This is a genomic window from Mediterraneibacter sp. 210702-DFI.3.120 (genome assembly GCF_020561005.1).
Classification (GTDB): domain Bacteria; phylum Bacillota; class Clostridia; order Lachnospirales; family Lachnospiraceae; genus Mediterraneibacter; species Mediterraneibacter faecis.
In genome coordinates, this window is the sequence record NZ_JAJCNG010000012.1 from 57,672 (window position 1) to 99,084 (window position 41,413).

The following is a 41,413-nucleotide window of genomic DNA, read 5'->3' on the forward strand; positions in this document are numbered from 1 at the left end:
ATGCTTGGAATCGGTCCCGGGGATATCCGTCTGAAAGAATTGATGGAGCGTCTGCAGGGAGATGTGGATGAAGTGATCATTGCGACGAATTCTAGTCTGGAAGGCGAGACAACAGCAATGTATATCAGTAAACTTATCAAACCGGTCGGAATCAAGGTGAGCAGGATTGCCAGTGGTGTTCCGGTTGGTGGTGATCTGGAATACATTGATGAGGTAACACTGCTCCGGGCATTAGAAGGAAGAACAGAATTGTAAAAGCATTTGAGACACCGGCAGGAAGGACTGGCTATGGCGAAGAAAAAAGTTACATCTTCAGATGTGGCAAAGCGCGCGGGAGTTTCACAGGCAACGGTCTCGATGGTACTCAATAAGAAGTATAACGTCTCTTTTTCAAAAGAAGTAATCCAGAAAGTGGAGGCAGCGGCGGAAGAACTGGGGTATGAACTTCCGAAACGCAGAACACAGCGTGGAGAGCGACGAGAAAAACTGCTCGTTGTCATCAGCCCTAACCTGACAAACCCATACTATGTAATGCTTTTGCAAGGAATTGAATCAAGGGCAACAGAGCAGGGGTTCGGAATCTTTGTCTGTAATACACAGAGAGATTTAAAACTGGAAGAGCGTTATCTGAAAATGATCTCGACTCTGAATGCACAGGGAATTATCTATATGTGCAATCCGGGGAAATGCTTTCTCGGACAGCTCAAAGAAATGTCTGAAAGGATTCCGGTTGTTGTGATCAATAACCAGGAGAAGCATTTGGATGTAGATGCAGTGGAGTTGGACAATACAAAGCTTGGAAGATTAATGGGCAGACATCTTCTGGAGCTGGGGCATCAGCATGTGGCATACATTACACCGCCATTAACTGCAAGACAGAAGCAGAGATTCCGCCGGGTAGAAGGTTTTCTGGATGAATTCAGAAAAGCCGGATATGGCGATCAGGTGATTGTAAAAGAAGCAGATGAAGAATTTGACCGGAATGTTCCGGGAATCGATTCAGAGTACCGCATCGGATATGATCTGACAAAAGAACTGCTCCGGACAGAAAAAGATCTCACTGCAATCGTGGGGCTGAATGATATGATCGCATTTGGGATTATGGATGCACTCCAGGATATGAAGTATAAAGTTCCCGGAGATGTCTCGGTTATGGGATGTGATAATACTTTATTTTCCAAAGTTAAGAAAGTGTCACTTACAACGATCGAGCATTTTGTAGTTCACAAAGGAATGGATGCCTGTGATATCATCATGAAAAAGATCAGTTCAAGGGACTGGAAGTATACGGAATTTGAACCGGTCAGTATTTATCATGTGGAATATGAGCCACAGATCGTGGTTCGTGGAACAACGTCTTATGCGAAGACAAAATAGTTGATGTATAGACGTTGTATTATTTAAAATTAATAAAAAATAATAAAATTATTACTAATAAAAACAACAAAAACAAACGATTCTGATTTTAGAAAATGTTGATAAAGCCTTTAAAATAAAGATTTTTATACAGAATAAAAACGATTGATATTAACTAATATTAATAAAAACGGTTAATATGTCGGATTATTAAGTGAAAAATGACTATTAATAATTTTTCAGACAGTTGACCTCAGGTTTTGGAAGCTATATAATCAGCTCATAAACAAACGAATTACTGCTGGAAAAACAGTGAGTTGTATCAGTGGTAAGAGGAAGATTCATGTATAGGAGGACTTAAAAATGAAATTTTTTATCGACACAGCTAATGTAGAGGATATCAAGAAAGCAAATGACATGGGAGTGATCTGCGGAGTTACAACAAACCCGTCTCTGATCGCAAAAGAAGGACGTGTTTTTGAAGAAGTTATCGCTGAGATCGCATCTATCGTAGACGGACCGATCAGTGGAGAGGTTAAGGCTACAACAACAGATGCAGAAGGCATGATCGCAGAAGGACGTGAGATTGCAAAGATCCATCCGAACATGGTAGTTAAGATTCCTATGACAGTAGAAGGCCTGAAGGCTGTTAAAGTTCTTACAGCAGAGGGAATCAAGACAAATGTAACTCTGATCTTCACAGCAAACCAGGCACTTCTTGCAGCAAGAGCAGGAGCTACTTATGTTTCTCCGTTCCTTGGACGTCTGGATGACATTTCTACAAAGGGAGTTGACCTCATTGCAGAGATCGTAGAGATGTTCGAAGTAGCAGGAATTGAGACAGAGATTATCGCAGCAAGTGTACGTAATCCAATCCATGTAACAGAATGTGCACTGGCAGGAGCAGATATTGCAACAGTACCTTACAAGGTAATCGAGCAGATGACACATCACCCACTGACAGATGCAGGTATCGAGAAGTTTAAAAAGGATTATATTGCTGTTTTTGGTGAGTAATCCGGGAAATAACGTTAAGACTGAAAATGGAATCAGAATGGAAATTAAAAAGGAGATATCATGAACAAGTTAGAGCTTATGAAAACTGCGAATGAGATCCGGAAAGGGATTGTAACAGCACTGCATAGCGCAAAGGCCGGACATCCAGGTGGATCTCTCTCAGCAACAGAGATTTTTACATACCTTTATTTTGAAGAGATGAACGTAGACCCGAAAGATCCAAAGAAAGCGGATCGCGATCGTTTCGTTCTTTCTAAAGGACACACAGCTCCGGGATTATATTCTACACTTGCGCAGAAAGGATTCTTCCCGAAGGAAGATCTCGTGACACTTCGTCATACAGGATCTTATCTGCAGGGACATCCGGACATGAAACACATTCCAGGTGTTGATATGTCTTCAGGATCTCTTGGACAGGGAATTTCAGCAGCTGTAGGTATGGCAATCGCAGGAAAGCTTGACAATGCAGACTACAGAGTATACACACTGCTCGGAGACGGTGAGATCCAGGAAGGTCAGGTATGGGAGGCTTCCATGCTGGCAGCACATAGAAAACTGGATAATCTCGTTGTTATCGTTGATAATAACAATCTTCAGATTGACGGAGCAATTACAGAAGTCAACTCTCCGTACCCGATCGATAAGAAGTTTGAGGCATTTAATTTCCATGTAATCAATATTGATGGAAATGACTTTGATCAGATCGATGCTGCATTCAAAGAAGCAAAGACAGTCAAAGGACAGCCGACAGCTATTATTGCTAAGACAGTAAAAGGAAAAGGTGTATCCTTCATGGAGAACCAGGTAGGATGGCACGGAAAAGCTCCGAACGATGAAGAGTACAAGATTGCAATGGAAGAATTAGAGAAAGCAGGTGAAGCATTATGTCAGAAGTAAAGAAGATCGCAACAAGAGACAGCTACGGTAATGCTTTGGCTGAACTCGGAACAGAACATGATAACGTTGTAGTACTTGATGCCGATCTGGCAGCAGCTACAAAGACAGGTGTATTCAAGAAAGCACATCCGGATCGTTTTATCGATTGTGGTATTGCTGAGTCTAATATGATCGGTGTTGCAGCAGGTCTTGCAACAACAGGAAAAGTGCCATTTGCAAGTTCTTTCGCAATGTTCGCAGCAGGACGTGCATTTGAGCAGGTAAGAAACTCTGTTGGATATCCACACCTGAATGTAAAGATTGGTGCAACACATGCCGGAATCTCTGTAGGAGAAGATGGAGCAACACATCAGTGTAATGAGGATATCGCTCTGATGCGTACAATTCCGGGAATGGTTGTAATTAACCCAGCTGATGATGTAGAGGCAAGAGCAGCTGTACGTGCTGCTTACGAGCATCAGGGACCGGTATATCTGAGATTTGGACGTCTCGCAGTGCCGGTGATCAATGACAGACCGGACTACAAGTTTGAGCTTGGAAAAGGTGTTGTGTTAAGAGAAGGAAAAGACCTGACGATCATCGCAACAGGACTTCCTGTAAGTAACTGTCTGGAAGCAGCTGAGAAGCTTGCAGCAGACGGAATTGATGCGAAAGTGATCAACATTCATACGATCAAACCTCTCGATGAGGAACTTGTTGTAGCAGCTGCAAAAGAGACAGGAAAAGTTGTTACAGTTGAAGAGCATTCCGTTATCGGCGGACTTGGAAGTGCTGTATGTGATGTACTTTCAGAGAAAGCTCCAACACAGGTTATGAAGATCGGTGTGAATGATACATTCGGTGAGTCTGGTCCGGCACTTGAGCTTCTGAAGAAGTATGGTCTTGATACAGACAGCATCTACGAGAAAATCAAAGCATTTGCAAAATAATCGGATTTTCGAAAGCAAAATTATAATTTAAAATAAAAAGAACGCTTCGCGCTTTCTGTTTACAGGATATCTGCAATCAGAGAGTACCGGAGCGTTTTTTGATGTTTGGAGATATTAAGAAAATGCCGTGCACGAAAAGTAATATTTGTCGAACTTACCTGACACTAATTGATAAAATCTCCCGATTTCCTTGTGCTATGTTAAGGGCAATCCCCGGGAAATTAAATAAAAGTGATAGAAAGGTGAGTATAAAATGGAGAGACAGATTCCAAAAAATGTGCGTCAGATAGGAAATGTGAGTGATAGTCCAAAAATCTATGTGGAAGATTATGTAGATACTTTTTTTCTTCAGTTAAGTGAAAAAAGCGAGAAAGAAAAACAACCAGAAGGAGCCTTTCTGATTGGTGAAATGCAGAAGCAGGACAATGAAGAATATATTTATATTTATGGTGCGATAAAAATAAAAGAGTTAAAAAAGGAGGGCGGTGAATACCTGATCAATGACAAGATATGGAAATGTGGTTGTGAAGAATGCAGCCAGTATTTTGAAGAAGGAGAAATCATAGGCTGGTTTGTGACAGAGCATGATTTACAGCTGGCTCCGGGTTCTATCAACGTAAAGCTGCATAAAAAATTATTTCCAAAGAAAAATACCGTTCTTGTTATGAAAGATTCGACAAACCAGGAAGATGTATTTTTTGTACATAAGCTGGGAGATCTGATGGAAATTGGAGGACATTATACTTATTACGAGAAGAATCCGTGCATGCAGAATTATATGATTGCAAGTCGAAAAAAAAATGGGGCAGTTCAGACAGAAAATGTGGAAGATACGGCTGCACAAAGCTTTCGTTCTCTGGTACGTGAACGGGGCGGTCAGAAAAGAGAAAGAAGGACAGGCAGTCTGATGTATGGAATCAGTACATGCCTTGTACTGGTCCTGATCGTGATGGGTGTTTCTATGATGAATAATTTCAGCAAAATGAAATCCCTCCAGAATAAGATAAATGTGGTTGCCGAGGGGGAAAAGCAAACATCCTCACCTGATGTGAAAGAGACGAGTGGAGCAGCAGCTACTGTGGAGAAAAATCAGGAAGCAGCAGATACAGAAAAGGAATCCGCAGAGATAACGGAAGAAAATGAAGGGGAAGAACAGACGGAAGATAAGAATACAGAAAGTGTTCCGGTTTCCGGGACTGCCGTTGCAGCAGATGAAAATGATGGTATTTATGTGGTGGAAAAAGGAGATACCCTTGCAATTATCAGTAAAAAAATGTATGGAGATGTTAATCATGTAGATGCGATCAGCCGGATGAATGGATTGCAGAATGGGAACCTGATCTATATTGGACAAAAATTGATATTGCCATAAATCCGTGTTATACTGTGAAAGACAAGTGAAAGCTAAAAGTGTATCAACAGAAAAAGGTGCACTGGACAAACGATAAGGGGAGCAATATGGCGCGAAAGAAAATGTCGAATTTACAGGTGGTAAAAACGCAGGATGATAGAAAAGCGCTGAGACAAAGGGAAAGAAGGATCAAACGCCGGAGAAGAAAAGAACTTCTTACCTATATCATTCTGATTGCGATGGCAATCTGCGGAACATACCTCCTTTTAGATAGTAAGACTTATGGCACAGTCCGCAAGGCAGACAGTTACGCGAAAGACCTTTCGGACAGGAATAATTACGTTCAGTTTGCAGATGGAATTGTGCGTTATAATCATGACGGTGTGGTATTTCTAAATAAGAAGAATGAGGAAAAGTGGATTCAGCCAACACAGCTTCAGACACCGGTGATTGTTGTGAAAGACGATGTGTTTGCGGTTGCTGACAGCGGAGGTAACAGTATTCTCGTATTTACAAAAAATGGGTTGAAAGGTGAGATTCAGACGACATTACCGATTGAGAGAATCGCAGTATCGAATCAGGGAATTGTCAGTGCAATTTTAAAAGATGAGACTTCACCGAAGATCATATCCTATGATGCGGCAGGAAATATTCTGGTAGAGCAGCAGATTACGATTGGAAATACAGGATATCCGATCGCATTGGATTTGTCTGATGATGGAAAGGTTCTGGCAGTTTCTTATCTTTATACCAAAGGAACACAGGTGCAGAGCAGGATCGGATATTATAATTTTGATACTGCCGGCAAAGAGAAGGCAGATAACAAAGTGACAGCAGATACTTATGAAGATATGCTGATCGGCGAGATTTTCTTTATGGGAAATGACAGATCTGTTGCAGTTGGAGATAATGGATTTGAGATTTATACAGGAAAAGATACTCCAAAGCAGACAAAAGAAGTGAAAGTGAATCAAGAGATAAAAAGTGTTTTCCATTCGGATTCTTATTTTGGATTTGTCCTGCTTAATCAGGAGAAGTCAGGGTATGAGTTGAGAATGTATAATCAATCAGGAGATACTGTGTTCAGTAAAGAGATACAGGGAGATTATAGTCATGTAAAGATGGATGGAGACAATATCATTCTGTATGATGGAAGTAAGTGCTGTATTTATACAACGACAGGAATCCTGAAGTTTAAGGGAGACCTGGGAGCAGATGCACAGGAAATCTTTGATGCATTTGGCCTGAACAGATACTATGTGATGAGTGATAATGAACTGCGAATTGTTTATTTGACAAAATAGGAGAGATATATGGAGAATTGGTTGTTACTTGCAGTCGGGATTGTGTTTTTAGTCTGCATGATTGCCGGCTTTGTGAAGGGATTTCTCAGAATTGGTTTATCCCTTCTGTCAACAATATTGACACTGGTACTGGTGTCATTCCTTTCCCCATACGTGTCGGATGCGCTGATGAAGCATACACCGGCGCAGGACGTACTGGAGAAGAAGATAGTGGAAGCATTTATGCCAGAGTTTTCAGCAGATGATCTGTTGAAAGCAAATCTCAGTGGAACACCTCTGGAGAATTTAACGGTAGACCAGATTAAATCATTAAGCGAATCTGGATGGGACAAACTGGGGATAACTGCACAGGATATCCTGAAAGTGGTCGGAGATCTTCCAAAGGATACACAGATCCGTGAGATTGAGAATTCAATGCTGCCACAGTTTTTGAAAGATGCATTGCTGGAAAATAATAATACTGCGATTTATGAAGAACTGGATGTTACAACTTTCCCAGAATATGTTGCGGCCTATATTTCACGAATGCTCCTCAATGTTGTGTCATTTCTTGTGACATTTTTGATTGCGATCATTCTTGTAAGCGCATTGATGTATGCGGTGAATATTATTGGTGAACTTCCGTTACTTGGTGCGATCAATCATCTGGCGGGAGGAGTGCTTGGAATTGGTCTGGGATTTATTATCGTATGGATCGCATTCCTTGTGCTGACTCTGATTTATACGACAGAGATTGGAACAACGTGTTATGCGATGGTTGAGCAGAGCGCGATCTTGACGTTTTTGTACAACCATAATCCGCTGTTGATCTGGTTACTTGGATTCCGGTAGGAAAAATAAAAGAAAAATATTAAAAATAGGGTTGACACTCTCGATAAGCTATGATATCATATAGAAGTTCTGTTAAGGACATAAATATGGGGGATTAGCTCAGTTGGGAGAGCGCCTGCCTTGCAAGCAGGAGGTCACGAGTTCGACTCTCGTATTCTCCACTAAGATTACGGATTGTGCATTGCACAGTCCGTTTTTTTGTATATTAGGAAAGTCCTTTCCTAATATACAAAAAACGCTCCGCTAGGGATACGCAACAAAAAAACATCCCACAGCGCGAAATCTGTGAGATGTTCTTCATAACTCCCCCTGTTGGACTTGAACCAACGACACTTCGGTTAACAGCCGAATGCTCTACCGACTGAGCTAAGGAGGAATATTTCCTTGTCTTATCGACGAAAAATATATTATCATATTTAGATAGTCTTTGCAAGAGAAAATTAAAAAAAATGTAAAAATCTTAAAGAAATCTATTTTTATCCATTTCAAGTCATAATCAGAAATCCAGAGACATACATATATTAGACAGGAGGGCTGATATAAAATATATCAACAGCACTTTCTGAAAGGTAACAATTCAATTTAAGACAGGAGAGGGTAAGATGCGAAGAAAGTTAAGAAGACATCTTGCATTTCTGATGGCGGTACTGATGATGCTGTCGTTGATGGGTGTTCAGGTACTGGCAGAAGGTGTACAAGTTGAGGCTGTACAAACCACAGAGGGAACAGATTGTACCGTGCTCCCGGAAGAAACAGATGCGGAAGAGACTTCCCGATCAGAAATGCAGAAACCAGGCGCAAAAGAATCTCCCCCTGAGTCTGGAGTAGTAACAGAGGAAGGGAAAAGTACCGATTCAGAGAAAATTTCAGTTGTTCTTAAAGATGAGATTCTTACAAAAGGTTCTCTGACAGCAGAGGTTAGTGGAACAACAGAATCAGATCAGATTGCTTATCAGTGGCAGGTAAGTGAAAAAGGTCAATGGAAAGACATTGAGGATACAGCGACTGTGGATAGTAGAAAGCAATCCTATGAAGTTGCAAGAGATGGTGCACAGAAGACATTTCGTGTGAAAGTGACAGTAAATGAGGCGGTGACAGTTTATTCTTCCGAATACAAGGTGAATTATTATGACAAGCTTCAGAATGGAAGTTTTGAGACGCCAAAAGTATCTGATGCAGGAACACTGACTTATAAGGATGCACATTTTATTCAGGTAGCAAATGGAACGAATAATTTGTACTGGAAGACAACAGCGAAAGGTGCATATTTTGGCGCTGGAAATCAGAAAGATTATTATATCGAGATTGCAGACGGAAGCAGAAGTTATTATGGAAATACGGTTAATGATCCAAAGCCGGTTTATAACATCAGCAGTGCGGCACAGGAAAATCAGTTCGCAGAATTAAACTGTGAGGAACCAGGAGCACTTTATCAGGATGTTTTGACAGAACCGGGGACAGTCCTTCACTGGGGATTGGAACATGCCGGACGCTGGGGAACAGACACGATGGCGGTTATCATCAGCGATACGAAATCAATGAGTTCTGATTGGAATCCGGCAGGATCGGGATTTGATCAGAGTAATCCTGATGTACAGGCTGTATTGTCAGATGAAGCCGGCAAATGGACTTATCACTATGGAGATTATACGGTTCCGGCAGGGCAATATGTTACTCGATTTTATTTTGTGGCAGTAGAGGCAGCAAATGGAAATTTGTCAAATGGAAACCTGCTCGATAACATTTCTTTTGGAAAGGATCTCCCAAACCCACCGGCAAAAACAGGTAATCTGATGATTACAAAACAGGTGGAGGGAATTGCAGCGAGTCAGATTCCGGACGAGTCCTTTACATTTCAAGTAAAACGGGGAGAAGAAGTGATCGAAGAAGTGAAGCTTCCGCAAAATGGTCAGTGGAGTGCATCGCTCCAGGCGGTTGAACCTGGGGAATATACAGTGACGGAGATTGCTCAGGAACAGAATAACTATAGGCTGGAGCATACCTTTTATCTCGTGGGACAGGAAAGTCAGGCAGAGGGGATGACAGCACGAATTGATGTAACGAAGGAGCAGACGGCAACAGTAACTTATACGAATCAGTATCAACCGCTTATGGTTGTTCCGACAGGAGTAGAGAACAGGGTGCTTCCTACAATCCTGATAGAAACAATAGGCATAACAGGAGGAGCAGTTTTTCTGTTTCTTCGAAGAAAGAGGAAAGAAACAGATTCATGAAATTAAAAGGAGAGATTCATCTTTTTCTGATTCGTCTTGCATTTCTTCTGGTGTTTCTGTGGGTTTTATTCGGGCTGTTGTTTGGGATTACAACCATGAAAAACAATGACATGTCGCCACGCATCAGTGCGGGAGATCTGCTCTTTTATTATCGACTGGAAAAACCGAAAAGCGGGGATGTGGTGGTTCTTCAGAAAGCAGGAGAGAAATATGTGGGCAGAGTGATCGCAGCCGGCGGCGATACAGTAGAGATTACAGAGGACGAAAAGGTAAAGATCAATGGAAGTAAGATTGTGGAAAATGATATTTTCTATGATACACCGCAATACGAAAGTGACACGGTCTATCCACTGACGCTGAATAGCGGAGAATATTTTATTCTGGGAGATCAGCGGGGAAATGCAAAAGACAGCCGGTATTTTGGAGCTGTGAAGGACAAGGAGATAAAAGGCAGAGTAATTACGGTGCTCCGCCGGTCAGATATCTGAAACCCGGAAATCAGAGTAAAAAGTGAGGTAGAGATTATGAATAAGAAAACAGCAGGACGTATTTCAGCAATGGCAATGGCGAGCATGATGATGATGTCAGTTTGCGTGGTAAATGCGGCAGCCGAGGAAAATGAACCGATCACACAGCTGAATCTGAAGAAAACGGTGACAACGGATGGAAATACATACCAGCCAAACACTTCATTTTCGTTTCATGTGGAGAATGGTGAAGCAGCAGAAAATTGGAGAGATAATGTAGTATATGCCGGTGTGACAGGTGGAATCACGGCCACTCAGACAATCGGATTCCAGCCATCAGGAGAAGATACACTGGCAGCAGCTTACAGCAAGAATGCAACATTGGAAATTAATGCAGAGGTATTTGAACATGCTGGTGTTTATCATTATGTTGTGACTGAAGATGCAGGCTCTTATGAAGGAATCAATTATGATACAGCAGGCAGAGATGTTTATCTTTTTGTATATAACGGAGCAGATGGAGCACTTTATGTTGGAAATGTAATTACAGAAAATAATGGTGAAAAAGGTGATCTTGAATTTATCAATGATTATGGTGCAGAAAATGATACAACGCATGATGTGACGATCCAAAAAACGATCACAGGTAATCAGGGAGTTAAAAATAAATCCTTCGAATTCAAGGTTGCGGTGAATGGTGGACAGGGAGAACTCTACAAAGTTGTAGTGAAGAAAAATGCAAATGCACAGGCACTTACAGAATACATCACAAGCAATGAAGCAGAAACTTCTTATCAGATTTCTGATACAGGTTCAATTACAATTTATGGATTGACAGAATCTGATAAATACACGGTGACAGAGACCGATGCGAATAAAGATGGATATACTACTACGATTGATGGAGAAACAACTGCGACCGGAACAAAGACAGGAACTACAAAAGAAGATGGTACAGTAGTTCAGTATGTGAATGAGAAAGATGCGGCTGTAGTAACAGGCGTTGCAAAGAAATACACACCATACGTATTACTTGTGGGTGCGGCAGGCGCATTTGGATCAGTTTTCTTTCGTAGAAAAAGAGCATGATAAACGAAACGACAGAAGGTCAGGAGGCAGGGGAGCAGAGGGAAGAGCTGTTTTTTAAAGTTATAGAAGCGGGAAATAAGATATTGGAAATTCTGGCAGCGCTCTTTATTATTCTTATGCTTCTTTATGGTGCATATTCATTATGGGATACCTGCCAGATCAACCGACGTGCGTTTATCAGTGGAGAATTGATGAAATATAAACCTGCAGGGAAAACGGATGAAAGTCCGTCCCTGCAGGAACTTCAGAAAATCAATCCGGATGTGTGTGCCTGGCTGACGGTAGACGGAACAAAGATTGATTACCCGGTTGTGCAGGGAGAAACAAATCTGGAATATATCAATCAGGATATTTATGGAGAGTTTGCTCTTTCAGGAAGTATTTTTCTGGATAGCAGAAATGACAGAAAATTTATTGACAGTTACAGTTTATTATATGGTCACCATATGGATAATGGCGCAATGTTTGGGGATGTGATGAATTATAAAGAAAAGGAGTATTTTGAATCGCACAAAACAGGTACGCTGTATTTGAATGAACAGTTAGAAAAAATCCAGTGGTTCGCCTGTGTGGAGACAGATGCGTATGATGAAGTTATTTATAATCCACAAGATTATAAGAAAGAGAATCTGGAAGAACTGATGGAATATATAAAGGCACATGCAGTGCAGTATCGTCTTCCTGAGAAAAAAGGAAAAGAGGGGTGGAACAGGATCATTGGCTTATCTACTTGTTCTAACGATCAGACGAATGGAAGAGTAATACTTTATGGATTTTTATATGATATTACTGTTCACTCCCGTGTCAATCACTCCGCTGATTGACACGGAGGATGCGTGTTTTGACTTGAATGCATCTCGCCCCATCGCCAAAGGCGATTTAAAATGGCGAGATGCGTTGCTGGTCGCACATCGTGTGAACAGTAACAGGGACAGGTAGATAAAGAATGATGTAGCGCAACGCCGTTGCATATTTGTCTGTTGAATGTTAAAATGTGAATGTCATTCAGATTCAGGTCAAAGCTAGAAAAAGAGCGAAAATGGATCTGGATCATTTCGAAAATCAGGGAAATAAAGGCAGGCAGTATACAATGACGATAAAAGAGATTGCGCAGATGGCCGGGGTGTCCAGCGCAGCAGTATCAAGATATTTGAATGGCGGATATGTGAGTGAACAGAAAAAGGAGCAGATCCGTAAAGTGATTGAGAAGACGGGATATCAGCCGTCTACTCAGGCAAGAATCCTAAGAACCGGACGTGCACATCTGGTTGGTGTGGTGGCTCCGAAGATCAATTCAGAATCAATCAGCCGGATCACAGCGGGAATTGAACAGGTTCTTTCGGCAAGAGGGTACCAGATGCTTCTTGCAAGCACGGATAATCAGCCAAAGAATGAGCTGACTTATCTGAGAATCTTTGAAAGTTATCCGGTAGATGGAATTGTACTGATCGGTACAGTGCTTACAGACGAGCATCGGAGATTTCTAAAAGAATCAAAGGTTCCGGTTGTGGTTGTGGGACAGGAGACAGAAATGGCAAGTTGTATCTATCATGATGATTTTGGTGCGGGAAGAGCAATGGGACAAGAAGTTGCGGTGAAAGCACTGAAGCGGAATGGTGGAAGACCTGAAGATTGCAAGATTGCATATATTGGTGTTACTCGTGAAGATAAGGCAGCAGGTGCTGCCAGAGAAGACGGGTTCCGCAAGGGACTTCAGGAAGCAGGGATTACTTTCGATGACCATCGGTACAGACGCGAATCAGAATTTACAATGAGCGGCGGATATGAAGCAGTAGCGGATTTGTTGAGTGAAGAAAATGAAATCGATATCATATCATGCGCAACAGATACGATTGCAGCAGGAGCAATCGAGGCATTGATCGCACAGAGTAAAAAGGCGGTTCCGGAGTCGGTTCAGAATTCTGGTGCAAGGATGCTACACATTTTGGAACAGTCTGGTATCTGTGTCACAGGATTTGGTGATAATCAGATGTTAAGGGCTGTGACAGGCGGTATTCCAACGGTTCATTTTGGGTATAAAACGAGTGGAATCAAGGGGGCAGAGCTCTTACTTGAACAGATTGAAGAGAAAAATCCGGTGCCGGTGCATATGAAGCTGGGATTCCAGATCGTGAATAGATTTGAATGAATGTAACTAAGAGTATAGTGCAAGTTAAACAAAACAGAAGAATCAGAATTAGTAAAAATGCCATCTTTACAAATGGCATTTTTTTATTTAATATAAAATCATAAGATGTGAAAACGATTACATATAAAACATAGAAGGAAGGGAGAGTAATCATGGATTACAGGAAAACAGCCCAGGAGATTCTGGGATATGTAGGTGGAAGTAAGAATATTGTATCCGCAGCGCACTGCGCAACGCGTCTTCGTCTTGTTATCGCAGATAATAGTAAGGCAGATAAAGAGGCAATAGAGAATGTGGATGGAGTAAAGGGAGTATTTGAGGCATCTGGACAGCTTCAGATTATTCTTGGAACAGGAACAGTGAATAAGGTGTTTGATGAATTTATCGCGATCGCAGGTATTACAGCAAGCACAAAAGCTGAGGCAAAGGAAGCAGCGGCAGAGAAGCAGAACTGGTTTATGAAGGCCATCAAGCTGTTAGGTGATATTTTTGTACCGATTATTCCGGCCATCGTAGCAAGTGGTTTCCTGATGGGAATCATGAATGCGCTGGATTTCATGAATGCAAATGGATTTTTAGCAATTGATACAAGCAGTTCTATTTATGTGTTTGCGAATCTGTTCAGTAATATCGCTTATACATTTCTGCAGATTCTGATTGCATTTTCAGCTGCGAAAGCATTTGGTGCAAACCAGTATCTTGGAGCCGTTATCGGTATGATTATGATTCATCCGTCATTGCAGAACGCTTATACGGTTGCAACGGAAGGTGTACAGCAGACACAGAGCGTATTCTTCGGACTGTATCACATCGACATGGTTGGATATCAGGGACATGTAATCCCGATCATTATTGCAGTATGGATCCTTTCTGTATTAGAAAAGAAGCTGCACAAGGTAGTTCCGGCAGCACTTGACCTGTTTGTAACACCACTTGTCAGCGTATTCGTGACAGGATATCTTACACTTTCCATTGTAGGACCGATCTTTGTATGGGGTGAGAATGCGATCCTTGGAGCAATCCAGTGGATGCTGACACTTCCGCTCGGACTTGGAAGTCTGATCATGGGAGGTTTGTATGCACCGACAGTAGTAACAGGTATTCATCAGATGTACACAGCCATTGATATTGGTCAGCTGGCAAAATACGGAGTAACTTATTGGCTTCCACTTGCAAGTGCAGCGAATGTAGCACAGGGTGCAGCAGCATTGGCAGTTGGCGTTAAGTCAAAAGATCAGAAGATTAAATCCCTTGCACTTCCGTCATCACTTAGTGCATTTATGGGAATCACAGAGCCGGCAATCTTTGGTGTAAACTTAAGATTCTTCAAACCATTTATCGCAGGATGTATTGGTGGAGGATGCGGAGCATTGTATGCATCACTTGTACATCTCGGAGCAAAAGGAACTGGAGTAACAGGTATCTTCGGTATCCTGCTTTGCCTGAATCAGCCGTTTCAGTACATTATCGAGATGGCAATTTCAGTAGGAGTAGCATTTGTGATCTCCTTCATGATTTACAAAGATAAAGAGCCGGTAGTTAAGACAGCCGCAACAGAGACAACAGTTGAGAAAACAGAAGAGACAGAGAATGTAGTAGAAGCAGAAAATGTTTCAGCAGAAGAAATTACAAGCCCGGTAAACGGAAATGTTGTTGCGACAGCAGAAGTAGCAGATGAGACATTTGCATCAGAGATGCTTGGAACAACTGTTGCAGTTGAGCCAACAGATGGAAAGATTGTAGCACCATGTGACGGTGAAGTAATGAATATCTTCGATACAGGGCATGCAGTATGCATCGCAACGGAAGCAGGAGCAGAGCTTCTGATCCACATTGGAATTGATACAGTTTCCATGGATGGAAAAGGATTTGTAAAGAAAGTAGCAGACGGAGCAAAAGTTCGTAAGGGCGATGTGCTGATCGAAGCAGATCTGGATGCTATCAAAGCAGCAGGACATCCGGCAACTACGATGATGATACTGACGAATGCAGATGACTTCAGCAAAGTAGAGAAGACAGCAGCGGGAACAGTTACAACAGCTGATCTCGCAATGAAGATTGAGAAATAAATTGAACAGTGATTAAAAAGATACAGCCGTTTTATTCAAAGAAGAATTCTTGCAGAATAGAACGGCTGTAAATGGAAAAAGGGAGACAAGAGCATGAATGCATTAACAAGGGATCTGATCAAACTGGTAGATATGACGGAAGAGATGATGAAAGAAAAAGAGCAGAAAGAAGGAGCGGGTTATCGTGAGAAGCTGCATCTGATGCCTCCTGTTGGCTGGCTCAATGATCCGAACGGATTGTGCCAGTTGAATGGGATCTATCATGCATTTTTTCAGTATTCTCCATTTAATGCCGAAGGCGGCGTGAAGATGTGGGGGCACTATACAAGCAAAGATATGATCGACTGGGAATACCAGGGAGTAAAGTTATATCCGGATCAGCCATTTGACTGTCATGGTGTATACTCCGGATCAGCATTTATCGAAGATGACAAAATGTATGTTTACTATACAGGCAATGTAAAGCTGGAAGACGGAGATTTTGACTATATCAACACAGGACGCGAGTCAAATACGGTTCTTGTTGTCAGTGAGGATGGAAAGACATTTGGATCAAAAAAAGAACTGATGAGAAATGTGGATTACCCGTCAGATCTGACTTGCCATGTGCGCGATCCGAAGGTGTGGAAAGACGGAGATACTTACTACATGATTCAGGGCGCACGTACAAAAGAAGATGTCGGACAGGCATTGATCTTCGAGTCAAAAGATAAGATTAACTGGAAGTTCAGAAGCCGTGTGGAATCAAAGAAACCGTTTGGTTATATGTGGGAATGCCCGGATTACTTTGAGGTAGATGGAACAAAAATTCTTTCTGCTTCTGTGCAGGGACTTGAAGGCGGAGTATGGGATGACAGAAATGTTTATCAGTCAGGATATTTCATGGTTGATGGAAATATTTTAGATGATTATAAACTTTCAGAATACATGCTTTGGGATTACGGATTTGATTTCTATGCACCGCAGAGTTTTGAGACTGAAGATGGAAGAAGGGTTCACATCAGCTGGATGGGAATGCCGGATTGTGAAGAATATACTAATCTGACGATCGCAGAAGGGTGGCAGCACTGCTTCACTTTCCCGAGAGAAGTATTTGTGGAAGACGGCAAAGTTTGTCAGAGACCGGTCAGAGAATTGCAAAAGAGGAAAACTCTTGTGGATAAGTCTACAGGAATGTTGAAAAAAGATGGATATAAAGTCTATGATGTGAATATCTCGGGCATTCAGAACAATGAATTCAGGACAGTGATTGATGAAGAATTGATTCTTGAGTACAAAAATGGAAGATTTGAGATGCATTTCACAAGTCAGGATAAAAATTCTGTATCTGCAGGAAGAGGAATGCGTTATGTTGATGTAGATAAAATTTCAAGTGTTGAAATTCTTGTGGATAAATCCTCTGTGGAAGTATTTGTAAATAATGGAGAGTATGTATTCACCACACGGTTCTATCCACAGAAAGACAGTCTTGCGGTAGAGGCTGCGGGAGCAGAAATCATGATGGAAGAGATTCGATAGTTGAAAGAAAATAGCCTCCGGACTATTGAAAAAAACTTTTAGTAGAATTATAATAATAGTCACAGATTCCCCACAGATGAAAGGTCTGTGGGGATTTTTGCGTTATGAATTCAAACAACCGGAGGATTTCCTTTATGATAAATTTTAAGAAATACGGAAAGCGCTGTCTGTCTCTTTTTCTGGCGGCATCTATGATATTAATGCCGGCAGTACAGACATTTGCTGAGGAAGAAACGGCGGCAGCCACAACAGATTCAACTCAGACAGAGGAAGAAGACAGGGAGACACAGCGTCAGAACTGTTATGCGATCGCACCAGATTCAAACAGTGTGGAGAACTGGCCACAGGGACCGGCAACTTATGCGGACTCTGCAATCGTTATGGATATGAACAGTGGGGCAGTTTTATATAGCAAGCAGATTGAAAAGAAGCATTATCCGGCGAGTATTACAAAACTTCTGACAACATTGGTTGCGCTGGACAATGCGGAGCTTACAGATACGGTAGAATTTTCCCAGGACAGTATTTCCTTTCTGGAATATGGCGATGCCCATATCGGCATGACACCGGGGGAGCAGATCAGTATGGAAGATGCGCTCTATGCCGTTCTTCTGGCATCAGCAAATGAGGTCTCTTATGCAGTAGCTGAGAGTGTTGGCAAGAAGATGGGTGGGGGGTATGACACATTTATTCAGGCGATGAATGATGAGTCAGGAAAACTTGGATGTACAGGTTCACACTGGACGAATGCGAACGGACTTCATGATGAACAACATTATACAACGGCGCATGATATGGCAAGAATTGGTGCAGCAGTTTATCAGAAGGAAGCGTTCCGGACAATTTCCCAATCGTTAAGCCATACGATTCCGGCAACGAATCTGGTGAATGAAGAACGTACTTTTCAGCAGAAGCACAAGATGCTCTGGCCACAGAATGATAATTATTATGAATACTGCAAGGGCGGTAAGACCGGCTACACAGATCAGGCAAGAACAACGCTTGTGACAATGGCAGATAACGGAGATATGCAGCTTGTTGCGGTTGTACTTTATGATTTTGGAAATGATGCTTATATAGATACTCGTGCTATGTTTGATTATGTTTACAGTAATTTTTCAAAAATATCTTTGAAGGATCAGAAGCTTCCGGAAGGTGTGAAGTCTTATGAAGATGAAGATGCTTATATTGTACTTCCGAAGAGTGCACAATTTTCTGATGTGAAAGCAGAAGTGAAGGAAGACAGCAACAAGGATGGATCCGGAACAGTAACATTTACTTATAAAGGGCAGGAAGTAGGCAGTGTGAAAGCTGCGATAGAAAAAACAGAGGAAAGCAGTGCAGCTGTTTTGGGAAAAAAGAAAGATAAGACAACTTCAACTGTCGTAACCGGGATTTCAAAGTTTATGAAAATTGTGATCGGAGTTGTAATTGCAGTTGTGATTTTATTGATCATCATTGTTGTACTTGCGAATTATCGGAAGCAGATAAGACGTCGCAGAAGAAAAAAAGGAAAAAGAAGAAATGCAAAGAGTGGTAATGTGAAAAGAAAGAAGAAACGCCGCAGATAAGAAAACAGAAATTTGCGAAAGAACGCTGAAAACAACGTTTTTTCGCACTTTTTTTATCATAATAAACCTTGACTAGAAGCGAGAATCTCTTTATAATAAGCCGTGTGTAGAAGTTCACAGGTAAAGCGATGACGGAGACAGTAGGATTTATCCGAACGTTACAGCGAGCCGGAGATGGTGGGAGTCCGGTGCAAGTAAGAGATTTTTGAAGATCACTCCAGAGCAGCAGTTCCTGAAACAGATGCAGAAAAGAGGTTTCTGCAGAAAGAGAGAGTAAGGACTGACGCGTGTCCGGCGTTAAAGGATACCATATGCAGGTCAGAAATCAGACCTAAGTATGATGTAACAGGTGGTTTAACGAGAGAAGTTCAGGCTTTCGTCCTATTACAGGACGGAAGCCTTTCTTTTTTTAAGAATCATAAAATAAACTCAGGAAAGGATAAGAACATGTATAAGAAAGTTTTAACTGACATGAACTTTGTCAGCCGTGAAAAAGAAGTTGAAAAGTTCTGGGATGATAATGAAATCTTCCAGAAAAGTATGGATGAAAAAGAAGGATGTCCGGATTATATTTTCTATGACGGACCTCCGACAGCAAATGGTAAACCGCATATCGGACACGTTTTAACTCGTGTTATTAAGGATATGATCCCAAGATACCGTACAATGAAAGGATATATGGTTCCAAGAAAGGCCGGATGGGATACACATGGCCTTCCGGTAGAGCTTGAAGTTGAGAAGCTTCTTGGTCTTGATGGAAAAGATCAGATTGAGAAATATGGTCTTGAACCATTTATCAAGAAATGTAAAGAGAGTGTATGGAAATACAAAGGAATGTGGGAGGATTTCTCAGGTACAGTTGGATTCTGGGCTGACATGGAGCACCCATATGTAACATATGATAACAATTTTATCGAGTCTGAATGGTGGGCTCTGAAGAAGATCTGGGATAAGGGACTCCTTTACAAAGGATTTAAGATCGTTCCTTACTGCCCGCGTTGTGGAACACCGCTTTCCGCACAGGAAGTTGCACAGGGATACAAGGATGTCAAGGAGCGTTCAGCAATCGTTCGTTTTAAAGTAAAAGATGAAGATGCATATATTCTTGCATGGACAACAACACCTTGGACACTTCCATCCAACCTTGCACTTTGTGTAAATCCGAAAGAAGATTACGCAAAGGTTAAGGCAGCAGACGGACATGTATATTATATGGCATGTGCACTGCTTGATACAGTTCTTGGAAGACTTGCAGAAGAAGGCAAAGATGCTTACGAAATTCTTGAGACTTATAAGGGAACTGATCTGGAAGGAAAAGAATATGAGCCGCTGTATCAGTGTGCAGCAGACGAGGCTGCAAAACAGCGCAAGAAAGCATTCTATGTTGTATGTGATGAATATGTAACTCTTACAGATGGTACAGGAGTTGTTCACATCGCACCTGCATTTGGTGAAGATGATGCGAATGTAGGAAGAAAATATGATCTTCCATTCGTACAGCTTGTAGATGAGAAGGGTGATATGGCAGAATCCACACCGTTCGCCGGTCTGTTTGTAAAGAAAGCTGATCCGGAAGTATTAAAGGATCTGGATGCAAGAGGACTTCTTTATGATGCACCGAAGTTCGAGCATAGCTATCCTCACTGCTGGAGATGTGATACTCCACTGATCTACTATGCACGTGAGTCCTGGTTCATCAAGATGACAGCAGTTCGCGACGATCTGATCAGAAATAATAACACAATTAATTGGATTCCGGAAAGTATCGGTAAAGGACGTTTCGGTGACTGGATCGAGAATGTTCAGGACTGGGGAATCAGCCGTAACCGTTACTGGGGAACACCACTGAATATCTGGCAGTGTGAGTGTGGACATATGCACTCTATCGGAAGCATTGAAGAACTGAAATCAATGTCTGATAACTGCCCGGATGATATCGAGCTTCACCGCCCATACATCGATGCTGTAACAATCAAGTGTCCGGAGTGTGGTAAAGAGATGCACAGAGTACCGGAAGTTATCGACTGCTGGTTCGACAGTGGATCTATGCCATTTGCACAGCATCATTATCCATTTGAAAATAAAGACTTATTTGAGAGACAGTTCCCGGCAGATTTCATTTCCGAGGCGGTAGACCAGACAAGAGGATGGTTCTACTCTCTGCTTGCAATCTCAACACTGCTGTTTAACAAGGCTCCATATAAGAATGTTATCGTTCTTGGACATGTTCAGGATGAGAACGGACAGAAGATGAGTAAGTCTAAAGGAAATGCGGTTGATCCGTTTGATGCACTTGAGAAATACGGAGCAGATGCAATCCGCTGGTATTTCTACATCAACAGTGCTCCGTGGCTTCCGAACCGTTTCCACGGAAAAGCCGTTCAGGAAGGACAGCGTAAGTTCATGGGAACACTTTGGAATACTTATGCATTCTTCGTGCTTTATGCGAACATTGATAATTTTGATGCAACAAAATATACTCTGGAATATGATAAACTTCCGGTTATGGATAAGTGGATCCTCTCCAAGATGAACACAATGGTAAAAGATGTAGATTATAATCTTGGCAATTACAGAATCCCAGAGGCAGCACGTGTGCTTCAGGATTTCGTAGATGATCTGAGTAACTGGTATGTAAGAAGAAGCCGTGAGCGTTTCTGGGCAAAGGGAATGGAGCAGGATAAGATCAATGCTTACATGACTCTGTACACAGCTCTTGTTACAGTATCTAAGGCAGCAGCTCCGATGATCCCGTTCATGACAGAAGAGATTTATCAGAACCTGGTTCGCAGCATTGATAAGGATGCTCCGGAAAGTATTCACCTTTGTGACTTCCCAGAAGTTCATGAAGATCAGATTGACAAAGAACTTGAAAATAACATGGAACATGTTCTTGACCTTGTTGTTATGGGACGTGCATGCCGTAATGCGTCCAACATCAAGAACCGTCAGCCGATCGGAAAGATGTTTGTGAAAGCAGACTTTGATCTTCCAGAATTCTATCAGGAGATCGTTGCAGACGAGCTGAATGTTAAAAATGTTAAATTTACAGATGATGTAAGAGACTTTACTTCTTATAGTTTTAAACCACAATTAAAGACAGTCGGACCGAAATATGGTAAGATGTTAGGTGGTATCAAAGCGGCGCTTAACGACATCGATGGAAATGCAGCAATGGATGAGCTCAACGCTACAGGTGCACTCAAACTGGATGTAAACGGACAGGAGATCGAACTTTTCAAGGAAGACCTTTTGATCGATACAGCACAGATTGAAGGATATGAATCTGTAAATGACAACGGAATCACAGTTGTTCTCGATACAAACCTGTCACCAGAGCTGCTGGAAGAGGGATTTGTACGTGAGATCATCAGCAAGATCCAGACAATGAGAAAAGAAGCTGATTTCGAAGTTATGGACAGAATCAAAGTTACATACGAGGGTAGTGAAAAGGCAGAAGCTGTCTTCGAAAAGAACAATACACTGATCGCAGGTGAGGTACTTGCGGATGAAGTTGTAAAAGCACAGCCGGCTGGTTACGTGAAAGAATGGAAGATCAACGGCGAAGCAGTTACAATGGGTGTTGAGAAAAAAGGAGAGTAATAAACATGTTCAGTAAAAGATTCGAGAAAAAGGCTTTTAAAGCGGCAGTAAAGGATAACGTTAAGACACTTTATAGAAAGACAATCGATGAGGCTACGCCGCAGCAGTTATTCCAGGCAGTATCCTATGCAGTCAAAGATGTGATTATCGATGATTGGATTGAGACACAGAAAAGATATGATGAGACAGATGCCAAGACAGTATACTATATGTCAATGGAGTTCCTTATGGGACGTGCACTTGGCAATAACCTCATCAATATGACAGCATATAAAGAAGTAAAAGAAGCACTGGAAGAGATGAATATTGATCTGAACGTGATTGAAGACCAGGAGCCGGATGCGGCTCTTGGTAATGGAGGTCTTGGACGTCTTGCAGCATGTTTCCTTGATTCTCTCGCTACACTGAATTACCCGGCATATGGATGTGGAATCCGTTATCGTTACGGAATGTTCAAACAGAAAATCAAAGATGGATATCAGGTAGAGGTTCCGGACAACTGGCTGAAAGAAGGAAATCCGTTTGAGATTCGCCGTGAAGAGTACGCAAAAGAAGTACGTTTTGGCGGAAATATCCGTTTCGAGAAAGATCCTGTTACAGGAAAAGATAAATTTATCCAGGAAAACTATGAGTCTGTCATGGCAGTTCCGTATGATATGCCAATCGTCGGATATGGCAATCACGTAGTAAATACACTGCGTGTATGGGATGCAAAACCGATCACAGATTTCAAACTTGATGAGTTTGACAGAGGAAATTATCACAAAGCAGTAGAGCAGGAAAACCTTGCAAAACTGATCGTTGATGTTCTCTATCCGAACGATAACCATTACTCAGGAAAAGAGCTTCGTCTGAAACAGCAGTATTTCTTTATTTCTGCAAGTCTTCAGGCTCTGATCGAGAAGTATAAGAAAAAACATGGTGATATCAGAAAACTGCATGAGAAGGTTGTTATCCAGATGAACGATACTCACCCGACAGTTGCAGTTCCAGAATTAATGCGTCTCCTCATCGACGTAGAAGGATTAAGCTGGGAGGATGCATGGGAAGTTACAAGTAAGACTTGTGCTTATACAAACCATACAATCATGGCAGAGGCACTTGAGAAATGGCCAATCGACCTGTTCTCTAAACTGCTTCCACGTATTTACCAGATTGTACAGGAGATCGATCGTCGTTTCCTGATTAAGGTTCGCGAAATGTATCCGGGAAATGAAGAGAAAGTCCGCAAAATGGCAATCCTTATGAACGGACAGGTTCGTATGGCTAACATGGCAATCGTTGCAGGATTCTCTGTAAATGGTGTTGCACAGCTTCATACAGAGATCCTTGAGAAACAGGAACTGAAAGATTTCTATCAGATGATGCCTGAGAAATTCAACAATAAGACAAACGGAATCACACAGAGACGTTTCCTCGCACATGGAAACCCACTTCTTGCGGATTGGATCACAGATAAGATCGGTGATGGATGGATCACAGATCTGTCTCAGATTGCAAAGCTGAAACCACTTGTTGAAGACGAAGACGCAAGACGTGAATTTATGGAAATTAAATACCAGAATAAAGTTCGCCTTGCGAAATATATCAAAGAGCATAACGGAATCGATGTAGATCCTCGCTCTATCTTTGACATTCAGGTAAAACGTCTGCATGAGTACAAACGTCAGCTGTTAAATATCCTGCATATCATGTATCTGTACAATCAGATCAAAGAGCATCCGGAGATGTCCTTCTACCCAAGAACATTTATCTTCGGAGCAAAGGCGGCAGCAGGATACCTTCGTGCGAAAGAGACAATCAAACTGATCAACTCCGTAGCAGATGTTGTAAATAACGACAGAAGCATCAACGGAAAGCTGAAAGTTGTATTTATCGAAGACTACAGAGTATCCAATGCAGAGATTCTTTTCGCAGCAGCAGATGTCAGCGAACAGATTTCAACAGCTTCCAAAGAGGCATCCGGTACAGGTAACATGAAGTTCATGTTGAACGGTGCACCGACACTCGGAACAATGGACGGAGCAAATGTAGAGATCGTTCATGAAGTCGGAGAAGAGAATGCATTTATCTTCGGTCTGAGTTCACAGGAAGTAATCAATTACGAGAACAATGGCGGTTACAACCCAACAGATGTTTACTTTAATGATTGGGAGATCAAACGTGTCGTAGATCAGCTGATGGATGGAACATATTCTAACGGCGATCACAACATGTATATCAATCTGTATAACTCACTGCTGAATACACAGTGTACAGACAAAGCAGATACTTACTTCATTCTGAAAGACTTCCGTTCTTATGCAGATGCACAGAAGAGAGTAGAAGAAGCTTACAGAGATCAGCAGAGATGGTCTAAGATGGCAATGATGAACACAGCATGCAGCGGTAAGTTCACATCTGACAGAACAATCGAAGAGTATGTTCGTGATATCTGGCATCTGGAGAAGGTTGAAGTTCCATCAGGACAGGACCTTTTCGAATAAGCAATTACACGGAGAATGAAACCAGATAAGTTCTAAAATAGGACAGCCTTCCATACAATAGAGTATGGAGGGCTGTTTTTATGCGTGATACAATTAGAAATAAAATAAAGTTATTTTTTGCATTTCTTATCATACTGTTTTTACTTCCTTACATCATTTCTGTTTTTATAAACGGAAAGAATGCGGTGCAGGGAGCTGACAGCGATAATGCATCTGTGTATCTCGCAGGAATACTCGCAGGAGAAACAGATGGAGGATATGAAATAGAAGCATTGAAGGCACAGGCGGTTGTTCTACGTACAGAGTTGTACAGAACAGAGAAAGAAAAGCAAACTATTTTGGATAAATGTCTGACGCAGACTCAGATGAAGAAAAAGTGGGGGACAAAATACGAAGAGAATTTGAAAAAATGTCAACAGGCAGCACAGGAAACAAAAGGAATTGTACTGTGGTATCATGAGACCTTTGCATGGGCACCGTTTCATCAATCCAGTAATGGAAAGACCAGAGACGTGCAGGAGGTACTTGGGAATGCAGATTATCCGTACATCACAGCAAAAGAATGTCCGCTTGACAAGGCGGCAGAAGATGAAATTCAGGTACATTTGATAGAATATAAAGAGATACAAAAGAGATGTAGAGAATTCCTTGTGGCAGAGGAACAGAAAAAAGCAGAAAATGGGTATGGATACGAAGATTTTGAAATTCAGGAATGGGATTCTTCCGGTTATGTCAGAAAAATGAGGATTGGAGAGACGATATGTACAGGAGATCAGTTCCGTGATGCACTGAAACTTCCTTCGAGTTCATTTTCTTTTTATGAAAGTCCACACGGGTTGAAGATTGCAACTGTTGGAAAAGGGCACGGATTCGGAATGAGTCAGTGGACTGCACAGGAAATGGCAAAGGATGGGAAAAATTATGAAGAGATCCTGCAATATTTTTATGAAGGAACAGAACTACACCACATAGATGAATAAGATCGATCATTTCAGGCAATGCTATAGCCAGAGGTGATGATTATGAATAAAAATGAAAGACCGGCCTTTTTGAAAGGAAAGGGAGCTGCAGTTGGCGCAGTACTTTGTTTTGTTGCGGTAATTACAATGGTTGGGAGCTACACATACAATCATTACAAAAAAGATATGGAGCAGGAGATCAAAGATGCGCAAACAACAGCAGAACAGCTTACAGAAGATGATAGTACATTGGCGAATACAGATGATATTCTTCCTACAGACACAGATTCAGAAGAGGATAATGCAGAAAACCAGGAATCCCAAAAGGATGTTCAGCAAGAGAATGAAAACAGTATGGAGAATGGAAATACATCCACAGAGGAAATTCAAAGCACGGCATCTTCAAATACACAGAATGTGTGGTTTACTCAGGAAAGCACACTTGCCTGGCCGGCAAGCGGAGCAACACTTTTGAGTTTTAGTATGGATCATACAGTATATTTTCCAACATTGGAGCAGTATAAATATAATCCTGCACTGATTATTGGTGGAACGCAGGGAGAAGTGATCCACGCAGCGGCAGCAGGAGTTGTAGAGAGTATTGAACAGACTGCCCAGACAGGAACTACCGTGACACTTGATATGGGAAATGGGTATACTGCGGTTTATGGCCAGCTGGATGAAGTGGCGGCAGCAGTTGGAGATTATATTGCAGCCGGAGAGGAAGTGGGAACACTGAATTCACCGACGAAATATTATAGTGTCGAAGGACCAAATTTATATTTTGAAATTATGAAAGACGGGGCGCCGGTTGACCCAATGAATTTTATGGAGTAAAGTTGTATTTGTTTGGATAAAATGAAGGAATCAAAAGTTTGATTACGGGTGCAGGATCAATACTATATTGTATCGGATACAGGAAAAAGTTTAAGAAAAGTTTTCCTGATAATATAGTATTGGTCTTGGATAAGGGATTCATGATATAGTAAATAACATGCATCGAAAGAGTAATGCGGGAGATAGCAGAGGTGAGTTTTTGAATTATACATATATGCTAAAATGTAGTGACGGAACGTTATACACGGGCTGGACAAATGATCTGGAAAAACGTGTGGAGGCGCACAATTCAGGGAAAGGCGCAAAATATACGAAGGCACGGAGGCCAGTTGAATTGGCTTATTATGAGGAATTTGAGACAAAAGAACAGGCAATGAAACGGGAATATGCAATTAAGCAGTTAGGGAGAAAAGAGAAACAGAAACTCATTGCCGGCAAAAAAGTTAAATTATCAGATGAAAGAAAAGAGAAAGAAGATTAAAAAACCTGCCCATCAGGAAATGTTACATTCCCGATGGGCAGGTTTATCACAGCAGAAGCAATCGCATCTGCTGATAAGGTTTGTTTAGCCGAAGTATCTCTTAAGCAGTCCTTCGAATGCTTTTCCGTGTCTTGCTTCATCGCGAGCCATCTCGTGTACTGTGTCGTGGATTGCATCCAGGTTAGCAGCTTTCGCTCTCTTTGCAAGATCGAATTTACCTTCTGTAGCACCGTGCTCAGCATCAACTCTCATCTCAAGGTTTTTCTTTGTGCTGTCTGTTACAACTTCACCAAGAAGTTCAGCGAATTTTGCAGCATGCTCTGCTTCTTCGTAAGCAGCTTTTTCCCAGTAAAGTCCGATTTCCGGATATCCTTCTCTGTGAGCAACTCTTGCCATTGCAAGGTACATTCCTACTTCAGAGCACTCTCCTGCGAAGTTTGCACGAAGATCTGCAAGAATATCTTCGCTGACACCCTGTGCAACACCTACAACGTGCTCAGCAGCCCATACTTTGTCTCCTTCCTGCTCTTTGAACTTAGAAGCTGGTGCGTGACAGACTGGACATTCAGCCGGTGCAGCATCTCCTTCGTGAACATAACCACATACTGTACATACAAATTTTTTCATAATGATAATCTCCTTTTTCTTATTAATTTTTTTTATAACTTAAGACTTTCTAATGCAGTCACTGCATTCCCCATAAAACAAAGTGGAACTTGAAGTGATGATTCCATCAAAATTCTCCCCGGCCAGCCGGTTCACTTCTTCAATACTCTTCATATCCAGTTCCAGATCCAGTAACCGTCCACAGCTTGTACAGAGAAAATGATTGTGCGGAATAACATTCCCGTCAAATCGATCTCCGCCGTCAGGTGTAGGGATCTTGATTGCTTCGCCGATATCTGTCAGCAGATTCAAATTCCGGTAAACAGTACCAAGACTGATATTAGGAAAATCCTCTTTAACATGCAGATAAACAGTGTCGGCAGTGGGATGCTCTTTTGTTGAAGCGAGATAATGCTTGATAGCTTCTCGCTGTCGGCTATATTTAATTGCAGCCATAGATTCACCTCTTTCTGAAATCGAATCAATAACAGTAACGATTACTGTAATTAGAATATAACTTATATTTTTAAAATTGTCAATAGAAAAAAATAAGTTTTTTCTATTTGTTCTGACAAAATGTTACAGAATAATTAACAAAAAGGATGTTAAGCTTAATAAAAAAGGGGAATAATTACAAATAGTGGAGGGTGATAATTATGAAAAAACTATTAAAACAGTTGACATATCTATGGCTGATTGATAAAATTACGGCGTAACAAAAATTAACAATTATGTAACAATTAAAACTTCCCACAAAAGATAAGGCTTGAAATAAAGGAGGTTTTATATGAGTAACATGCGGATGAAGCATAAGCTTATCATGTCAATGATGGCAGGGATGATCATAATTCCGGGGAGTGTAGTCAGAACACAGGCGGCAGAAACTGATGACAGTGAGAAGAGTCTGGTTCCGGTTACAGGAATTGAAAACATTTTGGAAGCATCATATCAGACAGAAATAAAGAACAATATCAATCTGTATCTGGTGCCGACAGAAGAGGGAGAGTATTTGAATATAGCGTTTTCTAATACGGGGGATTATACCTATATTAGAAGCGAAGCAGATGAAAACAGTGAATGGGTTGGAAAATTATATTCTGATTCAGCGGCAGTTGTGTTGGAATATCTGGATGGATGGACAAAGATCCGGTCGGGAAATGCAGAGGGGTATGTTCCGACGGAAACATTGTTCACAGGAGAAGAAGCCCGTTCGAGGTCAGATGAGTATACAAATGAGAATGTTACAGTCACAGCAGATTGTCTGAATGTCAGAGAAGGACATGGGACAGATACTACCGTATTAACCCAGATCGGTCAGGGAGAAGAATATCTTGTGACAGCAGATCCTGTAGATGGCTGGTATCCGATACAGGTCGGTGAAGTTAATGGCTGGGTGTGCGGTGATTATGTTACAGAGGAAAGTTCTTATTCTTACGGGGAGACAAAAGAGGAAGAACAAAAACGAATGGAAGCAGAAGAAGCTGCGGCTGCGGAGGCGGAAGCAGAAGCCCAGGCTGCAGAAGCGGCGGCTCAGTCAGTTGCGTCAGGGCAGGAAGTTATTGATTATGCCTGTCAGTTTATTGGGAATCCATATGTGTGGGGCGGTACAAGTTTAACAGATGGGGCGGATTGTTCAGGATTTGTCCAGTCCGTGTATGCACATTTTGGTATAAGCCTTCCACGAACTTCTTATGAACAGCGAAGTGCAGGATATGAAGTGAGTTATGAAGATGCACAGCCAGGGGATCTTATCTTATATGAAGGACATGTTGGTTTATATATAGGAAATGATCAGATCGTAAATGCAATGAATGAAGCTCAGGGAATTGGCATCAGCAGTGCGACGTATACGAATATCGTGGCTGTCAGACGGATTTATTAAAGAATAATAGAAAGAAAACGATGCATTGTCCAGAATATGTGTGGGAAATGAAAGATTTGACTGTAAATTCTAAAATCGGTATTTTCCAAGAAAAATATACGGATAGTCAAAATGCACAAAATATGACAAGAATATTCAAAATAGCAAAAAAATGAAAAAAAGTAGTTTTCAACTTATCAACATTGAAAAATCGAAAAAATGAGGAAAAATAAAAGATTCCCTGAAAGTTATCCACATTATCAACAAAGAAAGATGTGAATAGTGTGGATAACTTTTGGAAATAAAAAGAACATTCGTTTTGGTCATTGTTATGAAAATGACGATTTGTCGAAAAAAAAAAGAAAACTGATTGACTTTTGAGTAGTGTGATAAACGGAAAAAGTTGCGTGAAAAATTCAGAAAATTTTATAGAATGATAATGAAAATAAGGTTGCTAAATCATAGATCAGGGATTATAATAAAAATTACTGTTCAAGGGTGACAGAAATTAATTGAAAATAGAAATATGTAAGGAGGAAACAGTGATGGCAATTTCTAAAAGCACAACAATTGGCGAACTTCTGGTAACATTTCCAGAGTCAGCTCCGATTTTGATGGAGATTGGTATGCATTGTCTTGGATGCCCGTCATCTCAGATGGAGTCTCTTGAGGAAGCAGCTATGGTTCATGGAATTGATGCAGATCTGCTTGTAGAGAAGATCAATGCAGCAATGGCAGCCGCTGGTAAATAATTAAGAGAAAAGATATACAAGAAGCTGTTGTGCTCTCAAAAAAGAGAGTATGGCAGCTTTTTTATATATTAGGAAAGTGCTTTCCTAATATATAAAAAACGCTCCGCTAAGGATGCGCACTGCGGCGTACAATGTAGATGTCGCAAGCGGTCTACGTTTCCACTTCGGTCCTTGCTAAACAAGCGCCACTGGCGCTTAGCAACGCCGCAGGCGCAAGAATGTGCAAGGCACATTCTTTGTTCGTATCGTTAAAAGTTTTTGTGGATAACAAGTGAAAAAGACGGCCTGAAGTGTGGGAAAAGTTATTCCCATAATTCCAGACCGTCTTTTTTATTCGTTGTTTAAATTGTGGATAACTTCTGAATTGCGTCTGCGGAAACAATGATTTTGCAATGCTCCTCCAGAAATGCAAGAACAGAAGAATCTCCCTTCTCAGGGGAACTGTACTCCGAAAGCATATTACATACTTTATTAAATTCCTGATCTGCGCCATCAGCAGGTGCCAGCGCAAGGATAAAGGTATTATTATTCTCCTCGTCCTTATATAATGTATTTGCACCTGTATAGAACGGAGCAAGCAGGCGGGAAGCCTCAATTACGGAATCTAATGTGTCGAAGGAGAACAGGCGAACCGGAAATGTCGGTACTGTTTCTTTAGGTTCCGGATCTTTTGCTTCGGAAGCTACTTCCTTCACTTTGTTAAGCAGATCAAAGAATTCATCTGCGCCCTGAAGCTTTTCAAGAACATTGCTGTTCAGTGTATCAGAATCTCCGGCAGGTGTAAACTTGGAAAAACGTGTATCAAGTTCTTCCGGATCCTCCACCTTTGTTATGATTAAGGTGATAGAGTCTGAAGAAGAAGGAATTGCTTCTATCATCAGAGGAAGGTCATCTGTCTCGAATCCAAAGTCGAAAGAGGCCTGCTGCATCATATCTCGAAATAGTGATTTTGCTTTCTCGGTACCATAAGCCAGTTCGCTGATCTTGAGATTGCGGGCTGCAAGATCGGCATGTGTCAAAGTACAACGAATCTGATTGTCATTGATTTTTTCAATTTTCATATGATCACATCCTTATGTCTTATGATATTAAGATAATCTGTGGATTAAGAACTGTTCATTATGTTCATAACTAGATATATCTTTTCATTGTTTAGTATAAACAAAAAAAGAAAAGATGTAAAGGAAAACGAAAATTGTTTATAACTATTTTAGGTTATCAACAAATCCCACCCACTTATCAACAATAAACACATTGAAATTTCAAAAGGCTGCTCATATAATGGCACTTACAGAAGACACACCATTTGATAAAACAGAATGTTAAGAAAGGAGGCACTGAAAGCATTTCTGATTTTCAAAAAAATTCAATTCCCTGAAATCAAGGGAAAATTCACAATAATTATGAGAAGGAGACCCTCCGAAGATCAGGGTTGTCTTCTTGTCCGTCACTTGTTCTACAGTATGTCACAGATACCTTTTATGGTCGAAGATGGCGGACAACGTTTTATCAGGATCCCAGGAGAGAAGGAGTACATACGATATGAGAACGGAAGATGGATATAAGGAATTATATGCGGAACTAAGAGGTTATGAAGAAAAAGGAGTGGACATAGTTATGGATGGATATCCGATGAGTCCATTGCAGATTGTGACAGCATATATGGCCAGAGAAGAAGGTACTTATATGAGAGATTATGTGATTGATCCGGAAGGAAGGATAGAATCATTGGTTTTTACAGATGTGAATCATAACAGACAGGCAGAGATTACCCCTTGAACTGCCGGACAGAAGTATATTTGTAAGCTGTTATAATTGATAGAAGATGGACAGACATTTAAGGTGTAACAACTTTTTGATATGTACAACTGTTGTAGATGCAATTTGTTAATGACGCAAGATGAAAATATGATATAATGAATTTCAGAATCATTATTTTATTCAGAGATGTGGAGATATTAGAAATACACACAGCAGAGCGTAAGGAGCTGTTTGTGTAAGAAAGCGCCAGAGATATAAAAATTGTAATCAGGAGGGTTGGCATGGACAAAAGAAAAGGCAGTACCCATGCGCGAAGCAGGGGAAGAGTAGAAGGACAATCTGGACATCCGGGGAGTTCCCGGAGAAAGGGAAGACCAATGACAACAGGTAGAGGCAGAAATGGAAGGTCAGGAACACGACGTGCGAAGAAAGTGAATAGAGTGCGGAAAAGACGTAACAAAATTCTTTTCGTAATGATCATCATATTATTGATCATGATTTTGGCAGCAGGCGCAGTTTTCTTTAAGAGATACGGTTCATCAAATGAGGAAGCCGATAAAGAACAATATTATGGAATAGAAAACAGTGATGATCTGGCATTGATCATTAATAATGAAGTAGTGAAAAAAGAAGAGAGTTCCGCGGAATCTTCTTCCGATTCTTCTACAGATAGTGTTATACCAGGTAAGGTTTTTGATGGACAATATTATGTAGCATATCAGGTTCTTCGTGATAAGATAAACAGCAGATTTTACTGGGATGCGAACGAAAGGGTGCTTTTATATACCTTGCCGGATGGAAATGTTTCTGTAAGTGAGAACAGCAGTGAATATACAGCAGTGAACGAAACAAAAAGTGAAGATTATGTAATTCTTAAGACGGATGGAGATATCGCATATATCGCACTTCCGTTCATACAAGAGTATACGAATATGGAATATTCTGTGGAACAGGAACCAAACAGAGCAATTATCACATCAAAGTGGGGCGAGATCGAGACAGCAGAAGTGAAGAAAGACACACAGGTTCGTTATCTTGGTGGCGTTAAGAGTCCGATACTGACAGAAGTTAAAAAATCGGACAAGGTGACAGTGCTTGAAGACGAAGATGACTGGATGAAAGTTGCCACAGCGGATGGTTATGTAGGATATATTAAGACCAAATCTTTAAAGAACCAGAAAAAAGAAAAAACATCCAGAGATTTTACGGAACCGGTTTATTCAGACATGACAGAAGATCATTCGATCAATATGGCATGGCATAATGTGACGAATGCGGCAGCAAATAATGCGGTTCAGCAGGTACTTGCATCAACCAGTGGACTTACGACGATCGCACCAACCTGGTTTAGTCTTGCGGATACGGAAGGTAATATCAGTTCAATTGCAGATGCGGACTATGTGAATTATGCACATACGGCAGGACTGGAAGTGTGGGCTGTATTCCGGGATTTTCATGGTGGAACGAATTCCTATGATGAGACCTATGAGACATTGCGTTATACATCAAAAAGAGCAAAACTGGAAGATCAGGTTGTAGCTGCGGCAGTGGCAGCAGGAGTGGATGGAATTAATTTAGACTTTGAATTGATTTCTTCTAAGTGTGGTGTGCATTACGTGCAGCTTGTGAGAGAGCTGTCTGTGAAGTGCCACCAGAATAATCTTGTATTTTCAGTTGATAATTATGTGCCACAGTCATACAATTCACATTATGATCTTAAAGAGCAGGGGATTGTGGCAGATTACGTGGTGATTATGGCTTATGATGAACATACAGAAGGATCCTATGAAGCGGGATCAGTGGCATCGATCAGCTATTTGCAGGATGGAATAGAAAAAACATTGAAAAAGGTATCAGCTGATAAAGTAATTGCCGGAATTCCATTTTTTACCAGATTATGGTTTGAGACAGCAAAGAGCCAGGAGCAACTTTCGGAAGAAGCTGGTACAGAAGCAGCATCCTATCCGAATAAAGTATCAAGTAAGGCACTGGGAATGGAAGAAGCAGCGCAGAGTGTTGTGAATGCGGGAGCAACAGCACAGTGGGATGAAAAGACACAGCAAAACTATGCAAAATGGTCTGCGGATGGCGGAACCTACCGTATCTGGCTTGAAGATGCTCAATCATTGGAAGCAAAGCTGAAGGTGATACAGGAAAATAAACTGGCAGGTGTGGCAGAATGGAGTCTGGGAAAAGAAGAAAGCAGTGTATGGAAGCTCATTTCTCAGTATGTAAATTAAATAAAAGATAAGTTAAAAAACGGCTTCTCATTGCATATAGATAGAATATGTGAAGGGAGGTCGTTTTTTGCAAAGAAAAATCAGGTTGATGATAGGGATTCTGATTATGACAGGGCTTATCGCAGGTTGTTGGAAAGTTTCGAAAAACTTACAGAAAGAATTAAAAGAAGAAATGGAGACAATCGGAGAAGCTGAAAAGTCAGACAGGATAGTTGTTTTAGATGCAGGACATGGTGGTACTGATTCTGGGAAGGTCGGAATCAATGGAGTGAAAGAAAAAGATATCAATTTAACGATTACGAATTCTGTAAAGAAAATTTTGGAAAAAGAAAATATACAGGTAATCATGACCAGAGAAACAGATGAACAGCTTGCACAAAGTAAAGTAGAAGATTTGAAATACAGAGTAAAGATTATGAATGAAGTTTCCCCTGTATTAGCAGTCAGTATACATCAGAACAGTTATCATGAAGAAAATGTTTTCGGTGCGCAGGTCTTCTACTATCAGACATCGACGGAAGGAGAAAAAGCTGCGGGGATAATACAGGACGCTTTACAAAAGGTAAATCCGGATAATACCAAAAAGATAAAAGCAAATAATACATATTATATATTAAAAAAGACGGAAGTACCTACAGTGATCGTAGAATGTGGTTTTTTGAGTAACTATAAAGAAGCACAGAAGCTGGTTACGGAAGATTATCAGAAATCAGTAGCAGAAGCAGTGGCAAAAGGAATTTTATCTTATATAAAAGAAAATGAATAGCAGAAGAGAAACAGTTTTTTTTTAGAACAAATAATGATATAATAAAATTTATGGAAACGATTATTAGAAAAATAGATAAAAACCAAATAAACCAGGATGTAATAGAAGAAGCGGGAAATGTATTAAAACAAGGAGGTCTTGTTGCATTTCCTACGGAGACGGTTTACGGACTTGGGGCGGACGCATTAAAGGAGGAGGCGGCAAAGAAAACATATGCAGCAAAAGGACGTCCATCAGATAATCCGTTGATTGTTCATATTGCAGACTATGAGGATCTGAAAAAAGTGGCGGTGAATATTCCACCGGAGACAGACGCACTGGCAGCACATTTTTGGCCAGGTCCGCTGACGATGATATTTGAAAAAAGTGAGAGTGTACCTTATGGGACAACCGGAGGATTAGATACGGTTGCGGTTCGTATGCCAAGTGATCCAATTGCAGCGGCATTGATCCGGGCGGCAGGTGGATTTGTTTCAGCACCGAGTGCGAATACATCCGGGCGTCCGAGTCCGACGACAGCAGAGCATGTGCGGGTGGATCTGGAAGGTAAGATTGATATGATCCTGGATGGAGGTGCGGTAGATATCGGATTGGAATCCACAATTCTTGACATGACGGTAGAGCCGCCGATGATTTTACGTCCGGGTGCAATTACAGCGGATATGTTTGAAGAGGTAATCGGACCGGTCGGTGTTGATGAGACATTGGTTAACAGTGAAAGCAAGCAGGCGCCGAAAGCTCCGGGAATGAAGTACCGACATTATGCACCGAAGGCGAAAATGATGATTGTGGAAGGAAATATAAGAGAAGAGATTCTTGCAATTCGTCAGCTTGCTTATGCCGCGCATCGGGAAGGGAAGGAAGTCGGAATCATTGCAACGGGGGAAACAGTTCAGTTCTATAATTATGGGATTGTGAAGAATATAGGAACCCGTGAGAATGAGAATACTATTGCAAGAAACCTTTATCGAGTGCTTCGCGAATTCGATGAAGAAGACGTTGATCTGATTTATAGTGAATCTTTTGCTATGAACGGAATAGGAAAGGCGATTATGAATCGTCTTGAAAAGGCGGCAGGACATATGCACCTGCAGGCAACAGAGATCACAAAGAAGCAGAAGTATCGCAGAGTGATTTTTGTCAGCGAGGCGGATTCGGCAGTAGGACCAATGGCGGCAGAGTTACTATGTCACCAGGATCTTGAGCAAGAGTATATTATTGAATCCGGCGGACTGGTTGTGCTTTTCCCTGAACCGGTAAACCAGAAGGCAGAGGCAATTATGAAGAGCGCTCAGATGACGTTGGAAAATCATGTGTCAAAGCAGTTTGATGGCAGCAATCTACAAGGAGATACACTTGTATTGACATTGAATGAGACAATTAAGAACAAAGTTCTTTCGGATTATGAAAATGTAAAAAATGTATATACAATAAATGAATTTGTTGGAGTATCAGAAGAACTTCCGAATCCTTATGGAAAACCCCTGACAGCTTATGGAGAATGTTTTGAGATACTGACAGGGCTTATAGATAAACTTGCAGACAAACTGAATTCATATGCAAAAGGAGAAGAATAATGTCAGATAAAAGAACAGATTATTTATCATGGGATGAATATTTTATGGGCGTGGCAATGCTTTCCGGAATGCGATCAAAAGACCCGAATACACAGGTTGGGTGTTGTATTGTAAGTCAGGATAATAAGATTCTTTCCATGGGATATAATGGTCTTCCGATGGGATGTTCTGATGATGAATTCCCATGGGCGCGCGAAGGCGAAGATCCGTTAGAGACAAAATATGTATATACAACGCATAGTGAATTGAATGCAATTCTGAATTATAATGGCGGAAGTCTTGCGGGAGCAAAACTTTACGTATCTCTTTTTCCGTGCAATGAATGCGCAAAAGCAATTATTCAGGCAGGAATTAAAGAAGTTATTTATGATTGTGACAAATACGCGGATACAGCGGGAGTGAAAGCATCAAAACGAATGATGGATGCAGCAGGAGTGAGATATCACCAGTACCATCGAACAGGCAGAAAAATTGAATTTGAGATATAAAAATACAGGTACGCTTGCATTGCGCTTGCGTACCTGTTTCAAAGAAAAGGGAGATAGAAGAAATGATTCGGACAATACGTGTAGAAGAAATAACAAAAAACATCAAAGAAATGTGCATTGAAGCAAATCATTTTCTGTCACCAGATATGGCAGAGGCAATGAAATGTGCCGAAAAGAATGAGGAAGCACCACTTGGAAAACAGATATTGGAACAGTTGCAAGAGAATTTGAAGATTGCAGGAGAGGATATGATTCCGATTTGCCAGGATACAGGAATGGCGGTAGTGTTTCTTGAGATTGGCCAGGATGCTCATCTTGAAGGAGGAGCATTGGAAGATGCGGTAAATGAAGGCGTACGTCAAGGTTATGTAGAAGGTTATCTTCGTAAATCAGTCGTTGGAGATCCGTTGATCCGTGAGAATACAAAGGATAACACTCCGGCAGTTTTGCATACAAGAATTGTAGATGGAGACCAGGTAAAGATAAAAGTAGCACCGAAAGGTTTCGGAAGCGAGAATATGAGTCGTGTATTTATGCTGAAACCGGCAGAAGGAATTGAAGGTGTAAAAGATGCGGTTCTTACTGCGGTAAAAGATGCCGGACCGAATGCGTGCCCGCCAATGGTGGTTGGTGTTGGAATTGGTGGTACATTTGAAAAATGCGCTTTGATGGCCAAAGAAGCTCTGACACGTGAAGTCGGATCACATTCAGAAATTGAATACGTAAAAGAGTTGGAAGAAGAACTCCTTACAAAAATAAATAGCCTTGGTATCGGACCTGGTGGACTTGGAGGGACAACAACAGCACTTGCGGTGAATATTAATACTTATCCAACACATATCGCGGGACTTCCGGTGGCGGTTAATATTTGCTGTCATGTAAATCGTCATGTGATTCGTACAATTTAATTCAACAGGCTAAGTGAAAGAGGAAAGTGAAATGGACAAGCATATAACAGTACCAATGAAGAAAGAGACCGTGGCAACACTGAAGGCAGGAGATTATGTTTATCTTACAGGAACGGTCTATACAGCAAGAGATGCAGCGCATAAAAGAATGTATGAGATTTTACAGGAAGGCGGGGAACTTCCAATTGATATTCAAGGTCAGGTGATTTATTACATGGGACCATCACCGGCAAGAGAAGGACGCCCAATTGGCTCGGCAGGACCGACGACAGCAAGCAGAATGGATAAATACGCACCTCAGCTCCTGGATCTTGGGCTTGGTGCTATGATAGGAAAAGGAAAAAGAAATCAAGCGGTAATTGATGCAATTGTACGCAATGGTTCAGTATATTTTGCGGCTGTTGGTGGAGCAGGGGCGCTTCTTTCAAAATGTATCACATCTTCAGAAGTGGTAGCGTATGACGATCTTGGAACAGAAGCGATCAGAAAACTGACAGTTGAAAATTTTCCGGTGATTGTAGTAATAGATAAAGATGGGAATAATCTTTATGAAACGGCAATTAAGGATTATTGCAGAATGGAGGAGAATGCATGAGAAGAATTCTACTGATGGTATTGCGGAATCTGTTGATCGTGCCGGGGGGATGGATTAAACTCTGCTATCGGGCTTCACATGTGGATAAATATACAGAAGAAGATAATTATGAATTTTTGCGTTGGATTGTTTTTCGTGCAAATAAAGGCGGAAATGTAACAATCGATGTACATGGACAGGAGAATATTCCAAAGCAGGATGGATTTATGTTTTTTCCAAATCATCAAGGTTTGTATGATGTATTGGCAATTGTTGAAGCGTGTACGCACCCTTTTTCTGTTGTAGCTAAAAAAGAAGTGGAAAACGTTCCGTTTTTAAAACAGGTATTTAAAATCATGAAAGCATTTATGATTGATCGTGAGGATGTCCGTCAGGCAATGAAAACTATTACAAGTGTAACAAAAGAAGTCGTATCGGGGAGAAATTATCTTATTTTCCCAGAAGGAACGCGTTCAAAAAATGGGAATAATGTCGGTTCTTTTAAAGGGGGAAGCTTTAAAGCAGCAACCAAAGCAAAGTGCCCGATTATTCCGGTGGCACTTGTTGATTCTTTTAAACCGTTTGATACAAACAGTACCAGACCGGTGACGGTGCAGGTGCATTTTCTGAAACCAATGCTTTATGAAGATTATAAAGATATGAAGACCGTGGAAATTGCTGCTGCAGTAGAACAGCAGATCCAGGAAACAATCAATAAGAACCTGACGAAAGAAAAGGTAGAAGAGAAATGCTAAAGGAATGCTTGGATCAAGTTAGAAAAAAAGCCCCAGTGGTGCATAACATAACAAATTATGTAACAGTGAATGATGTTGCGAATGTGATTCTTGCATGTGGTGGCAGTCCAATTATGTCAGATGAGCCGGAAGATGTAGCGGACATTACATCTATATGTGGAGGGCTGAACATTAATTTGGGAACATTACATAAAACGAGTATTGAGGGAATGCTTAAAGCCGGGCATCGCTCTAATGAACTGGGACATCCGGTATTATTGGATCCGGTGGGAGCAGGAGCAAGCAGGTTCAGGACGGAGACGGCATTAAAATTAATAAAAGAGATAAAGTTTTCTGTGATTCGAGGTAATGTTTCAGAAATTAAGACGCTGGCTTACGGAAGCGGAAGTACCAAAGGCGTAGATGCTGATCTTACAGAAGCCGTTAATGAAAGAAATTTGCAACAGAGCATATCATTTATTAAAGGTTTTGCGAAAAAGAAAGAAGCAATTGTTATAATTACAGGAGCAATAGATCTTGTGACAGATGGCGAGAAATGTTATGTAATTAGAAATGGACGTTCAGAAATGGGAAGAATAACTGGCACGGGATGTCAGTTATCCGGTATTACGACCGCTTTTCTGGCAGCAAATCCGAAAAGAAAACTGGAAGCTGCTGTGGCAGCAGTTTGTATGATGGGCGTTGCCGGTGAAATAGCATGGATGAGAATGCAGGAAGGCGATGGTAACGCTACATATAGAAATAGAATTATTGATGCCATCTATAATATGACAGGAGAAAAACTGGAGAAAGGGGCTAAGTATGAGCTTTACTAAGGAACAATTAAGGGAACAGATGTTGCTGTATGCTGTTACGGACAGACATTGGCTGAATGGGCAGACGCTTTATGAACAGGTTGAGGAAGCGCTGAAAGGTGGCGCTACCTTTATTCAGTTACGTGAAAAAGATTTGACAGAAGAAGAGTTTTTAGAAGAGGCAAAAAAGATACAACAGTTATGCAAAAAATATAGAGTTCCATTCATAATTAATGATAATGTGAAGCTTGCGAAGGAAATTGATGCGGATGGAGTGCATGTTGGGCAAAGTGATATGGAAGCTCTTGATGTAAGAGCGCAGTTGGGAGAAGATAAAATCATAGGCGTCTCTGCACGGACAGTAGAGCAGGCCTTATTAGCTGAAAAGCATGGGGCAGATTATCTGGGAGTTGGAGCGGTGTTTCAAACAGGAACAAAAACAGACGCACGGGAAGTAGAACACAGTGTGTTGAAGGAAATCTGTACTAAAGTTGATATTCCGGTTGTTGCTATAGGAGGAATTACACAAGATAATGTAAAAGAGCTTTCGGGTAGTGGAATTAATGGTGTTGCAGTGATCAGTGCAATCTTTGCCCAAAAGGATATTGAGACAGCAACTGCAAAGCTGAAAAGCTGCGTAGAACAGATAGTTTAAAATTTTGTTAAAAAATGAAAAAAAGTGATTGACAAGATGACAGTGTATTGCTATAATAAATTTCGCACTGTTGGTGCACACAATTGAACAAAGCTATAGATTCTATAGTAGAATTCAGTGTACGGAGAAATACTCAAGAGGCTGAAGAGGCGCCCCTGCTAAGGGTGTAGGTCGGGTGACCGGCGCGAGGGTTCAAATCCCTCTTTCTCCGTTTAACTTAAATCAAAAGAGCGGGATGACAGAAGTTTGGCGACTTCTCCTGATTTTGAAGAAAGTTAAAAATCATGTAAAAAGAAAATAAAAAAACTTCAAAAAAGTTCTTGACTTTCTGAAAAATACATGATAATATAAATGAGCTGATTCGCTGAAACAAAGCGAAGAGGTAAGAAAAATAAAAAACTTCAAAAAGTTCTTGACAAAGCGAAATGCTTATGATAAAATAAATGAGCTGTCGCAAATGAACAAAGCGAAGTAAGAACCTTGATAACTGAACAATAGACAACAACAACCCTTGAAAATTTCTTTAAG

General features: G+C 41.1%; 36 protein-coding genes and 3 tRNA genes (1 of these 39 running past the window's edge). 35 read left to right on the forward strand and 4 right to left on the reverse strand.

Annotated elements, in window-relative coordinates; genetic code table 11:
* From recR to LI162_RS08145, 9 genes are all read left to right on the forward strand, one after another.
* On the forward strand, positions 1-255 hold the 3' portion of the coding sequence (gene recR / locus LI162_RS08105; RefSeq protein WP_015527645.1) for a recombination mediator RecR. 342 nt of this gene lie to the left of the window's left edge; only the last 255 of its 597 coding nucleotides appear in the window; its start codon lies off the left edge, out of view; the stop codon is at positions 253-255.
* Positions 256-288: 33 nt separating this feature from the next.
* Positions 289-1,377 carry a LacI family DNA-binding transcriptional regulator gene (locus LI162_RS08110; protein ID WP_155203428.1) on the forward strand — a complete coding sequence of 363 codons (1,089 nt, stop codon included), beginning with the start codon at positions 289-291 and terminating at the stop codon, positions 1,375-1,377.
* 342 nt (positions 1,378-1,719) lie between these two features.
* Positions 1,720-2,373, forward strand: a complete 654-nt coding sequence (gene fsa / locus LI162_RS08115) for a fructose-6-phosphate aldolase (protein WP_015527644.1) — start codon at positions 1,720-1,722, stop codon at positions 2,371-2,373.
* Positions 2,374-2,433: 60 nt separating this feature from the next.
* The gene (locus LI162_RS08120; RefSeq protein WP_015527643.1) at positions 2,434-3,270 is read left to right on the forward strand and encodes a transketolase; all 837 of its coding nucleotides are present in this window, start codon (positions 2,434-2,436) and stop codon (positions 3,268-3,270) included.
* Positions 3,258-4,199 (forward strand): transketolase family protein, encoded by a 942-nt coding sequence (locus LI162_RS08125; RefSeq protein ID WP_020436972.1) that lies wholly within the window; start codon positions 3,258-3,260, stop codon positions 4,197-4,199. The genes LI162_RS08120 and LI162_RS08125 overlap by 13 nt, the downstream gene beginning before the upstream one ends.
* Before the next feature lie 253 nt (positions 4,200-4,452).
* Positions 4,453-5,571 (forward strand): LysM peptidoglycan-binding domain-containing protein, encoded by a 1,119-nt coding sequence (locus LI162_RS08130; protein ID WP_055165956.1) that lies wholly within the window; start codon positions 4,453-4,455, stop codon positions 5,569-5,571.
* A gap of 86 nt (positions 5,572-5,657) precedes the next feature.
* On the forward strand, positions 5,658-6,854 hold the full coding sequence (locus LI162_RS08135) for a DUF5711 family protein (protein WP_155203426.1): 1,197 nt from the start codon (positions 5,658-5,660) through the stop codon (positions 6,852-6,854).
* 9 nt (positions 6,855-6,863) lie between these two features.
* On the forward strand, positions 6,864-7,685 hold the full coding sequence (locus LI162_RS08140) for a CvpA family protein (protein WP_155203424.1): 822 nt from the start codon (positions 6,864-6,866) through the stop codon (positions 7,683-7,685).
* Between the two features lie 88 nt (positions 7,686-7,773).
* Positions 7,774-7,846 (forward strand) — tRNA-Ala (locus LI162_RS08145).
* A gap of 142 nt (positions 7,847-7,988) precedes the next feature.
* Here LI162_RS08145 and LI162_RS08150 read toward each other — a convergent pair.
* Positions 7,989-8,061 (reverse strand) — tRNA-Asn (locus tag LI162_RS08150).
* Between the two features lie 226 nt (positions 8,062-8,287).
* On the opposite strand from LI162_RS08150, the gene LI162_RS08155 reads away from it, so the two are divergent.
* The 13 genes from LI162_RS08155 (at position 8,288) to LI162_RS08215 (ending at position 27,148) form a co-directional block, all read left to right on the forward strand.
* Entirely contained in the window at positions 8,288-9,919 is a 1,632-nt protein-coding gene (locus tag LI162_RS08155) for a DUF5979 domain-containing protein (protein WP_227156236.1), read from the forward strand.
* Positions 9,916-10,407, forward strand: coding sequence for a signal peptidase I (gene lepB, locus LI162_RS08160; RefSeq protein ID WP_020437100.1), 492 nt, complete (start codon positions 9,916-9,918; stop codon positions 10,405-10,407). Before LI162_RS08155 ends, lepB begins: the two co-directional genes overlap by 4 nt.
* Before the next feature lie 36 nt (positions 10,408-10,443).
* Entirely contained in the window at positions 10,444-11,475 is a 1,032-nt protein-coding gene (locus tag LI162_RS08165; protein WP_227156238.1) for a DUF7601 domain-containing protein, read from the forward strand.
* Positions 11,472-12,299 (forward strand): class B sortase, encoded by an 828-nt coding sequence (gene srtB / locus LI162_RS08170; protein ID WP_155203413.1) that lies wholly within the window; start codon positions 11,472-11,474, stop codon positions 12,297-12,299. The genes LI162_RS08165 and srtB overlap by 4 nt, the downstream gene beginning before the upstream one ends.
* A gap of 215 nt (positions 12,300-12,514) precedes the next feature.
* On the forward strand, positions 12,515-13,624 hold the full coding sequence (locus LI162_RS08175; protein ID WP_227156240.1) for a LacI family DNA-binding transcriptional regulator: 1,110 nt from the start codon (positions 12,515-12,517) through the stop codon (positions 13,622-13,624).
* Positions 13,625-13,776: 152 nt separating this feature from the next.
* Positions 13,777-15,693 (forward strand): PTS beta-glucoside transporter subunit IIBCA, encoded by a 1,917-nt coding sequence (locus LI162_RS08180; protein WP_227156242.1) that lies wholly within the window; start codon positions 13,777-13,779, stop codon positions 15,691-15,693.
* A gap of 93 nt (positions 15,694-15,786) precedes the next feature.
* Positions 15,787-17,211 carry a glycoside hydrolase family 32 protein gene (locus tag LI162_RS08185; RefSeq protein WP_055145078.1) on the forward strand — a complete coding sequence of 475 codons (1,425 nt, stop codon included), beginning with the start codon at positions 15,787-15,789 and terminating at the stop codon, positions 17,209-17,211.
* Between the two features lie 134 nt (positions 17,212-17,345).
* Entirely contained in the window at positions 17,346-18,782 is a 1,437-nt protein-coding gene (locus tag LI162_RS08190; protein WP_227156244.1) for a D-alanyl-D-alanine carboxypeptidase family protein, read from the forward strand.
* 447 nt (positions 18,783-19,229) lie between these two features.
* Positions 19,230-22,385, forward strand: a complete 3,156-nt coding sequence (gene ileS / locus LI162_RS08195; protein WP_227156246.1) for an isoleucine--tRNA ligase — start codon at positions 19,230-19,232, stop codon at positions 22,383-22,385.
* 5 nt (positions 22,386-22,390) lie between these two features.
* Entirely contained in the window at positions 22,391-24,871 is a 2,481-nt protein-coding gene (locus LI162_RS08200) for a glycogen/starch/alpha-glucan phosphorylase (protein ID WP_015527605.1), read from the forward strand.
* Between the two features lie 80 nt (positions 24,872-24,951).
* Positions 24,952-25,851, forward strand: coding sequence for a SpoIID/LytB domain-containing protein (locus LI162_RS08205; protein ID WP_178413860.1), 900 nt, complete (start codon positions 24,952-24,954; stop codon positions 25,849-25,851).
* A gap of 42 nt (positions 25,852-25,893) precedes the next feature.
* A complete protein-coding gene (locus LI162_RS08210; RefSeq protein ID WP_226866405.1) occupies positions 25,894-26,667 on the forward strand; it encodes a M23 family metallopeptidase in 774 nt (257 codons plus the stop codon).
* Positions 26,668-26,866: 199 nt separating this feature from the next.
* Entirely contained in the window at positions 26,867-27,148 is a 282-nt protein-coding gene (locus tag LI162_RS08215; RefSeq protein WP_055145063.1) for a GIY-YIG nuclease family protein, read from the forward strand.
* Positions 27,149-27,232: 84 nt separating this feature from the next.
* On the opposite strand, the gene LI162_RS08220 is transcribed toward LI162_RS08215, so the two are convergent.
* Together LI162_RS08220 and LI162_RS08225 are read right to left on the reverse strand one after the other, a co-directional pair.
* The gene (locus LI162_RS08220) at positions 27,233-27,775 is read right to left on the reverse strand and encodes an NADH peroxidase (RefSeq protein ID WP_015527602.1); all 543 of its coding nucleotides are present in this window, start codon (positions 27,773-27,775) and stop codon (positions 27,233-27,235) included.
* Between the two features lie 39 nt (positions 27,776-27,814).
* Positions 27,815-28,210 carry a Fur family transcriptional regulator gene (locus LI162_RS08225; protein ID WP_015527601.1) on the reverse strand — a complete coding sequence of 132 codons (396 nt, stop codon included), beginning with the start codon at positions 28,208-28,210 and terminating at the stop codon, positions 27,815-27,817.
* 331 nt (positions 28,211-28,541) lie between these two features.
* Between LI162_RS08225 and LI162_RS08230 the strand changes: the two genes are divergently transcribed.
* Together LI162_RS08230 and LI162_RS08235 are read left to right on the forward strand one after the other, a co-directional pair.
* Entirely contained in the window at positions 28,542-29,636 is a 1,095-nt protein-coding gene (locus LI162_RS08230) for a C40 family peptidase (RefSeq protein WP_117861313.1), read from the forward strand.
* Between the two features lie 524 nt (positions 29,637-30,160).
* Positions 30,161-30,367, forward strand: a complete 207-nt coding sequence (locus LI162_RS08235) for a DUF1858 domain-containing protein (RefSeq protein WP_015527597.1) — start codon at positions 30,161-30,163, stop codon at positions 30,365-30,367.
* A 341-nt stretch (positions 30,368-30,708) separates the two neighbouring features.
* On the opposite strand, the gene LI162_RS08240 is transcribed toward LI162_RS08235, so the two are convergent.
* Complete coding sequence (locus LI162_RS08240) at positions 30,709-31,428, reverse strand: adaptor protein MecA (RefSeq protein WP_020436679.1); 720 nt, start codon at positions 31,426-31,428, stop codon at positions 30,709-30,711.
* Between the two features lie 481 nt (positions 31,429-31,909).
* Here LI162_RS08240 and LI162_RS08245 point away from each other — a divergent pair, with 481 nt between their 5' ends.
* The 11 genes from LI162_RS08245 to LI162_RS08295 all read left to right on the forward strand — a co-directional run bounded on the left by LI162_RS08245 (position 31,910) and on the right by LI162_RS08295 (position 41,096).
* Positions 31,910-32,146: a hypothetical protein gene (locus LI162_RS08245; protein ID WP_015527594.1), complete on the forward strand. Its 237-nt coding sequence runs from the start codon at positions 31,910-31,912 to the stop codon at positions 32,144-32,146.
* Positions 32,147-32,409: 263 nt separating this feature from the next.
* Positions 32,410-34,368: a glycosyl hydrolase family 18 protein gene (locus tag LI162_RS08250; RefSeq protein ID WP_227156248.1), complete on the forward strand. Its 1,959-nt coding sequence runs from the start codon at positions 32,410-32,412 to the stop codon at positions 34,366-34,368.
* A gap of 67 nt (positions 34,369-34,435) precedes the next feature.
* Entirely contained in the window at positions 34,436-35,134 is a 699-nt protein-coding gene (locus LI162_RS08255; RefSeq protein ID WP_227156250.1) for an N-acetylmuramoyl-L-alanine amidase family protein, read from the forward strand.
* A 50-nt stretch (positions 35,135-35,184) separates the two neighbouring features.
* Positions 35,185-36,711 carry an L-threonylcarbamoyladenylate synthase gene (locus LI162_RS08260; RefSeq protein ID WP_015527546.1) on the forward strand — a complete coding sequence of 509 codons (1,527 nt, stop codon included), beginning with the start codon at positions 35,185-35,187 and terminating at the stop codon, positions 36,709-36,711.
* Positions 36,711-37,199: a deoxycytidylate deaminase gene (locus tag LI162_RS08265; RefSeq protein ID WP_015527545.1), complete on the forward strand. Its 489-nt coding sequence runs from the start codon at positions 36,711-36,713 to the stop codon at positions 37,197-37,199. The genes LI162_RS08260 and LI162_RS08265 overlap by 1 nt, the downstream gene beginning before the upstream one ends.
* Before the next feature lie 62 nt (positions 37,200-37,261).
* On the forward strand, positions 37,262-38,107 hold the full coding sequence (locus LI162_RS08270) for a fumarate hydratase (RefSeq protein WP_227156252.1): 846 nt from the start codon (positions 37,262-37,264) through the stop codon (positions 38,105-38,107).
* Positions 38,108-38,138: 31 nt separating this feature from the next.
* A complete protein-coding gene (locus tag LI162_RS08275) occupies positions 38,139-38,702 on the forward strand; it encodes a Fe-S-containing hydro-lyase (RefSeq protein WP_015527543.1) in 564 nt (187 codons plus the stop codon).
* Positions 38,699-39,436, forward strand: coding sequence for a lysophospholipid acyltransferase family protein (locus tag LI162_RS08280; protein ID WP_020436674.1), 738 nt, complete (start codon positions 38,699-38,701; stop codon positions 39,434-39,436). Before LI162_RS08275 ends, LI162_RS08280 begins: the two co-directional genes overlap by 4 nt.
* The gene (gene thiM / locus LI162_RS08285; protein WP_020436673.1) at positions 39,430-40,251 is read left to right on the forward strand and encodes a hydroxyethylthiazole kinase; all 822 of its coding nucleotides are present in this window, start codon (positions 39,430-39,432) and stop codon (positions 40,249-40,251) included. Before LI162_RS08280 ends, thiM begins: the two co-directional genes overlap by 7 nt.
* Positions 40,238-40,885: a thiamine phosphate synthase gene (gene thiE, locus LI162_RS08290; RefSeq protein ID WP_118178212.1), complete on the forward strand. Its 648-nt coding sequence runs from the start codon at positions 40,238-40,240 to the stop codon at positions 40,883-40,885. Before thiM ends, thiE begins: the two co-directional genes overlap by 14 nt.
* A 123-nt stretch (positions 40,886-41,008) precedes the next feature.
* Positions 41,009-41,096: transfer RNA gene (locus LI162_RS08295), tRNA-Ser, on the forward strand.
* Positions 41,097-41,413: the final 317 nt, after the last annotated feature.

Coding starts and splice junctions, on each gene's coding strand:
- LI162_RS08110 (WP_155203428.1), top strand. CDS start 289: ATGGCGAAGAAAAAAGTTACATCTTCAGATGTGGCAAAGCGCGCGGGA.
- fsa (WP_015527644.1), top strand. CDS start 1,720: ATGAAATTTTTTATCGACACAGCTAATGTAGAGGATATCAAGAAAGCA.
- LI162_RS08120 (WP_015527643.1), top strand. CDS start 2,434: ATGAACAAGTTAGAGCTTATGAAAACTGCGAATGAGATCCGGAAAGGG.
- LI162_RS08125 (WP_020436972.1), top strand. CDS start 3,258: ATGTCAGAAGTAAAGAAGATCGCAACAAGAGACAGCTACGGTAATGCT.
- LI162_RS08130 (WP_055165956.1), top strand. CDS start 4,453: ATGGAGAGACAGATTCCAAAAAATGTGCGTCAGATAGGAAATGTGAGT.
- LI162_RS08135 (WP_155203426.1), top strand. CDS start 5,658: ATGGCGCGAAAGAAAATGTCGAATTTACAGGTGGTAAAAACGCAGGAT.
- LI162_RS08140 (WP_155203424.1), top strand. CDS start 6,864: ATGGAGAATTGGTTGTTACTTGCAGTCGGGATTGTGTTTTTAGTCTGC.
- LI162_RS08155 (WP_227156236.1), top strand. CDS start 8,288: ATGCGAAGAAAGTTAAGAAGACATCTTGCATTTCTGATGGCGGTACTG.
- lepB (WP_020437100.1), top strand. CDS start 9,916: ATGAAATTAAAAGGAGAGATTCATCTTTTTCTGATTCGTCTTGCATTT.
- LI162_RS08165 (WP_227156238.1), top strand. CDS start 10,444: ATGAATAAGAAAACAGCAGGACGTATTTCAGCAATGGCAATGGCGAGC.
- srtB (WP_155203413.1), top strand. CDS start 11,472: ATGATAAACGAAACGACAGAAGGTCAGGAGGCAGGGGAGCAGAGGGAA.
- LI162_RS08175 (WP_227156240.1), top strand. CDS start 12,515: ATGGATCTGGATCATTTCGAAAATCAGGGAAATAAAGGCAGGCAGTAT.
- LI162_RS08180 (WP_227156242.1), top strand. CDS start 13,777: ATGGATTACAGGAAAACAGCCCAGGAGATTCTGGGATATGTAGGTGGA.
- LI162_RS08185 (WP_055145078.1), top strand. CDS start 15,787: ATGAATGCATTAACAAGGGATCTGATCAAACTGGTAGATATGACGGAA.
- LI162_RS08190 (WP_227156244.1), top strand. CDS start 17,346: ATGATAAATTTTAAGAAATACGGAAAGCGCTGTCTGTCTCTTTTTCTG.
- ileS (WP_227156246.1), top strand. CDS start 19,230: ATGTATAAGAAAGTTTTAACTGACATGAACTTTGTCAGCCGTGAAAAA.
- LI162_RS08200 (WP_015527605.1), top strand. CDS start 22,391: ATGTTCAGTAAAAGATTCGAGAAAAAGGCTTTTAAAGCGGCAGTAAAG.
- LI162_RS08205 (WP_178413860.1), top strand. CDS start 24,952: ATGCGTGATACAATTAGAAATAAAATAAAGTTATTTTTTGCATTTCTT.
- LI162_RS08210 (WP_226866405.1), top strand. CDS start 25,894: ATGAATAAAAATGAAAGACCGGCCTTTTTGAAAGGAAAGGGAGCTGCA.
- LI162_RS08220 (WP_015527602.1), bottom strand. CDS start 27,775: ATGAAAAAATTTGTATGTACAGTATGTGGTTATGTTCACGAAGGAGAT.
- LI162_RS08225 (WP_015527601.1), bottom strand. CDS start 28,210: ATGGCTGCAATTAAATATAGCCGACAGCGAGAAGCTATCAAGCATTAT.
- LI162_RS08230 (WP_117861313.1), top strand. CDS start 28,542: ATGAGTAACATGCGGATGAAGCATAAGCTTATCATGTCAATGATGGCA.
- LI162_RS08235 (WP_015527597.1), top strand. CDS start 30,161: ATGGCAATTTCTAAAAGCACAACAATTGGCGAACTTCTGGTAACATTT.
- LI162_RS08240 (WP_020436679.1), bottom strand. CDS start 31,428: ATGAAAATTGAAAAAATCAATGACAATCAGATTCGTTGTACTTTGACA.
- LI162_RS08245 (WP_015527594.1), top strand. CDS start 31,910: ATGAGAACGGAAGATGGATATAAGGAATTATATGCGGAACTAAGAGGT.
- LI162_RS08250 (WP_227156248.1), top strand. CDS start 32,410: ATGGACAAAAGAAAAGGCAGTACCCATGCGCGAAGCAGGGGAAGAGTA.
- LI162_RS08260 (WP_015527546.1), top strand. CDS start 35,185: ATGGAAACGATTATTAGAAAAATAGATAAAAACCAAATAAACCAGGAT.
- LI162_RS08265 (WP_015527545.1), top strand. CDS start 36,711: ATGTCAGATAAAAGAACAGATTATTTATCATGGGATGAATATTTTATG.
- LI162_RS08270 (WP_227156252.1), top strand. CDS start 37,262: ATGATTCGGACAATACGTGTAGAAGAAATAACAAAAAACATCAAAGAA.
- LI162_RS08275 (WP_015527543.1), top strand. CDS start 38,139: ATGGACAAGCATATAACAGTACCAATGAAGAAAGAGACCGTGGCAACA.
- LI162_RS08280 (WP_020436674.1), top strand. CDS start 38,699: ATGAGAAGAATTCTACTGATGGTATTGCGGAATCTGTTGATCGTGCCG.
- thiM (WP_020436673.1), top strand. CDS start 39,430: ATGCTAAAGGAATGCTTGGATCAAGTTAGAAAAAAAGCCCCAGTGGTG.
- thiE (WP_118178212.1), top strand. CDS start 40,238: ATGAGCTTTACTAAGGAACAATTAAGGGAACAGATGTTGCTGTATGCT.